The organism is Nostoc sp. FACHB-133, assembly GCF_014698055.1.
In the GTDB taxonomy this organism is placed as follows: Bacteria; Cyanobacteriota; Cyanobacteriia; order Cyanobacteriales; family Nostocaceae; genus Nostoc.
On record NZ_JACJSH010000009.1, the window covers coordinates 1 to 57671 of the forward strand.

At 41.5% G+C, this 57671-nt stretch carries 37 protein-coding genes and 1 pseudogene (1 of these 38 running past the window's edge); 21 read left to right on the forward strand and 17 right to left on the reverse strand.

Annotation, left to right across the window (positions count from 1 at the left end):
* Positions 1–192: 192 nt before the first annotated feature.
* The 6 genes from H6G86_RS09705 (at position 193) to H6G86_RS09730 (ending at position 7211) form a co-directional block, all read left to right on the forward strand.
* Positions 193–552, forward strand: a complete 360-nt coding sequence (locus tag H6G86_RS09705; protein WP_190934144.1) for a XisI protein — start codon at positions 193–195, stop codon at positions 550–552.
* A 147-nt stretch (positions 553–699) separates the two neighbouring features.
* Positions 700–1212, forward strand: a complete 513-nt coding sequence (locus H6G86_RS09710; protein WP_190934145.1) for a GNAT family N-acetyltransferase — start codon at positions 700–702, stop codon at positions 1210–1212.
* 130 nt (positions 1213–1342) lie between these two features.
* Complete coding sequence (locus tag H6G86_RS09715; protein WP_190934146.1) at positions 1343–2923, forward strand: dolichyl-phosphate-mannose--protein mannosyltransferase; 1581 nt, start codon at positions 1343–1345, stop codon at positions 2921–2923.
* A gap of 305 nt (positions 2924–3228) precedes the next feature.
* On the forward strand, positions 3229–5535 hold the full coding sequence (locus H6G86_RS09720; RefSeq protein WP_190934147.1) for a sensor histidine kinase: 2307 nt from the start codon (positions 3229–3231) through the stop codon (positions 5533–5535).
* Entirely contained in the window at positions 5480–5926 is a 447-nt protein-coding gene (locus tag H6G86_RS09725; RefSeq protein WP_114080291.1) for a response regulator, read from the forward strand. Before H6G86_RS09720 ends, H6G86_RS09725 begins: the two co-directional genes overlap by 56 nt.
* Before the next feature lie 121 nt (positions 5927–6047).
* The gene (locus H6G86_RS09730) at positions 6048–7211 is read left to right on the forward strand and encodes a hybrid sensor histidine kinase/response regulator (protein WP_190934148.1); all 1164 of its coding nucleotides are present in this window, start codon (positions 6048–6050) and stop codon (positions 7209–7211) included.
* A gap of 340 nt (positions 7212–7551) precedes the next feature.
* On the opposite strand, the gene trmB is transcribed toward H6G86_RS09730, so the two are convergent.
* Entirely contained in the window at positions 7552–8205 is a 654-nt protein-coding gene (gene trmB, locus H6G86_RS09735) for a tRNA (guanosine(46)-N7)-methyltransferase TrmB (protein ID WP_190934149.1), read from the reverse strand.
* Positions 8206–8698: 493 nt separating this feature from the next.
* Between trmB and gyrA the strand changes: the two genes are divergently transcribed.
* The 4 genes from gyrA (at position 8699) to H6G86_RS09755 (ending at position 14356) form a co-directional block, all read left to right on the forward strand.
* Positions 8699–11320 carry a DNA topoisomerase (ATP-hydrolyzing) subunit A gene (gene gyrA / locus H6G86_RS09740; RefSeq protein WP_190934150.1) on the forward strand — a complete coding sequence of 874 codons (2622 nt, stop codon included), beginning with the start codon at positions 8699–8701 and terminating at the stop codon, positions 11318–11320.
* Entirely contained in the window at positions 11301–12890 is a 1590-nt protein-coding gene (gene lnt / locus H6G86_RS09745) for an apolipoprotein N-acyltransferase (protein ID WP_190934269.1), read from the forward strand. Before gyrA ends, lnt begins: the two co-directional genes overlap by 20 nt.
* Positions 12891–12965: 75 nt before the next feature.
* A complete protein-coding gene (locus H6G86_RS09750) occupies positions 12966–13301 on the forward strand; it encodes a DUF4870 domain-containing protein (RefSeq protein ID WP_190934151.1) in 336 nt (111 codons plus the stop codon).
* A 677-nt stretch (positions 13302–13978) separates the two neighbouring features.
* Entirely contained in the window at positions 13979–14356 is a 378-nt protein-coding gene (locus H6G86_RS09755) for a hypothetical protein (protein ID WP_190934152.1), read from the forward strand.
* Between the two features lie 72 nt (positions 14357–14428).
* Here the strand turns inward: H6G86_RS09755 and H6G86_RS09760 are convergent, their stop codons facing one another.
* The 6 genes from H6G86_RS09760 to dnaN form a co-directional block, all read right to left on the reverse strand.
* Positions 14429–15433, reverse strand: a complete 1005-nt coding sequence (locus H6G86_RS09760) for a transaldolase (RefSeq protein WP_012406860.1) — start codon at positions 15431–15433, stop codon at positions 14429–14431.
* Between the two features lie 235 nt (positions 15434–15668).
* Positions 15669–17099, reverse strand: a complete 1431-nt coding sequence (gene pyk, locus H6G86_RS09765; protein WP_190934153.1) for a pyruvate kinase — start codon at positions 17097–17099, stop codon at positions 15669–15671.
* A 272-nt stretch (positions 17100–17371) separates the two neighbouring features.
* Positions 17372–18415, reverse strand: a complete 1044-nt coding sequence (gene gap, locus H6G86_RS09770; RefSeq protein WP_190934154.1) for a type I glyceraldehyde-3-phosphate dehydrogenase — start codon at positions 18413–18415, stop codon at positions 17372–17374.
* 201 nt (positions 18416–18616) lie between these two features.
* Positions 18617–19672, reverse strand: a complete 1056-nt coding sequence (locus H6G86_RS09775) for a DUF2891 domain-containing protein (RefSeq protein WP_190934155.1) — start codon at positions 19670–19672, stop codon at positions 18617–18619.
* A 162-nt stretch (positions 19673–19834) separates the two neighbouring features.
* Positions 19835–21421, reverse strand: coding sequence for a B12-binding domain-containing radical SAM protein (locus H6G86_RS09780; protein WP_190934156.1), 1587 nt, complete (start codon positions 21419–21421; stop codon positions 19835–19837).
* A 658-nt stretch (positions 21422–22079) separates the two neighbouring features.
* Positions 22080–23243 (reverse strand): DNA polymerase III subunit beta, encoded by a 1164-nt coding sequence (gene dnaN, locus H6G86_RS09785; RefSeq protein ID WP_190934157.1) that lies wholly within the window; start codon positions 23241–23243, stop codon positions 22080–22082.
* Between the two features lie 481 nt (positions 23244–23724).
* Between dnaN and H6G86_RS09790 the strand changes: the two genes are divergently transcribed.
* Together H6G86_RS09790 and hetI are read left to right on the forward strand one after the other, a co-directional pair.
* Positions 23725–24150 carry a hypothetical protein gene (locus H6G86_RS09790; RefSeq protein WP_190934158.1) on the forward strand — a complete coding sequence of 142 codons (426 nt, stop codon included), beginning with the start codon at positions 23725–23727 and terminating at the stop codon, positions 24148–24150.
* A 446-nt stretch (positions 24151–24596) separates the two neighbouring features.
* Positions 24597–25316, forward strand: a complete 720-nt coding sequence (gene hetI, locus H6G86_RS09795; RefSeq protein WP_190934159.1) for a 4'-phosphopantetheinyl transferase HetI — start codon at positions 24597–24599, stop codon at positions 25314–25316.
* A gap of 90 nt (positions 25317–25406) precedes the next feature.
* Here the strand turns inward: hetI and H6G86_RS09800 are convergent, their stop codons facing one another.
* The 7 genes and pseudogenes from H6G86_RS09800 to H6G86_RS38605 form a co-directional block, all read right to left on the reverse strand.
* Complete coding sequence (locus H6G86_RS09800) at positions 25407–26210, reverse strand: SDR family NAD(P)-dependent oxidoreductase (protein ID WP_190934160.1); 804 nt, start codon at positions 26208–26210, stop codon at positions 25407–25409.
* A gap of 570 nt (positions 26211–26780) precedes the next feature.
* Entirely contained in the window at positions 26781–28295 is a 1515-nt protein-coding gene (locus H6G86_RS09805) for a thioester reductase domain-containing protein (protein WP_190934161.1), read from the reverse strand.
* Positions 28296–28297: 2 nt separating this feature from the next.
* Positions 28298–29974 (reverse strand): PfaD family polyunsaturated fatty acid/polyketide biosynthesis protein, encoded by a 1677-nt coding sequence (locus H6G86_RS09810; protein WP_190934162.1) that lies wholly within the window; start codon positions 29972–29974, stop codon positions 28298–28300.
* A 250-nt stretch (positions 29975–30224) separates the two neighbouring features.
* Complete coding sequence (locus tag H6G86_RS09815; RefSeq protein WP_190934163.1) at positions 30225–34973, reverse strand: PfaB family protein; 4749 nt, start codon at positions 34971–34973, stop codon at positions 30225–30227.
* A 243-nt stretch (positions 34974–35216) separates the two neighbouring features.
* Complete coding sequence (locus H6G86_RS09820) at positions 35217–36944, reverse strand: SDR family NAD(P)-dependent oxidoreductase (protein ID WP_190934164.1); 1728 nt, start codon at positions 36942–36944, stop codon at positions 35217–35219.
* A 325-nt stretch (positions 36945–37269) separates the two neighbouring features.
* The gene (locus H6G86_RS09825) at positions 37270–42705 is read right to left on the reverse strand and encodes a type I polyketide synthase (RefSeq protein WP_190934165.1); all 5436 of its coding nucleotides are present in this window, start codon (positions 42703–42705) and stop codon (positions 37270–37272) included.
* A gap of 223 nt (positions 42706–42928) precedes the next feature.
* Positions 42929–43209: pseudogene (locus tag H6G86_RS38605) on the reverse strand (hypothetical protein).
* Positions 43210–44635: 1426 nt separating this feature from the next.
* Here H6G86_RS38605 and H6G86_RS09830 point away from each other — a divergent pair.
* The 7 genes from H6G86_RS09830 (at position 44636) to H6G86_RS09860 (ending at position 53318) form a co-directional block, all read left to right on the forward strand.
* On the forward strand, positions 44636–45844 hold the full coding sequence (locus H6G86_RS09830) for an ABC exporter membrane fusion protein (protein WP_190934166.1): 1209 nt from the start codon (positions 44636–44638) through the stop codon (positions 45842–45844).
* Positions 45845–45942: 98 nt separating this feature from the next.
* Positions 45943–47121, forward strand: a complete 1179-nt coding sequence (gene devC / locus H6G86_RS09835) for an ABC transporter permease DevC (RefSeq protein WP_041565091.1) — start codon at positions 45943–45945, stop codon at positions 47119–47121.
* A 208-nt stretch (positions 47122–47329) separates the two neighbouring features.
* Entirely contained in the window at positions 47330–48334 is a 1005-nt protein-coding gene (locus tag H6G86_RS09840; protein WP_190934167.1) for an NAD-dependent epimerase/dehydratase family protein, read from the forward strand.
* A 213-nt stretch (positions 48335–48547) separates the two neighbouring features.
* Positions 48548–49561: a glycosyltransferase family 2 protein gene (locus H6G86_RS09845; RefSeq protein ID WP_190934168.1), complete on the forward strand. Its 1014-nt coding sequence runs from the start codon at positions 48548–48550 to the stop codon at positions 49559–49561.
* A 49-nt stretch (positions 49562–49610) separates the two neighbouring features.
* Positions 49611–50078: a DUF2141 domain-containing protein gene (locus tag H6G86_RS09850; RefSeq protein WP_190934169.1), complete on the forward strand. Its 468-nt coding sequence runs from the start codon at positions 49611–49613 to the stop codon at positions 50076–50078.
* A 144-nt stretch (positions 50079–50222) separates the two neighbouring features.
* Positions 50223–51482, forward strand: a complete 1260-nt coding sequence (locus H6G86_RS09855; RefSeq protein ID WP_190934270.1) for a glycosyltransferase family 2 protein — start codon at positions 50223–50225, stop codon at positions 51480–51482.
* Positions 51483–52040: 558 nt separating this feature from the next.
* Entirely contained in the window at positions 52041–53318 is a 1278-nt protein-coding gene (locus H6G86_RS09860; protein ID WP_190934170.1) for a glycosyltransferase, read from the forward strand.
* A gap of 257 nt (positions 53319–53575) precedes the next feature.
* Here H6G86_RS09860 and hisA read toward each other — a convergent pair whose 3' ends face one another.
* The 3 genes from hisA to H6G86_RS09875 are packed head-to-tail and all read right to left on the reverse strand — an operon-like array spanning position 53576 to position 55035.
* Positions 53576–54349, reverse strand: a complete 774-nt coding sequence (gene hisA / locus H6G86_RS09865) for a 1-(5-phosphoribosyl)-5-[(5-phosphoribosylamino)methylideneamino]imidazole-4-carboxamide isomerase (protein WP_190934171.1) — start codon at positions 54347–54349, stop codon at positions 53576–53578.
* A gap of 54 nt (positions 54350–54403) precedes the next feature.
* A complete protein-coding gene (locus H6G86_RS09870) occupies positions 54404–54703 on the reverse strand; it encodes a DUF3593 domain-containing protein (protein ID WP_174709542.1) in 300 nt (99 codons plus the stop codon).
* On the reverse strand, positions 54700–55035 hold the full coding sequence (locus H6G86_RS09875; protein WP_190934172.1) for a DUF2499 domain-containing protein: 336 nt from the start codon (positions 55033–55035) through the stop codon (positions 54700–54702). Before H6G86_RS09875 ends, H6G86_RS09870 begins: the two co-directional genes overlap by 4 nt.
* A 207-nt stretch (positions 55036–55242) precedes the next feature.
* On the opposite strand from H6G86_RS09875, the gene csaB reads away from it, so the two are divergent.
* Positions 55243–56280: a polysaccharide pyruvyl transferase CsaB gene (gene csaB / locus H6G86_RS09880; protein WP_190934271.1), complete on the forward strand. Its 1038-nt coding sequence runs from the start codon at positions 55243–55245 to the stop codon at positions 56278–56280.
* A 151-nt stretch (positions 56281–56431) separates the two neighbouring features.
* Positions 56432–57671: the 5' portion of a glycosyltransferase family 87 protein gene (locus H6G86_RS09885; RefSeq protein WP_190934173.1), read on the forward strand. 230 nt of this gene lie beyond the right edge of the window; 1240 of the gene's 1470 nt are visible here — the first part of the coding sequence; its start codon is at positions 56432–56434; its stop codon lies beyond the right edge, outside the window.

Consider the following 57671-nt stretch of genomic DNA (forward strand, 5'->3'; position numbering starts at 1 on the left):
CACTGGCTGTCCGGTGTTCCACAAGCGACCACGCGAACTTCGCAATTTGCAAAGCTTATGGCTCAGTCGGTAGGTTAAGCAATATTTCGCCAGCAGTATCATTTTTGAGGAAGAACCACTTGGTAAACTTATATTGGAAGACTACAAAATTCCTCTGATCGTTTTCAATCCAAAGCGAGAGGTTATAGTCCGATGGATACTCTGGAACAATACAGACAGCTAATTTGCACCATTCTTACTGAACACACGAAAATTCCTTACTCTTACAGTGATATTCAGCATGAAACTATTTTTGATAAAGAACAGGATCGATATTTGGTAATGATTCTTGGTCGAGAGCCAGTGCCAGAACTCTCTCCAACTGCAACGCGTCGCGTTCACGGCTGTCTAATTCACATTGATATTATAGATGGCAAAATTTGGATTCAACGTGATGGCACTGAAGAGGGAGTGGCAACGGAATTGGTGAAGGCAGGGATACCAAAGGATCGGATTGTGTTGGGATTCCGGTCTGAAGAACTGCGGAAAGATTCAGAATTTGCGATTGCATAACCAATAGTGGTTGAACTTCTGGATCACTGCTTGTAATATAGCGATCGCCATATTTTGTTTGTGTAATTGTCTACAAAACTTTTGACTGCTCAACCATAAGTATCTTAGTATTTTGCAGAATGGCTATTTAGTTTAGTCAAAAGCAAGATGGCAAATCTTTTGGAAACCGAACGCTTAATTATTCGCAGTTGGATACCTGAACGCGATGCCGAGGAAGCCTTTGTAATTTATAATGATCCTGAAGTTACGCACTTTCTCGGCTCTCGCATCACAAGTGTTGAGTCACAGCGTCTGCGTTTAATTGACGACAATGGTAATGGATCTTGGGCAATTGTCGAAAAGGAAACTACAACAATTGTGGGAACTATCCTTCTCGAACAATTACCTGACAAAGATGGTTTACTCACTCAAGATTATGAGGTAGGCTGGCACTTACGGCGAGCTTCTTGGGGTAAAGGGTATGCAACAGAAGCAGGACGAGTTATGCTCAACTACGGATTTAGTGTTTTGAACTTGCCAGTGATTTATGCTGTAGTAAAGCCAGAAAATCATGCTTCAATCCGTGTAACAGAACGATTGGGTATGAAACCAATAGGGCGGACAAATAAGTATTACGGTATTGAACTACTCCTGTTCCAACTAGATGCACCTGAAGAGTAGAGGGGGAGTAGGAGTAGGGGGGAGTAAGGGTAGCAGGGGAAGCAGGGGAAGAAAAACTAACTATTTATTGATTATTTATCAATGCCCAATGCCTAATGCCCAGTGACAAATGACAAATGACAAATGACAAATGACTAAAAAATGGTTCCGAATTGGGCTGTTGGGTATATTTATCCTCTCACTCGCCTTGAGGTTTTGGGGATTGGAGCGATTCAATACTCTGGTATTTGATGAAGTTTACTTTGCCAAATTTGGTAATAATTATCTCACGCATACACCATTTTTTAATGCTCATCCGCCGTTAAGCCAATATATGATTGGCATCGGCATTTGGCTTGGTAGTCACATTCCTTTTTGGCACGATACAGTAAATGGGCTAACGGGTTCAATGCGATCGCCTTGGACTTATCGGTGGTTCAATGCCCTTACTGGCTCATTTATCCCTTTAGTTGTAGCTGCGATCGCTTATCAATTGAGTTATCGCCGTAGCTTTGCTTTGCTTGCTGGTTTGTTTACTGCATGTGATGGCCTTTTTCTAGTTGAATCTCGTTATGCTTTAAGTAATATTTATATTGTCATCTTTGGTTTATTAGGACACTGGTTTTTCTTATTAGCATTAGATAAGCAAAATCGGCGACGTTCATTTTGGTTAGTTTTTGCTGGCATTGCTTTTGGTGCGTCAGTCGGTACTAAGTGGAACGGTTTATGGTTCCTATCAGGTGCTTATCTTATTTGGATAGTAGCTTGGGTAATTCAGGGAACGCATTCTTTTGCTAACGCCAAACTCTCTTTTAAATCCCCCTCATTGGAGGAGGAGGCAGGAGGCAGGAGCCAGGATAGCGAAGCGGTAGCGAGTCCGCGAGCGTCGGCAGAATTCAGGAGCCAGGAGGTAGGAATTAGTACTTATTCTCCACCATTTATACCATCTCCCTCATCTGAGTCACCACTACAAAACTTGACTCAGCTAAATATTTTCCAGATGTTATTTTATCTAGGAATAATTCCAGCTTTTATCTATAGCATCATCTGGATTCCTCACCTTCAGCTAGATAAAACTTATGGATTTATTGCAGTACATCAGCAAATTTTGAAATTTCACTTGCATTTAGGTGGTAATAGTTCGGATGTACATCCTTATTGTGCTGCCTGGTATAAATGGCCTTTGATGATTCGACCAATGGCATATTATTATCAAACGGCTGAAAGTATCACTGAACCATTACCTGTCATGGGGCCACCTTTACCTGCTGGTGCTGGACAAGTTATTTATGATGTCCATGCAATGGGCAATCCCTTTTTGTGGTGGTTTGGTGTTGCTGCTATGTTGTTTTTAGTAGGGATGCTGGTGTCACAAGCCGTAATGCCTTGGGTGAAAGAAAAGCGTTTTTTAGTACCTGCAACTCTTAGTATTGATACTTGGATTGGTTTGTATTTAGTTATAAATTATGCTGCTAATTTAGCACCTTGGGTAAAAGTGACGAGGTGCGTTTTCATATACCATTATATGTGTGCAGTAGTATTTGTATTTTTAGCGATCGCTTGGTTTGTCGATCAGTGTCTTCGCAGCTATTATCAACAACTCCGGGCGTTAGGTGTCACCATTACTTTTATTATTCTGGCTGCTTTTATTTTCTGGATGCCTATTTATTTGGGTTTACCCCTCTCCCCTGACGGTTATAAACTGCGGATGTGGTTCAACTCTTGGATTTGATTAAAAGGGGTTTTGGTAAGAATAATGACTCCTAAACTCATTTATAAACTTAACATAGCTACACATATACATGATTGTTTAATCACATAGTTTTCACATTTATTATCCCTATGTAAGTTTACTGGCTGTTAGACTTTTCAAAGCGTAAGCAGATGAGAGTAAGCCTGCAAAACGCAACATCAGGGCATGGGAAATTAGATACTAAGTAAAAATGCTGAATGTAAACTTATTTTTTTACATTCATCATTATCCGTTATTCTAGATATTCTAGTTTTGATGCTCCCGGACAACAGAGGAGGATCTTCATGGAAATGAACTTACAATTCCCAGGTATTAATTTAATTAGCTTGAAAGAGGCACCAATTCATATTTCTAGCCAAATTCAGCCTCATGGTGTCCTGTTAGTTTTGGAGGAGCCGGGGCTAAAAATATTACAAGTTAGCACTAATACATTAAAAATTTTCGGAATTACTCCCGAAAATATGTTGCACAAAAAACTAGAAGATTTACTTGATCCCTTTCAAATAGAGAGAATTAAAACAGGGCTATCTGGGGAAAATCTTGATTTCATCAATCCCACTAAAGTTTGGGTACGAAAAAAAGGTGATGACTACATAGTATTTGATGCAATATTTCACCGCAATACAGAAGGGTTTTTAATTCTGGAATTAGAACCTGCTATTACTCAAGAAAATATTCCATTTTTAAGCTTTTATCATCTAGCTAGAGCCTCTATTAATCAACTAGAAAAAACAGCAAATCTCCGTGACTTTTGTCAAGTTATCGTTCAAGAAGTTCGGAAAATAACGGAATTTGACAGGGTAATGCTATATAAATTCGATGATGATGGACATGGTTCCGTTGTCGCTGAAGACAAACTAGAAAGCCTAGAACCATACTTAGGGCTGCATTACCCAGAATCAGATATTCCCAAACCAGCGAGAAAATTATTTGCTGCCAATTCGATCAGAATTATACCTGATGCTTATTCTCAGCCAGTCAAACTTTTTCCTGTCAATAATCCAATTAGCGATCGCCCGATTAATTTAACCAACTCTATTCTCAGAAGTGCTGCTTCTTGTCATACAGAGTATTTGCATAATATGGGTGTTGGTGCCTCGCTGACTATCTCTTTAATTAAAGACCAAAAACTCTGGGGACTAATTGCTTGCCATCATCAATCCCCAAAATATGTTTCCTACGAATTGCGTAAAGCTTGCGAATTTTTAGGGCGAGTAATATTTGCAGAAATCTCAGCTAGAGAAGAGACAGAAGATTATTATCACCGGATAAATCTGACACACCTTCAATCAGTCTTGATTGAATATATGTCTCAAGAAGAAAACTTTATTGATGGTTTAGTTAAAAACCCGCAGCATCTTTTAGATTTGGCTAGCGCTCAAGGTGCGGCTGTCTGTTTTGCGGGAAATTGCACGGTAGTTGGTGAAACACCTAGAGAAGAAGACCTGAATTTTTTAGTCCAATGGCTAAAGAATAATGTTGAAGAAGAAGTCTTCTATACAGATTCTTTGCCACAGATTTATCCAGATGCAGAAAGCTTTAAAAATGTCGCTAGCGGTTTGTTAGCGATTCCTATCGCCAAGCGGACTTATGTTTTGTGGTTCCGACCAGAAGTAATTCAAACTGTAAATTGGGGTGGCGATCCTAATAAGGCGTTTGAAGTTAACCAATCAGAAGGAAATGTCCGTTTATGTCCACGCAAATCATTTGAACTGTGGAAAGAAACGGTTCGCTTAACATCTTTACCTTGGAAAGAGGTAGAAGTTAAAGCAGCATTGGAACTGCGGAAAGCAATTGTAAATATTGTGCTGCGTCAAGCCGATGAACTAGCCCAGTTAGCCCAAGATTTAGAACGTTCTAACGCCGAACTGAAAAAGTTTGCCTACGTCGCCTCCCATGACTTGCAAGAACCACTCAATCAAGTTGTGAATTACGTGCAGCTGTTAGAGATGCGCTATAGCGAAGAACTTGACGAAGATGCCCAAGAGTTTATTAGCTACGCTGTGCAGGGAGTTAGCCTGATGCAGACGTTGATTGATGACGTGCTGGCATACTCGAAAGTGGATATGCAGGCGATCGCATTTCAAATGACCGAGGTAGAGACAGCCTTAAATCGAGGGTTGGGCAATTTGCGTCAACGCATTAATGAAACTGGCGCTATTATCACCCACGATCCCTTACCAACAGTAATGGCTGATAGCACCCAAATGATGCAGCTATTCCAGAACCTCATCGGTAACGCCATTAAGTTCCACAGCGATCAGCCGCCACAAATTCATGTGGGAGCAGAAAGGATAGAAGACGCATGGTTGTTCTCAGTACGGGATAATGGAATTGGCATTGACCCAAAATTTAGTGATCGCATTTTTGTAATTTTTCAGCGCTTACACACGCGGGATGAATATACTGGTACAGGTATGGGTTTAGCCATCTGTAAGAAGATCGTCGAATGTCACCGAGGGCGGATTTGGGTAGAGTCAGGACTGGGTGAAGGCGCAACCTTCTACTTTACGATTCCAGTTGGAGGACGCGAACTTGAGCGTAGAAACGGGAGAAAAACACAAAACCATCTTTTTGGTCGAGGACAATAAAGCTGACATTCGCTTAATCCAAGAAGCGTTGAAAAATAGTTCAGTGCCCTACCAGGTGGTAACGGTCAGGGATGGTATAGATGCTATGGCTTATTTACGCCAAGAAGGTGAATATGCTGATGCACTACGCCCTGACCTCATTCTATTGGATTTGAATTTGCCTAAAAAAGATGGTCGAGAAGTGCTGGCGGAAATCAAAGCCGACCCACTACTAAAGCGTATTCCAGTTGTTGTGTTAACAACCTCAAAAAATGAGGATGACATTTTTCACAGCTACGATTTACATGTGAATTGCTATATCACTAAATCTCGCAACCTGAACCAATTATTTCAAATCGTCAAGAGTATCGAAGATTTTTGGCTCTCTACTGTAACGCTACCATCGGAGTGAGGTAGAGGGCAGGGGGAGAAAAGGGGGCAGGGGGAGACAAGGGGACAAGGGGACAAGGTGAAATAATGACAAATGACAAATGACAAGATAGAGGAGCAATAGGGGGTGAAACCCGAAGATTATGGCTGTGAGCTACTCAGTAAAAATCTTATTAATTGAAGATAACCTAGCTTATGCGAGGTTGTTACAAGAGTTTCTGGCACAAGCCCAGTCCCAAGAGTTTACTTTGGTTCATGTAAAGCGATTGGGCGAAGCATTTCAGGAACTCAGTCAATGTAATTATGATGTTATTTTATTAGATTTAACTCTACCTGACAGCCAAGGATTATCATCTCTACCTCCTCTGATTAGCCAAGCGCCAAGTATACCGATTGTTGTCCTAACCAATACAAATGACGAAGAACTGGCAATTGAAGCAGTGCGGCAGGGGGCACAAGATTATCTAGTCAAGCGCCAGGTAAATGTGGATGTGTTGGTTCGCTCTTTGCGTTATGCGATCGAGCGCAAGCAGGTTTTAGAATCATTACGCACAGTCAATGAAACATTACAAACCCGGGTTGAAGAACGAACTGCGGAACTGGTGAAAGCCAATGAACTTAACCAGTTCAAATCTGAATTTGTTTCAATGCTTTCCCATGACATCCGCAATCCCCTAAATACTATTCTCTTGGCTGCTGGTTTGCTACAAAACCAGGATGAAAGATTGACCAAAGAGAAAAAACTGAATCATTTGCAAATGATTCGTTCGGCGATCAAAAATATGGCAAAGCTATTGGATGAAGTTACATTCATCGGCAAAGCTGATTCTGGCAGACTGGGGTATGAACTCATTTGTATAGATTTAGAAGCTTTTTGCCGCCAAATGGTCGAAGAAGTTAGATTGATCGCAAATGAGAAGCATCTAACTTTGGTGTTCGCCAGTTGTGGGCAATTAGACGAGGCATTATGGGATGAAAGCTTGCTGCGGCATATTTTAGGCAATTTACTTAGCAATGCGATCAAGTATTCACTACCGGGCGGTATAGTGCGTTTTGAATTAATTGGTCAGGAAAAAACAGTAATTTTCCGAATTCAAGATTCGGGAATTGGCATTCCTCAAGAAGACCAAAAACGGCTGTTTCAGCCTTTTCAACGTGCTGACAATGTTGGAACCATTCCAGGTACTGGCTTGGGACTAGCGATTGTCAAAAAATGTGTCGATGCACACGGAGGCAAGATTGTAGTCAATAGTCAAGTTGAAGTAGGTACAACCTTTACCGTCACCCTTCCTTTACTAGAAGCTTAAGCATATAAGTTAAGTGATTTAGGTTAAATTATATACATTTAAAGAATGCAGCAAAGTTTCTCCAAAGGAATTGCTTGTTAGGGACTTCCAGAAATTAAATTATTCAATTTTGGGAGCGACGATAATCATTCGATTCTTCCTCTCCTGCAACGCCAGCGCCCCCTACTTCCCCTGTTCGCCAAAGCGATGAGATGTTTTTTTAGTTGGAACTCCCTTACTACCCAATACGGTTCAGTTAAGGCTAAAGCTCTTTGTCAAAGTCAATCTTTTTAACGAACCGCCAAGGACGCAAAGGACGCAAAGAGAAGAAAGAAATGCTTAACTGAACTGTATTGCCTTACTACCCCTCATTCACAACTTCTCGTCTGACAAACAAAGCCCGATAAACAGGTTCACCCTTTTTTTGTGTGCCTATTTCTCGTTCTGTAGGGACTGGTAGCGGATTTTCTGCTAACCATTCTTCTGTTCCAACTTTCTGATAAGCTGGGTGGGCGGCGAAGCGATCGCGCATTTCCACCGCGATAAATTCCATATCTGATTGCACAAATACAACCCCACCAACCGCCAAATAACTGGCTAATTCTGCCACTAGTTCTGGTTGCACTACACGGCGTTTAGCATGGCGGGTTTTAAACCAAGGATCGGGGAATTGAATTGTCACACGCTGTAAACTTCCTGGAGGGAGAGAAGATAACAGCGATCGCAGTGAATTATTCACATTGCAAAATAAGTAGTGCAGATTTGTTAAAGCCAACTCCGAACGTAACTTATTCGCCTCTTTTACCAACGGTTCTCGAATTTCTAAGCCGAGATAATTCCAGTTGGGTTCTATTTGGGCCATATTTAATAAAAACTGTCCTTTAGCGCAGCCAATATCTAAATGTAGTGGTTGATTTGGCTTTGCATAAATTTTTTCCCACTCAAGGGGACTTGCTGGTGTTTGATACTTGTTAGCAAGTGGATTAACATGCTGGCGGACTCGGACTGCTGCCAAAATTTCCTCTCCTTTACGTCAAAATATTTTGTCGATTATAAATACGAATTGCTACAAGTCTTCCTTTAATTGCGTCTTGGTAGCCTTTCTCCAATTTTGCTATTTCTTTCAAGTAGAAATTATCAACTACGCTTTTATTTTTAAGACCTGAGTAAGCAAAAATTATAGTAAATAACGGTTATCAAAGTAAGAGTTGATAAAGCCAATTTTAGATTGTTTTCTTAACTTTACTCTGTCATGTTTCAAGTTAGGCGAATTTGCGCTAATCAACCTTTTATTTCACTGCTCTTGTTAAATAACTAAAAGCTTCCCAAATGTAAGTTATTATATCTTCTTTCACTAGAGATTTTGGATTAGCTGCCTAGGCAAAAAATGGCAATATTATGCTAGAATTATATCAAATTATGGCAATTATTCAAGAGTAATTTAGAATAATTTTGCGCTTTGTTGAGTAAACAAGCTAAAATCTACGATTTTTGGAGATTTTTAGGTTATGACAACCTCACAGGAGAGGATTATCCCGATAGATTTGCGAACCGAAATGTCGCAGTCTTATCTGGAATACGCCATGAGCGTGATAGTGGGTCGGGCGTTGCCAGATGCCAGGGATGGTCTAAAACCTGTGCATCGTCGCATTCTCTACGCAATGCACGAGCTAGGTCTGCTCCACGATCGCCCCTTTAAGAAATGCGCCCGTGTGGTGGGGGAAGTATTAGGTAAATATCACCCCCACGGCGACACAGCAGTATATGATGCCTTGGTGCGGATGGCGCAGGATTTTTCCATGCGATCGCCCCTAGTTAACGGACATGGTAACTTCGGTTCGGTAGACAACGATCCGCCAGCCGCCATGCGGTACACAGAATGTCGCTTACAAGCTTTAACTAGCGCTGGTTTACTCCACGATATTGAGTATGAAACTGTAGATTTTGCCGATAACTTCGACGGTTCTCAACAAGAACCCACAGTCTTACCGGCACGGATTCCCCAATTATTGCTCAACGGTTCCTCTGGGATTGCCGTGGGCATGGCAACCAACATTCCCCCCCACAATTTGGGCGAATTGATTGATGCTTTGGTGGCTGTAATCCACAATCCCGAAATCACCGATCTCGAATTAATGCAGTATGTCCACGGCCCAGACTTTCCAACTGGGGCGCAAATTTTGGGGACATCTGCGATTCGAGAAGCTTACACTACTGGGCGTGGTTCTATTACCATGCGTGGTGTCGCTAACATTGAAACCGTTGAACAACGGGGACGGCCAGATAGAGAAGCAATTATCATCACCGAATTGCCCTATCAAACCAATAAAGCGGCGCTGATTGAAAAAATCGCCGAAATGGTGAACGAAAAGCGGCTAGAGGGCATCGCAGATATCCGGGATGAAAGCGATCGCGACGGGATGCGAGTTGTCATCGAACTCAAACGTGATGCTTATCCCCGCGTCGTTCTGAACAACCTTTACAAACAAACGCCACTGCAAGCCAACTTTGGGGCGAATATGCTGGCGTTGGTGAATAGCGAACCTCAAGTACTCACCCTCAAGCAGTTTTTAACCGTCTTCTTAGATTTTCGCATCGAATCCATTGCTAGACGCACCCGCTACGAACTGCGGAAAGCCGAGGAACGCGATCATCTCCTCCAAGGGTTATTAATTGCCCTGTCACAGTTAGATCCAATTATTGTCTTGATTCGCCATGCGCCCGATGCGCCGACAGCCAAAGGCGAATTAATCACAACTTATGGACTCTCGGAAGTGCAAGCAGATGCGATTTTGCAGATGCAATTGCGGCGATTAACTGCCTTAGAAGCAGACAAAATTCGTTTGGAACACGACGAATTACAAGCAAAAATTACCGACTTGCAAGATATTTTGGCACGCCGGGAGAGAGTGCTAGAAATCATTGAAACCGAAGTCGGGCAACTGAAAACTAACTTTGCCACACCCCGCCGCACGGTGATTTTACCAGGGGAAGGGGAATTAGACGATCGCGACTTAATTGCCAATGAAAAAGCGATAATTCTGGTGACAGAGCAAGGCTACATCAAACGGATGCCAGTTAATACCTTTGAAGCGCAAAGCCGTGCTACCAGAGGTAAAGCCGCAGCCAAGGTAAAAGATGATGATACCATTGAGCATTTCTTAACTTGCTGCGATCACGACAGTATTTTATTCTTTAGTGAGCGTGGTGTTGTTTATTGCCTGAGAGCGTATCAAATTCCAGCGAGTTCGCGTACCAGTCGCGGGACACCAATTGTCCAGATGTTACCCATCCCCAAAGAGGAAAAAATCACCTCGATTGTACCCGTTGACGAGTTTAGCAACGAAGAATATCTGGTCATGCTCACTAAGGGCGGCAATATCAAGAAAACCGAATTGGCAGCCTTTAGTCATATTCGTGCCAATGGTTTGATTGCCATTTCCTTAGAAGAAGGCGACCAACTGCGCTGGGTGCGACGCGCCAGAGTCGAGGACAGTGTAATCATTGGTTCTCGTAACGGAATGGCGATTAACTTCCGGTGCAACCACGAACAACTGCGTCCTTTAAGTAGGGCGACTCGTGGGGTGAAAGCCATGAAACTCAAAAATAAAGATGAACTGGTGGGTATGGATATTCTACCCGCAGCAATTCTTGAAACTTTGGATGTTACAGAAGCTGAAATAGCCGAAACAGAAGATATCGAAGCAATCGAAACAATCGAAACAGAAGATATCGAAATTACCGAAACTACTGAAGAGTCAGTAGAAGTGCCTAGCAGTGGCATTGTTGGCCCTTGGGTGTTGGTAATTACAATGGGAGGATATGGTAAGCGCGTACCCGTTGCCCAGTTCCGACTACAAAATCGTGCTGGTCAAGGTTTAATGGCAACCAAGTTCAAAAACCGCAAAACTAAAGACAAGTTGGCAACCCTACGCATTGTCAACAATGATGATGATGAAATCATGATGGTGACAAATCGCGGTATTATCATCCGTCAAGCGGTAAATGCAATTTCTATCCAATCGCGATCGGCAACTGGAGTCAGAGTGCAGCGTTTAGACGAAGATGACGCTATTACCGGAGTAGCAATAGTTCCACCTGATGCTGCCGATGCAGAAGAAGCAGAATAAAAAGCAGGGAGAGAGGTTAACCACCTTACTCCCTTATTTAATTGCCTTAGCTAGCGGCATTTTAATGGGGCTAACCGTAGCCCCAGTAGGTGCATGGTTCCTGGCTTGGATTGCCATAGTTCCCTTATGGGTGCTAGTTGTAACTTCAGCCAAAGGTAAAAACCAATTCCCCCCGGCTTTCCTGTGGGGTATTGGTTTTCACGGTGTCGCCCTATTCTGGATTACCGGAATTCATCCAATGACATGGTTGGGCGTTCCTTGGTTGCCAAGCTTGGCAATCACGCTTTTTTGTTGGGGATTTATCAGTGTCTTGGGTGGGGTATTCCTTACTATTTGGGCGGCTGTAATGGTTCGCCTGGGTGGGAAAAAACCGTGGTTACGTGTACTTATTGGTACAGCCGTCTGGTGCGCCTTAGAGAGCCTTTGGAGTGCTGGCCCTCTGTGGTGGAGTTCACTTGCTTACACTCAAAGTCCGCACAATCTCGTAATTGTACATCTAGGTCAACTCTCTGGGTCTAATACTGTAACAGCAGCAATTGTTGCTGTAAATGGGTTAATTGCTGAAGGATGGATAAACCGCAAAGGCACAGAGGGCGCAGAGAACATTTCCTCCGTGTTCTCTGCGCCTCTGCGGTTCGTTAATAAATACTTAGTTGCCGCCATAGGATTATTAATTACCTTACACCTCATCGGTTTTTTCTTATACAGTCGTCCCATTGCCCAACCCCCAGAAGCAGCGTTAAAAGTGGGGATTGTTCAGGGTAATATCCCGAACCGACTTTTACGAAGTTCCGAAGGCTTTCGTCGCGCCCAAGAAAATTACACTAATGGGTATTTAACTTTAGCAGACCAAGGTGTAGATGCAGTTCTCACACCAGAAGGAGCCTTACCTATTTTCCAACGCAACTTGTTGGGAACTGCCTTAGTCGCAGCAGTGAAGGAAAAAAGTGTAGTTGCTTGGATTGGGGCTTTTGGCGAACGAGGAGACAGTTATACAATTAGCTTGTTTACTTTCAACAGTAAGGGTGAAATTGTCAGTCGCTACGATAAGTCAAAACTCGTACCTTTGGGAGAATATATTCCCTTTGAAGGGATTTTCGGCGGGTTAATTCAACGCTTGTCGCCTTTGGAGGCACACCAAGTTCCCGGTTCAGCAAATCAGATATTTGACACTCCTTTTGGTCGTGCGATCGCTAGTATATGTTACGAATCTGCTTTTCCTGAACAATTTCGCCGTCAAGCTGTGGCGGGTGGGCAATTTATCCTCAGTTCTTCTAACGATGCCCATTACACTGCATCCATGCCATTCCAGCACCATGCACAGGATATCATGCGGGCAATTGAAACCGATCGCTGGTCAGCACGGGCAACTAATACTGGCTATTCAGCCTTTGTAGATCCTCATGGGAGAACCTTGTGGATGTCTGGATATAATACTTACGAAACTCATGCTGAAACAATTTATCGGCGACAGACACAAACTTTATATGTGCGTTGGGGTGATTGGTTAACGCCTTTATTGTTGGGATTGAGTGTCTTAGGGTGGTTTGTGCAGAGAGTGATTAACTAACGCTAATATCAGATCGTAACTACAGTGACATCCAGTAATAGTCACTATTTAAGTCTCTAAAAGAGGAATTGTGGCATGGAAGACATTCAGCAACGCAAGCTTTTATCAGCCCTAAGCCACGGAGCAATATTTTTTAGCTCTACGATTATCTCCATTGGCATACCGATTGCAATTTTGTTAATTAGTAATGACCCGATTATTAAAAGCAATGCCAAAGAATCACTCAATTTTCATATAAATCTTTATATTTATGCAATTATCTTTGCATTGTTGACTGTTGTGGGAATTGGTATTTTGTTATTGATTGCTTTGGGCGTGGTCAGTTTTATTATGCCAATTATTGCCATTATCAATGTTCTAAACCATCCGAATGTGTCGTACCGCTACCCGTTTATTTTCCGATTTGTGTAGTTAAAAGAGTTATAAATTTGTAGGTTGGGTTGAGCAATAGCAAAACCTAATCAGTCTTATAATAAAGTTGGGTTTTGGGAATCAATCAAAACTACACAAGTTAGTATTTTGTTCTCTAAGAGACCATTTATCAAGTAATACAGTTCAGATAAAACCAAAACACTTGTAGAGACGGCGATTTATCGCGTCTCAAAACCCACGATTTTGTACAAGTAGCGCTTTGAACCGTATTGATTTATAAAGTAAATCCTAAGTAGTGGCGTGGCAAGGCTAAAACGTTGCAAAAAAATTGTAGTAACTGATATATGTTGGGTTGCGCTCCGCTTCACCCAACCTACGTCTAATGCACTATTTTAGTCTTGCCATGCCACTACAAGAATTGTATTTTTAGTTTATAAATCGCCTCTAACTGAACTTTATTGTAATGTGTAAATCTTTCTTAACTTGAGACGGAGTATTAGGTCATTTTTTAATATGCCTATTGAAAAAAATCATATTTTGCTAGACGATTACTTCTTTATTACACAGGTTGATATAATTTGCAATTATCCATAAGATTGAAATTTAAATACAGGATTTAATACCAAATTTAAGTTTAAAAAAGTGTATAAGGGGTAATTTGCAGACTTTCAGGTGTTTTAATAAAGTTATTACCAAAGTCTAGTAGAAGCAAAAACATGAAAGGTCTTAGGAAGTTATCCTCAATAGCGCTATTGCTATGTGCCTTTGTGTATCCGCCCTCATTAGCTGAAGCAAAAGATATTTCTTTAAATAATGCTCGCAATGAACAGAGCGCCGCACCAGAAGCTAACCTAATTGGAGATAAAACTGTAGAGCTTTTAATTGCTCAACGGCGGCCAGGACGATACCGAATGATCCGAAGACGGCAGATTATCCGACAGAGGCAGCCCTACGGACGATACCAAAATATCCGACGACGGCAGCCTTTCGGACGATACCAAAATATCCGACGACGGGAGCAGTTAAGACAACGGCAGTTTATCCAACGACGGCAGCCCTACGGACGATACAGCATTATCCGAGGTCGTTATTGAGGAAGGCTGATACCGCTAACTAATGGCTAGTGGTTGGTGATTAAACCACTAACCACTAACTATTGTTATCTTCTAATGACTTGCTACTACTTCTCCTTCAAGGCGAACTAGTCGGTCTGCCAAAAGTTTTTCAAGGTCTTCTAATGCCTTAGTGAAACCTTTGATGCCCTCGTCTAGTTTGTCAGTTGCCATGCGGTCAGCAGCGTGCATTTTGTCATAGCTAGCTTTGTCAATAGATATCTTTTCGATTGACAAACTTGCTGCCTTGGCTGGGTCAAGTTTGCGTGGCAGTTCTGCAACAGTTGACTGCAATTCAGCCAAAAGTGATGGAGAAATGGTTAGCAAATCACTACCTGCAAGTTCAGTAATTTCACCAAGGTTACGGAAGCTAGCTCCCATAACTTCGGTTTTATAGCCGAATTTCTTGTAGTAGTTGTAGATTTTGGTGACAGACAAAACTCCTGGATCTTCGGTTGCTGGGTAGCTATCGCGTCCGGTATCTTTTTTGTACCAGTCAAGAATCCGACCGACGAAGGGAGAAATTAGAGTAACGCCGGCTTCTGCACAGGCGATCGCTTGGTGAAGACCAAACAACAAGGTAAGGTTACAGTGAATACCTTCTTTTTCAAGAATTTCCGCAGCGCGAATACCTTCCCAAGTGCTGGCGATTTTAATTAAAACGCGATCGCGGCCAATTCCAGCAGCTTTATACTGGGCAATTAAATCCCGTGCTTTAGTCAGAGTAGCTTCGGTATCGTAGGACAAGCGAGCATCTACTTCTGTAGACACACGACCGGGAATAATTTGTAAAATCTTTAATCCAAAAGCAACTGCTAAACGGTCAAAAGCTAGAGAAACTATCTGTGCTTGGGTGGCTCCGTCTCCAGCATCTTTCTTCGCTTGCAGTAAAGTTTGATCGACAATTCCCTGATATTCTGGCATTTGCGCCGCAGCAGTAATCAGAGAAGGATTGGTGGTGGCATCTTGGGGTTTGAACTTTTCAATTGCCTGGATATCCCCCGTATCCGCGACCACAACAGTCACTTCTCGCAATTGTTCTAGTAAATTCTTAGACATAAAAGACTCCATGATGAATGTTACAGGATTTACTTATTCCCTAGCGAGTGCTGAGTGCTGAGTTAGAAGTAGAAACGCGATTAATCGCGTCTGTACAAGAGTTATTATTCTCTTCCTTATCTTCCCAGTCACCAGTCCCCAGTCCTTAGTTCCTTCAATTCTGATTCTGGCAATTTTTCGGAATCATTGCCCAATTTTGCTTACTATCTTGAGCCACAGCCTTATTCTAAGTGGCTTATGCCGATATTGGCTGTCCAATGGAATGCACTTTGATTAAACTAGTTGTGCCCGATTTACCAATTGGAACACCAGAGGTAATCACTACTTTATCGCCCTTATTCGCTAGACCCATATCTACAACTGTGTTCACCACATTGGTAAACATCTCTTCAGCATGGTGGACTGGTGGGATCAGCAAAGCTTCCACACCCCAAGAAAGCGCTAGTTGGCGATAAGCGGTAATGTCGGAGGTGAGGGCAATAATGGGAGAAGTCGGCCGATATTTAGACACCATTCTCGCTGTATTTCCTGATGAAGTGTTACAGAGAATTGCCCGTGAACCTGTTTCATAAGCGATGCGACACACGGATTCTGCTACAGATTCGGTAACGCTGAGACTACCTGCTTCATGACACCAGGCGTGTTTGCTACCCTCATCTAGAGCTTGTTCTGTCCGCACGGCGATATTGTGCATCATCTGGACGGCGGCGATAGGATATTGTCCGACAGCTGTTTCACCAGAAAGCATGACTGCATCCGTACCATCTAAGATGGAGTTGGCAACATCGGTTGCTTCGGCGCGGGTGGGATCGGGGGCGCTAATCATCGACTCTAGCATTTGGGTGGCTGTAATCACCGGTTTGCCAGCACGATTGCAACGGCGAATAATATCTTTTTGAATGAGGGGTACTTCGTGAATTGGCACTTCTACTCCTAAATCGCCACGGGCAATCATAATTGCGTCGGCAACTTTCAGAATGGAATCAAAGTTTTCTAGTGCTTCTGCTCTTTCGATTTTGGCAATTAAGCGGATGGAAGCACCAGCCGCTTCAATCATGCGCTTGGCGGGTTCTAAGTCTTGTGGCGATTGGACGAAGGACACCGCTACCCAATCTACACCCAACTGAATCCCAAAGCGTAGATCCAGTAAGTCTTTTTCGGTGATGGAACTAACAGGTAAAGGAGTTTGTGGTAGATTTACTCCTTTATGTGTGGAAATTAACCCGCCAGTTTTCACTTGGGCGCGAATGCGATCGGCATCGCGATCGGTAACAATTAACTTGACGCGACCATCATTAATTAAAATCGGTTCACCTGGTCGCACCATTGCAAACAGAGTCGGCAATGGTAGGGGTAGTTCGTCAATACTCTCACCCTTTTCTTGTAAAACAAAAGTAACTTCACTACCAGCTTCTAAATTTAAACCTTCCGGTGGCAAAGTTCCCAAACGAATCTTTGGCCCACACAAGTCTTGCATTATTGCGATGGGCTTTTGCCGCTCATTACTAATTTGTCTGAGATAATGAGCAGTTTGGGCGTGGAATTCATAAGCCCCGTGAGAAAAATTCAACCGTGCCACATTCATACCAGCTTCTACTAAAGCTTGTAGCTTTTCGGGTGCAGAAGTAGCCGGCCCAACAGTACAAATGATTTTGGTTCGACGCATAGGGATTAGGGGTTGAGGAGTAACCTGCAAATTTGGATGGTTTATACCAATTCGTAATTCGTAATGACGCTGGCGGACTCGCTAACGTAATTCGTAATTAAGAGACTTCGCATCCAAATTCACATGTGCTTCATATCACTGGTTTGCTAAATAAAAATACTAGATTGCGTTTTGTTTTAAGTGTATTTACCATTTGACCCAAATCCCCAAAGTCAACGGTCAAAAGTCAAAAGTTAATCACCAATGACCAATGACCAATGACAAATGACCAATTAAACCACAGCAACTGTAGAAGCGAGTTTTTCCTTTTGTGACATAGACAACATCAGGTCAATCACGCGATTCGAGTAGCCCCACTCGTTGTCATACCAGGCAATTACCTTGAAGAAGTTAGAATTCAACTCAATTCCAGCACCTGCGTCGAAGATACTAGAATGGGTATCGCCTTGAAAATCTGTGGAAACTACTTCTTCATCTGTGTATCCCAAAATACCTGCTAGGGAACCTGCGGCAGCCTCTTTCATAGCAGCACAGATTTCCTTGTAACTAGTGGCTTTAGCAGTTTTAAAAGTTAAATCAACTACAGAGACATCGGGAGTCGGAACTCGTAATGCCATACCAGTCAATCTACCCTTCAATTCTGGTAAAACCAGTGCTACAGCTTTAGCTGCGCCTGTGGAGGAGGGAATAATATTCTGGCTTGCACCTCGACCACCCCGCCAGTCTTTCTTGCTAGGTCCGTCTACAGTTGGCTGAGTGGCAGTCATGGCATGGACGGTGGTCATCAACCCTTCAGTCAACCCAAAGTTGTCATTGATGACTTTAGCTATGGGAGCTAGACAGTTTGTAGTGCAGCTAGCATTGGAGACAATGATATCTTTGCTGGGGTCAAATAGGTGATGATTGACACCCATAAGTAAAGTCGTAACTCTATCTGGATCTTTGGTGGGAGCAGAAATTACCACGCGCTTTGCACCTGCTTTTAGGTGGTTTGCGGCTCCTTCGTAGTCAGTGAAAAGTCCGGTGGCTTCCACGACATAATCTGCACCTGATTTTCCCCAAGGTAACTCTGCTGGATTCCTCACCGACACACAAGGAATGAAATGTCCGTCAATGAGAATGCCGTCTTCCTTGGCTTCAACCTTGTGCTTTAATTGACCGTGGGTTGAGTCGTACTTTAATAAGTAAGCAAGGTTATCTGGTGGTACTAGGTCGTTAATGCCCACAAATTCAATATTGGGATTATCGATGCCAGCGCGAAGCACGAGTCGTCCGATTCGGCCGAAGCCATTGATACCAACTTTTAATTTAGTCAAGATTAAACCTCCCGTTGTGGAAGTTGAACAAAAGGAGAAAGTTAAAAGTCAAAATAGATTGCCTTTTACTCTTTACTCTATGATCCTGACAGTCTCAGTCAGCTAAGGCATATTTACTTGGCATCTTTTAAGGATTGGGCATGGGGGATGGGGAATGGGGAATGGGGAGAATAATAACTCCTAACTTTTGTACAGACGCGATTAATCGCGTCTCTCAGCACTGATGAGGGGCAACCCACGGTTCGTTAAGAGGTAAACGGCAAAGGTTCCTAGCCAGTGGCTAGCTGCATAATGTTCAATTACAACATCTGTGAGTCCATGCTGACGATGGTGAAGAGCAGCAGAACGGAGTGTTTTTATGCGGCGATCGCTATTTGCCAATCCAGAGATGATACCATCAAGCATCCAAGCACGACTGAGATTAAGACCATAGAAGTGGGCTTGCATATAATCTTGAGGATTATCTACTTTGGCAGGTTCTAACCAATTTACTGAATTATCAATGGGTATTTGTGGCAGAAAATCAGTTAGCCAGTCAGTGAAATCTGTTGTTGGCAAAATTCGCCGCATCAGGTCTGCTTCAGCAAGTCCAGGAGAGAGAAAATCATAGCCAAGTGGCTCAAATTGTAACGAGTAGTTGCGATCGCTAAGATAAAATTGCCGTGCTTTATTCTCCAATAACTGAGTAAAATCAGTATTTTCGGTAATCCTTGCCCAATCTAGCATCAAACCAAGTGCAAAAGCTGTTTGGCTATGTACCCCTGTGCGATTTGGCAGTATCAGTTCGTTAATCCAGCGCTGTAGGTTATCAGCAATCAACTTTTCTAGCGGTTCTAATACAACCCGCCATTCTTTCGCTTGAGCATGATTCCACTCGTGAAGTTCCGCAGCCAGTTGCAGGAACCAGGCCACACCGTAAGGAAATTCAAAAAAGGGTCGCCGTTGAAAATGGGCAATCTCTCCTTGAATTTTCTCAGGTGTTAGGCTTTGCCCAAGTGCTTGCTTTGACGCTGCATGGAAAGAGGCTTCAGGAAAGTGACGCAGCAGACGTACCAGCAACCAGTGACCATGTACGGCTGAATGCCAATCTAAGCAGCCATAAAAAGCAGGAGTCAATTGACGCGGTGGTTTTATATCCTCGTCGCTCTCAGCCCAACGCAGAATACTGTTAGGATACTCCCGCTCAATACAATCCAGTACTAATTGAGCAAATTGTACTGCGATCGCTTCATTAATCTCCAAATTATCGAGTGGCATGGTCACTTATACCAATAGGACATTGTATCGGGATGCATTGTACGATCACAAAGACGCGATAAATCGCCGTCTCTACAATAATCAGTCCTTTGTAAAGACGGCGATTTATCGCGTCTCTTGCCTTAACCAAACCGTATTGCAAGGTATTGCAAATTTAATTTACTAGGAATTAACCATCACTTGCGCTTCAGGTTTTACCCTAGCTTCTGCTTCCAGAAAATCAGCCACTTGAGCCTCAATTTCATCCCGAACAATTTGGCGATACTCCAAGAAATGCTCAATTTGGGCACAAACGGCTAAGTAGCTACTCACCCCACCCGGATTATGCCGATACATACTCCACAGGTTGCGCCAAAATTGCCAGCGCGTCTGACGACGTACACCTTGCCGCCAGCAAATGATTAGAAACGCTCGGAGTACTTTCCAGTTCAATGGTTTCTTGGCAGCTTTGCCCTTTTTCGGGTAGGTTGCTTCGCCCAAAAGCCGGAAGTGTTTGTATGTACGCTCTAAAAACCGTTCTGGCTCATACAAATCACAGAACGCCTGCACATATTCACGAGCGATGTCTTCTAACGGTCGAGTTGGGACAAAGTTCATCAACGTAGTTTGGTTGATGTTGGCTGATTTATTGCGGAGTCGTCCTTCTTTTTCTAATCTATGCCAAAGCGCTGTATCTGGAAGCGCTTGCAGCATACTAAATAAGGCAGTGGGTATTGCTGTTTGCTCAACAAACTTGACAATTCGCGCCCCGGCTCCTACTTTCTCGCCATCAAACCCAATGATAAAACCTGCCATAACTCGCAACCCTGAGCGGGTAATCCTATTCACCGCATCACTGAGCGAGTCTCTGGTATTCTGGTATTTCTGAGTAAAAGTGAGACTTTCTTCGTCGGGGGTTTCAATTCCCAGAAAAACGGCTCCAAAATTACACGCTACCATCAAGTCCATCAGTTCTTGATCTTGGGCTAAATCAACTGAAGCCTCTGTCGCAAAAGAAAAGGGATAGTTATGTTCTACCATCCAGGGCAGAAGAGACTTCAAAAATAATTTGACATTCCGCTTATTACCGATGAAGTTGTCATCCACCATAAAAATACTGCGCCGCCAACCCAGTTTGTAGAGATAATCAAGTTCTGCTAATAACTGTTCTGGGTTTTTGGTGCGAGGTTTGCGACCGTATAGCACAATAATGTCGCAGAATTCACACTGGAAGGGGCATCCACGGGAAAATTGCACCGACATTTCCGCATAAGCTTCAAACTCTAGCAAGTCAAAGCGAGGGGTGGGAGTGTTGGTAACATCGGGTTTTTCACCGCCAGAGCGAAAAATGCCTGTGCGATCGCCCCGTGCGATCGCTGCTACAAATAAGGGTAGGGTAATTTCCCCTTCGTCCAATATCAAGTAATCCACTCCGGCGGATGTCATTTCATCTGGTAACGCTGTCGGGAAAGGTCCACCCACAGCTACCCGTTTACCTCTGCGTTTTGCTTCTAATATCTGACAGAGTAAATCCTCTTTTTGCACAATCATCGCCGACATAATAACCAAATCGGCCCAAGCCCACTCTGCTTCCGTACAGGCACGAACATTTCGATCTACTAGTTTATACTCCCATTCTTGAGGTAATATCGCGGCTACAGTTACCAAACCTAAAGGCGGTAGCATTGCTTTACGGTCTAATAAAGCCAGTGTTTTTTCAAAAGACCAAAAACTTTTTGGAAAAAGGGGGTATAGAAGTAAAACGTTCATATTTGATGCTTATAAACCTTGATCTTAGCTGCTGGTTGAGTCGAATACAACTTCGCCGCTCTGGTAAAACACTTAGAGAAGCTTTTGTATGCAGTAGCTGTAAATTCTACTATGACTGATTTAGACTAAACAATATTTTTTAAGGGCAATTATTACTACTTTTATACTAGGGAAGGCTCCAAAACTGCGGGTTTTGCTGAATTAAGGAATGATTCTTGTAGGCTGGGCATCTGCTTTAACTTCACTTGAACGAGGCAGGGAGAAGGACGCAGGGAGCAAGGGGGCAGGGAGCAAGAGGGCAGGGACAGCCCGCAAATATGGAAAGCCACTTGGCAAATTGGCAACTCTGAGCAAATTAACTGTGTTATTTTTAATAACTATACAAGGTGTATTTGCACTTTCAAGCTATTTTTTAGACGGGCTGCAACCCGTCTTTATTTATCTCCAAATCCTTTTACAGCAGTTTTCATGTATTTGAACTATATCTGTCGTAGGAGCAATTCATGAATTGCCCCTACGACGAAAGTGCTAAATTTAATGATTTGCTCAACAATTGTTAGGGTGTTATATAACATTTTCTAAACAACATCTCAATAAAGAGAAAGAGGTTTGAATCTGTTCTTCTCCCCTGCCCCCTGCTCCCTACCCCCTGCCTCCTTCAACTTCTCAGTTGCACAGGCATAGCTAAATAGGTCATTTTCAAACCACCCAATGGTGTAAAAATAACTGGAGTCAGGCTTTGATTTAGATGCATTTGAATTTCGGAAGATGGTAACTCTTTCAAGCCTTCCATCAAATATTTAATGTTAAAAGCAATTTCAATGTTTTCTCCAGATATCTGCGCCGGCATTGACTCTCTACCACTACCCACATCTTGAGCTTCACAAGATAAGGTAATTTCTTGAGCTTTGCTATCAATACTAAGTTTGACAATATTATTTTTCTGATCTGCTAGCACAGCAATTCGTTCCAAAGTGCTGACAAATTGTCGCCGTTCAATTGTCACTTGTCGTTCAAATTGACGCGGAATCAATTGTCGATAAGCAGGATATTGCCCTTCTAATGTGCGACTAGTCAAGCGTTGATTTTGCCATGCAAACACAACTTGACCTTGATCGAAATATAAAGCTACAGGTTCATCTGATGAGGCGCTATGAGCTAGCATCCTTTGGAGTTCGCGTAATGCTCTTGCTGGTACTGTCACCTCTAGTTGACTCGTTCCGCCTAAAGGACGCTCGTTGCTAGTTTCTACCACTGCTAGGCGATGTCCGTCAGTAGCTGCAAATTCTAGGGTATCTTGTTTAACTGTTAAATGCACTCCCGTGAGTACTTGTTTAGTTTCATCACCACTGGTAGCAAATAATGAACCCCGTAATCCCTCAACTAATGCGGCGGTGGTGAGATAAATTACTTCTGTATTTTCAATTACAGGTAGTTCAGGAAATTCTTCCGGCCCCATTGCTCGGACTTGATAATGTCCACTTTTGGGTGTGAGTGTAACTATTAAACCTTCTCCACCAGATGTTGCACCTGTGAGGGTTGATTCATCGTCTAAAGTGATTTCGCCTTCTGGAAGACGGGAGGTGATATCTACAAGTAACTTAGCAGGAAGTGCGATCGCACCTCCTTGCCATACCTCTGCATTAAAGCTGGTGCGGATTCCTAAGCTGAGATCGAAGGCTGTTAAGCTTACTTGGTTAGTTTCAGCATCCGCTTGCAACAGCACATTGGCAAGTACTGGATGAGTCGGTCGTGAAGGTACTGCACGACTAACGAGTGAGAGATTTGTACTGAGATCGCTTTGGGAGCAAACTAATTTCATAAGTGAGATTCAGCTGGTGAAGGATATGGTAACATCCTTATTGTTTATAGGCGATCGCTCTTACGCTTCAGACTATAAAAATTTAAACGTTTGCAACTAATGTTGCTTGATTTATAAGAAACGCTTAAGTCTTTCTTGCAAATGTATAAGCCGTTGCAGCAAAATGCTTAATACTTTGCAACAAACACTCTTTCATGTATAAGAAACGCTTAAGTCTTTCTTGCAAATGTATAAGCCGTTGCAGCAAACGTTTAATACTTTGCAGCAAATACTCTTCCATGTATAAGAAACGCTTAAACCATTGCAGCAATTGTTGTAATGAACTTATGAATCTATTTATTACCTAAAACTAAACTTAGTCTAAATAAAATTAACTAAATCTTTTGAAATGCGATCGCAACTTATTTGTAGTATTTTCCCATGACAACCAAATATATATTTGTATAAAACAGTACTATCAACCTAGTAGCAGAGATGCATTATGGCACGTCGTAAAAGAAATTCCAGCATTTTAGAACGAGCCGATCGCCGGATTGAAAGTTTACAATCTATTAGTGTAAAACTTGACTTTGGCGAAGGAGTGAATATACAAGCCTACACCATGACAATTAACGATCTACGATCTAAGCTTGCTGCCTACAACACTGCGTTATCTACCATTGACAAACTCACAGATGACGTGAATAACGCAGAACAGGCTGTAATAGCAATGTTAGAAAAAATGTTACTAGGAGTTGGCAGCCGTTACGGTAAAACCAGCCAAGAATATGAGATGGCAGGTGGTGTGCGACGAGGTAATACCAAGAAGAAGCGAAGCGTAGTAGACAATTCCCAAGTCACCAATTCTGTTCAGCTTTCTTCTGTAAATGGATCTATGAATGGGGCATCAGATGCGATCGTCAGTTAGCTAAAATCCAATAGGGTTTATATAGCGGTTCTCGTACCCTGCGGGAAGCCGCTACGCATCTTATAGATGCAATAGACTTTAACCTCTCTCTTTTTAGGCATCCCATTTATCATATTAGGTAAGTTTAGGTAAGTTAACTACCTGTGGAAAACTTGTGGAAAAACATGGGTAATTTTCCACAAAGTAATTATACTTAATTAAGTTTTATCAGGAAAATATCAAGTTTTCCACAGATTTTTCCACAAAAAGTAAGATTTTTTCCATAATCTAAGTTAAATTTAATCAATTTTTATACGTTACTTAATATTTTCAATTAATTATTCAACCATTAAGACTAGCGATCGCACTACTGCTTGTGGAAAACTTAAAATATATCTTCAGGATAAAATAGAGACTAGCAAAGCTAAACTTCGGTAAAGGTTACAAAACAAATCAAATCAGATTCAATGACCGCTACTCATCATTTTTGGCTACCTGCACCGACAGATTTAACTTTGTTACCAGATGAGATTCATGTCTGGCGTATAGAACTTGACCAACCAGAACTAGAACTACAAAATTTAGCAGCAACTCTTTCCAGTGACGAAATGGCTCGTGCTGAACGGTTCTATTTTCAGGAACATCGACAGCGTTTCATTGCTGGTCGTGGCATCTTGCGAGCTATATTAGGTCGCTATTTGGGTATCCAGGCGCTACAAGTGCAGTTTAATTATCAACAGCGTGGCAAACCAGTATTAGCAGATACATTTGCCAATAGTGGACTAGCATTTAACTTGTCTCATTCCCAAGGGTTGGGTTTGTGTGCGGTGAATTGTATTCGCCCAATTGGTGTAGACCTAGAATATATTCGCCCGATGTCTGATATTGAAGCTCTCGCCAAACGGTTCTTTTTACCGAGAGAATATGAAATGTTGCGATCGCTATCTCTCAATCAACAGCAAGAAGTATTTTTCCGTTACTGGACTTGTAAGGAAGCTTATTTAAAAGCAACCGGAGACGGACTATCCCAGTTAGAGCAAGTTGAAGTGTCGCTGACTGCTACAGAACCAGCCAAGTTACAGATAACTGAAGACTGGAGTCTTTTTGAACTAGTACCTACTAACGATTATGTTGCTGCCGTTGCCATAGCAAATTATGGCTGGAACTTAAAATGCTGGCAGTATTGATCTTGATTAAGCTCATCTCATGGGTGAAAAAAGAGAGATATTGCAGAAAAATGACAAATGACAAATGACCAATGACCAATGACAACCAGCTTACTTATCCTCCTGCATATTTCTCACAATTTTTGTCACTAACTTTCTAGGTACAAATCTGACGCTTTTTGCAAGTAATTTATTCATAAAACCAGGAATAACAATGGTTTTGCCCTTCATTAAGCCGCGAAAACCAATTTCGGCTACAGTTTGTGCATCCATCATCCTCTTACCCTTGAGCAACTTCGAGTCAGCCATCCCGGTTCTTTCATGAAAGCCAGATTCTGTTGAACCTGGGCAAAGAACTGTCACAGTGACACCTGTACCTTCTAATTCATTAGCGATCGCTTCAGAAAAAGATAAAATATAAGCTTTAGTAGCAAAATAAACCGCCATCAAAGGCCCAGGTTGAAAAGCAGCAGCCGAGGAAACATTTAATATTTTACCTTCACCTTGCTTTACCATGTGCTTTACAAATAGCTTGGTTAAATGGGTGAGGCACACCAAATTTACCTGTAGCATTTCCAGTTCAGTCGCTAGGTCTGTTTCGTGAAATAATCCATAGATACCAAATCCGGCATTATTTACCAGCACATCAACATTAATATTGGCAAGTTGCAACTCCGTGAAAATTTCTTCAGGAGCAGTTGATATAGATAAATCCTTAACAATAGTTTTGACAAGATTTCCGAATTCTTTTTGGAATTTAGCTGCAATTTCTACTAGCTTTGGCCCATTTCTGTCTACTAAGACTAGATTGTAATCATGAGTGGCAAAAATACAGGCTAATTCGTAGCCAATTCCACCGGCTGCCCCAGTAATAAGAGCAGTTTTTTTGCTCTGAATTTGATGTGTTTTGTTCATGTAAAAATATTGGTGAATTCAACTTGATGAAGCTGCCTTGCATTTACAGTGGTTCTCGTTCTACAATTAAGTACGCGTAATATTTGAACCGACAATAACTGTCTTGAGTTATTACCATTTCAAATGCTTGTGTGATGCCTTGGATAGATGTAACAATCCAAACGTAAATTTAGGACTTATACATCAAATAAGTTGAGCATTAAAGAAGTTTGATTATTTCAAACTACTAGCACTGGCTTTTGATTACTTACAAAAGCCAGCAGGCAAAATCAAACTTTTATGCCCGACACTAACCATTCTATCTTCAATTGCTTCTGTCAAGGGGTGAATCCTAAAAATTTACATTATTGAGCATAAAAAAACAGGGCAATTATATTGCCACTGTTGGTATATAAGTTGTTGCGAGCATCTGAAATATTAACTATTCAGCAGTACTGAGTTTTAAAAAACATCGACTAAATAAACTTATTTTGTTGTAGTTGTAGGGTGTGTTACGGCTTACGTAACGCACCGAAAGTATTCGGGATAGTGCGTTATGTTCCTAACACATCCTACGCAAGTTATGAACTCCTAAGCGAGATTCAAGAAACCACTTTGAATCAAGTAAGCTGTATAAGTCATAAACAATTGAGAATCAATTGGAGGACAAGCAATAGAACTACCTGCCAATGCGTGAAGAGTATCTTGGCAGCTAATGTGGGGTCTTCTAGCTTGTAAGTACAAATCAGGAATAGTCAGTTGTTCATCAGACCAACGTTCTAGCAAAAATGGCCGCAGAGTGTACAAAGGATTATCCGCAGAAGTCACATTATTGATTAACTCAGATTGCCATTTTTCGTAAGGAATCATCTCAACTGAATAACCAAAAGAGCGTATCCACTCAACTAGCATTTTTAAAGCAGCAGGTTGGGGATGTTGTAAATTGAAAGCTTTACCTATGGATTCTTTTTGGCGTGATAGATAAACAATGGCTTTACTTACATAGTCTACAGGTGACATATCCAACATATAATCTACATCAGGGAAATATCCCATTTGTAGACAGCCCTTGGTCATCAAGTTGATAAAGTCATGTGTGTTACAAATGCCTGTTTTACTATCACCAGAAATCAGTGGGGGTCTATGGATAGTTACAGGCAGTCCACGGTCACGAGCAATTTTGACTAACTTTTCAGCTACCCATTTAGTTTGTGAGTAACCAAGATAAATACCTTCCCAATGATTGAATTCATCCTGCTCTTTGACAACCTTGCCAGCATAAGCAGTGGATTCAAAAACAGCAACGCTAGAAACGTAATGTACAGGTTTGACTTTAACTTGACAAGCTAATCTCAAAACTTCTTGAGTGCCTAAAACATTGGCTGCTTTTAGTGCGGAGTATGGGAAAACATAATTCAACAAAGCGGCACTATGATATATAGTATCAATATTTGCAGCTAAGACTTGAAACTGTTCCGAACCAATACCTAACAAAGGCTGAGATAAATCGCCGACAATCGGAATAATTCTGGAGGTAAATTCTTCCTGCCAAATTGCATACTGTTCCAGATTCTTTTGGAGTTTGCTTTTGCCTTCTTCGGCATTAGCAGCACGCACTAAGCAATAGATATCCGCATTAGTTTCTTGTAGCAATTCCCGGATGATAAAAGCTCCTAAAAAGCCTGTTCCTCCAGTTAAAAAGATGTTCTTGGGTTCACCTATAGCTACATTGGATGCAGCGCCGGGATGGATGGTGGGGTCAAGAACAGCTTCAGCACCTAAATCTAGAACAGAGGGTGCAGCATTGGCATTAGAGGCTGTCACCTTTGTATCTTGAATTGGTGAACCTTCTTGCACTTCTTCAGCTAAACGCTGTGAAAGAGCCTCAATATTTGGGTAATGCCACAGCAGCAATGGAGAAGGTTGAAATCCAAGCAACTTTTCTAAGTTACTTACTAGAATCATTGCTTGGGCTGAATCCAACCCATAGTTTTCTAAATGTTCTTTGATATCTATTTCATCAGTTGCTACTCCTAGCAACTTAGCTAAGTTAGATACCAAAAATATTTGAATATCGTCTGCTGTGAAAGACTGTTTTATACTCACTTTTAAATCTCCAACAATGATGTAGAACGAACAGGGTGATATTGACTGTAATAATCGGAAGCTTGCAGCCCTTGAATTTTCAAATTTTGAACACGGTACAAAAAGGCTGCACCAGTCATAATTTGATTAGCAACATCAACTACACCACGATTATTTGGTTCAGATAGGTAAGAACCGCGTACCCAGTCATTGAAACCGCCCATTGCCGGGCCACACCAAATTTGATAATCGACTTCTCTACCTTTTTCACCAGAACTAGACCAGCGAGAAGATAATCCTAAATACCAACGGAAAATCAACGCCATTTTTAGTTTAGGATTATTAACTGCTTTCCCAAGTTTTTCAGGATTCTTTTGGGATAAATAAGCCGCAGTTCCTTCCCATACTTCAGCAATAGTTTTGCGAAAAACTTGTTTTTCTAATTTCTGCCTTTCTGCCAAAGGAATCTCTTCAATGGAATCATAAGCGCGGTAGAGTTCAAATAATTTCTGCGCTCGCATGGGGAACATCGTACCCCGTTTGAGAACTTGCAATTTGACTCCCATTTCAAACATATCTGCTGCTGGGGCCATTATCATATCAGCCATTTCAGCTTGGGCTAATAACTTTTTGGTATGTTCACAAGCCCCAGATTCAACACATGACTGATTAATGGAACCAGTCATTATATAAGCAGCACCCATCATGAAAGCTGCTAATGCTGATTGTGGTGTCCCAATTCCCCCTGCAACGCCGATTCTGATAGGTGTTTGGTAATGATATTGTGCTTGAATTTCATCCCGCAAAGCAATAATAGAAGGTAACACACAAACCAGGGGACGGTTATCTGTATGACCTCCAGAATCAGCCTCGACGGTAATATCATCAGCCATCGGAACTTTGGCTGCAAGGGTTGCTTGTAACTCAGTAATTAACCCTTGTTCAAGAAGTTCTTTGAGTATTCTGGCTGGTGCTGGTTGCAGAAATTTAGTAGCAACTTCTCGGCGAGAAATTTTGGCAATGATTTTATTTTTGATTTCAATTTGATTGGCGCTATTCAACCCCAATCCCGCAACACGGTAATAAACAATGTTGGGGGTCAAGTCGAGAAATGCAGATGCTTCTACTGTTCTCACTTGATATTTGAGATATAAATCTACAGCTCGGCGTTCAATCGCAGGTTCGTTGGGGCTGTGGATTAGATTAAATGCGTAGGGCCCTTGAGGTAAGGCTTGTTGAATGCGATTTATGGCTGCTTCCAAACGTTCTGGAGTTAAACCACCTGCACCAAAGGAACTCAAAATTTGCTCTTTTCCGAGTGCAATGACCATTTCTTCGGAAGCAATTCCGCCAGCCATTGCGCCGGTAACGTAGGCATATTTCACTCCATAAGAGGAGAGAAAATTCGGATCTCCAAATTGTTGAATGCGGATTGGTGCTGCAAATGTTAGCAGTTCTACTTGTGCTGTTGTGCCATTATCACCAGGGGATAAATAACCCTCATTAGTGACACCGATTTTTCCGGCAACTTTCACGATGTAGCAGGGTTTATTTAATACCATCAATTTATCTTTGATGGTTTGTTTCTCAAAAGATACAGTTTCTAAAGAACCTTTCCAAACCTGGTTTTTGTTATGAGACCAAGCGGAGAAGTTAAGACCATTATCGTGTTTACTTAGTACCGTATCTACGGTTGTCACGGTAGTTATCCCTCGGATTATACAAACAATGGATGATAAAGTTGAAGGGTGTTGACTCTGTTAACGAACCGCAGAGGCGCAGAGGGCACAGAGTAAGAGAGTAATACCAATTCTCTGGGAGATGCACGTAATAATTTTTAAACGAACCGCGTTCGCGCAGCGTCTCGTTAGAGAAGGACGCAAAGGGCGCGAAGGAAGAGATAAGTTAAGAATTAGTCGGTGCAAGTTGAGAGAGAATTGGTATGAGATATTAAGCTTCTTCGTTAAGCAAGTTTTGGGCACAAGCTAGTTGCAATTGAATGATTTCGCTCATTTGCTGACTGTAATCTTGTCTAGCTTGTAAGAAGGCAGTGTGTGCTTTAGTTATCTTTGAATTATTAGCATTGAGCTTTTGATACTGGGTCTTATTTAAATCGAACATGCTGATGATGCTACTAATTTTTTGAGTTCTGACAGGTGGGAAAGAAACAGGAATTGGCTGTCTAATTGCGCTTGACTCAGAAGATTGTAATTGTTCTCTCGGTTCAAAAACGTTATCAATGATATTTTTCGGTTTTACTTCTTCTAGCTGAGGCAAGATGTTAGGAGAATAATTTTCTTGTTGGGTTATTTGGTTGGAAGTGTTAAGAGAATCTGTGATTTCAGATTGTTGGACATTAGGTATATCTGGATGCTGTATTTTGAAGCGATCGCTCCTAAGATCCCCAGCGAAATTTTCAACAAGTTTACGATTTTCTTCGCTCAAAATTGTAGCTGCGATCGCTTTCCCACCCAAGGTAACTGTTCTCAATGTTGCTTTTTTTGAATTAGCAGTGTCTTGGGCTTTGCTATACAGTGGTGATAAATCGACGTTCACCTGATGACTGAGTAGTTTTGCTAATGCTTTGACCATTGAAGCATGGTCATCCATTCCCCTACGATTGAGAGAAACTGTGATGTGTTCTTTGTTGCCAAGAATTTTATCAATCCATCGTGAACAAACACTACCAGCGCCCGCTTCTAAAAATATTTTGACCCCATCACCGTAGACGCGATTAACTAATTGCGGAAAATCAAGTTCTTGGCACAATCCTTTGGCGATGTTGTGCGCGATCGCATCACTTTCAAGTACAATCGGTTGATAGTCGGCGGCTGAGTAAAAAACGATACCGGGAAGATTTTGCGATGGTAAGGTGTTTACTTTCTTGATTTCCTCGTACTGCGATCGCATCGCTTCACAATGTATCACATGGTCGAAGGGAGCGGGGAACGCATTGCAACCTAAAGTCGCAATCACTCGCTTACAGGCTGCATCTTCACCAGCAATTAATACTTCTTCTGGTGTGTTGATTTGAGTTAAGTAGACGCGATTCTCATGTTTCAGGCATTCTCTAACTTGAGATGGAGTAGCCATGAGAACATAGGTATTCCAAAAATTGTTGTTTGGTGAATCGGTTAATCCCCAATATTCACGCACCGCATTTTTTGGCCCAGATAACTTATCGCCAAATAGAGGTGATGAGTTTAAGGTGTTACTCCCGCCCTCAAAATCACTCCAAACCCCTTGGGCAACCATCATACTAGTTTCACCCAAGCTATACCCAAATACAGATTGCGGCTTGACTTTAAAATCATCTCGGAAGATTGCTGTCATGTATCTAGCAAAGGCGATTTCACTTTCAAACATTGCTAGCGAATCATCTAACAACTGCTTTTCGAGAGTTTCTAGTTGCCTAGTCGTCAATTTAGGTAAGCTTCTGGGATAAACTAACTTTTCAACATCGGCTGCCCGATTGTAGAGGTTGTTACTTTTTAAATCCTCGAAAACTTTAGGAAATAAACGAAAGACAGTCCGACCAATGCCAATATAAGAATTGACTGCTGCGGGGTAAACGTAAGCAACTGCTCCAGTTTTACCCAATGGTTTTGCTGTGAAATAACTTCCGAGTGGTGTTTGCCAATCTGTGCCATTTTCAAAGGCATTATTTACACCTTTGCGGGCAGATTCAATTTCTTTGAGTAAATCTTTTGTGTTACGTCCAGTGATTGATAAGACATATTTTGGATTAGATTGCTGCTCAAAAGTAACGAATGTTTCGCTGGCGGTAGCTGATAAAGAGGAACTGGCTTCGATGGATTTTTGGAGATGGTTCAGGATATCGGGTATAGTGGAGCGATCGCTAACTGCGATCGGAAACAGATAAAAAGGCATTTGTTGCAAATATCTGTTGTCGCGCTCCTCTTGGCTGGGTTCTTCCGATAAGATTAAATGGGCGTAACTGCCATCTATACCTATGCTATTAATTGCTGCTATTCTACGTGTACCGCCTTTATCGACAAACCAAGGTCTTGATTCCATCGCCACATAGAAGGGGCTACCTTCCCATACTTGCGGTGTTTTGACACCAGACCATTTTGGTGTGGCGGGAATATACCTGTAATAAAGACAGAGAGCGGTTTTGATTAAGCTAGCAATTCCCGATGCTGTATAGGTGTGTCCGATATTGGCTTTGACGCTACCTAATGCACAGTGCAGACCATTGCCCACTTTCGGATAAGCTTGGAGTAAACCTGTGATTTCGGCTTCATCCTCCTGGGGAACGCCACTACCGAAGACTTCCACATAGTTAACCTCTGTGGGTTGAATCTCCGCCATCTGGAAAGCTTGTTTGCAGACATTGCTGATAGCTGAAGCATCAGGTTTTACCAAAGCATCACTCAAAGTAGAATTACCTTGTACAAAACTCATGGCATCAATTACTGCATAGATGCGTTCATTATCTTCCTTAGCGGCTTCGTAGTGCTTGAGGACGACAGCACCCGCACCCTCACCAACCGTCCAACCATTAGCTTGTTGGTCGTAACCCAACGTATTGACACCTGTATTAATTGGGGCAAATTGGCTGCGGAACAAGACGTTTTCTACACCACCAGCTAAATCTACTGCACCAACAACGACTGCATCAACTTCTCCAGTAGCGAGTAGCATTTGGGCAACTTCCAAGGCTTTGAGGGCAGAATTTTCGCCAGCGCTGACGGTGAATGCAGGACCAGTGAAATTCCATAAAGCAGAAATCCGACTCGCCATGATGTTGGCGATGTGACTCACATATTCGCCGATTTCTACTGGTTGGTGAATGCTATCTTTGACAATGGTTTCTAGTTGCGCCAGTTGTTCAGCAGGTAGAGAAATTCCTTGGTTGAGTAAGCCATCCTTAACTTGCCAAGATAGATTCCATCTTTGCTGTAGCTGATGCACAGAGAATTCTGTCTCTGCGGCGACTATAACCGCTACATTGCCGCCTTCCTGTAGTTTCGCATCTTTTACGGCGCGATCGCTAACTTTCAGAAGCAACAATTGTTGTGGGTTTAACTTCTCGATTTCATTTGGTGGGATTTTGCACGATAAAGTATCGATTTCAAAATCCTTGATATATGCCCCTACTGGTGCTTTCCCGTCTGTTAAACCGTACTCTCTCAGAACACTTTCTTGATTTTCTATACCGTGCCATCTTTGAGGCGGTAGAGTAGTAAAATGCTGTGTTCCATCATAAATACTGCGTTCAAAAGCATCCAAACCATTGCAGTTACCAAAAAAGGCATCCATGCCAACAATGGCAATTTTGGTAGGTGGAACAGGCGGAGTTGATTCAACTGATTCTGTTGTGGTTCCTTGTTCTAAAATCAGATGAGAATTAGTGCCGCCAAAACCAAAAGCACTGATAGCTGCCCGTTTAATTGGTGCGTTATTATTAGGCCATGCTGTAGCTGTTCTAACAATTTTATCGGCGGAAATTGTACCTTTTTCTGACGTTAAAGGTTCCGAAACATTCATGGTTGCTGGAATTACACCATGCGACATACTCAAAATCACTTTAGTTAAGCCAACCATGCCAGCAGCAGTTAGCAAGTGACCAGTATTTGCTTTGGCAGAACCTACCAGAGGTGCAGCTTGATTTTGACCAAAGAATGTTTCTATGGAGTTGAATTCGGTTGTATCTCCTAGTAATGTACCTGTGGCGTGACACTCTAGATAATCGATGCTTTTTGGACTAAATTTAGCCTCATTATAGGCTCGTTCAAAAGCTAAAACTTGTCCTTTAGGATTCGGACTCAGTAAATGCTTACCCTTGCCATCATTTGAAAGTCCATTACCGCAGATAGTAGCGAGAATATTATCGCCATCTCTGACGGCATCAGAATATCTTTTTAGCATCACCATCCCAACACCATCGGCGGGAATTAGCCCTCTAGAGGACTTATCTAAGGGACGGCTAATACCGTTTTCTGCATACCCTTGAACACCGGAAAATAACATCCGCACGAATAAGGAATCAGCACAACTGATGGCTCCAGCTAACATGACATCAGCTTTGTGTGACCATAAGTAATGAGATGCTAGTTTAATCGCATAAAATGATGACGAACAAGCAGCATCCAGACATAAATTAATCTGGGATAGAGATAGAGCTTGAGCAACGATAGATGCTGGTAAACCAGATATCATCGCATTGTATAAAGATGCTTTGGTTGCACTTGGAATAGCTAAATCAAAGTCTTCATATTGCAAAAGTTCTCTGACAGCAGGATTAATAGCTTGCTGGTAAATTGGCGAGAATAATTGATTAGATAGTTTTGTTGGAAATGACAAATTACCTAAAATTACGCCGCATTTTGCCAGAACAGTTTGATTACCCCAATAACCACTCTGTACAATTGCTTGTTTAGCTGCATACAATGACCATTTGAAGGTGTTATCTAAACTGTCAACAAATTCTGATGGTAGATTGTATTCGGAGGGATTAAACTGGAAGTTGCGGATGTAACCGCCTTTGAGGGAATAAGTTTTGTCTGGTGTACCTTTAACTGGATTGTGAAATATTGTCGGATCTACTCCGATTTCTTCGACGGTTGCAGAGGATGTCGAATCTTTTTGATTAACGATGTTTTGCCAGTATTCTTCAGGATTCTTTGCATCGGGGAATAGGCATGATAATGCGATGATGGCTATTTTTTCCACGATTTATATGCTCCGAGTTTGGGTATTTAGCAAGAGATAATTAAAAGGCAGGATTTACGCTGTTCCCCAAACTTTGAAGTGGCAAGTTATAGCAATCCTATTTTAGTTGTGAAAAATACTCTTTTTAACGAACCGCGTTCGCGTAGCGTCTCGCAGAGAAGGCGCGAAGGACGCGAAGAAAAGAAAGAATTTTACAGAGATTTTAGGACTGCTATGTAGATGTTGAGTGGTAAAGGAGGATTATTAGCTTCTGAGCATTTTCATTGACCAAATAATGGCATGAGCGCCGAGCATTCGTGAGTATATTTTACCTTGGCGGTCGTGTATGATAAAGTTTGCGATCGCACTACTTGGTGTCTTAGCTAGTACTTCACAAGAAACGTAAAATGTTTCGTTATGTGGTATCGCTTCAAATTGTTCAAATTTTTCTACTTTTCCAGGTAAACAACCTTCTTCATGAAAGTGTTGTGTCCAAATCCATAAGGCGTGCATACTCAAGTCTGTTGTATAAGGATTTACCCATTGGACTGGGAATTGTCCTTGTTGCTGTGGTGTGAGTTCTGGCCAAAGACACTCTGTTGTAATTTTTTCAAGACTGATGTTTAAAACTCTTTTGACCTCTTGAAAACCAGGGCCGTGAAATAATGTAGCCCCACCATTTTGGTAAAATGCTTTTCCTGTAGCGGTGATGATATTATCTTCTTGGAGATTGAGAGATTCATAAGTGGGTGCAGATGGGATTTCTCGCTGGAGATTGAGTTGAGCGCTAAAATGAAAATGGATTCTGCCTTGTGGGTTTTTACTCGAAATTTTGGCTTTAAGTTCGATTCTTTCAAGATTAACTTTAGAAATTTCTTCTATCTCTAAAAAATGTTCCTTCGCTAATGTCTCATTGAAAGTAATTCCCTTTAAAACTTTAAAATCTTGGTAATTAAACAATCTGTAACCTGGATATAACTGTTCACAAGCATTGATAATCCAGGTCATTGCACAAGTTGCTGGTAAAACTGGAGAACCAGCAATCGTATGATCGTGTAAAAATGGATTAGCCTCCAATGTCATTTGGCGACGAATACGATGGGTTCGTAGTTCTGAATCTAACTCCGCCGCCAGGGGAACTAATGGGCTACCAATAACAACTTGTGCAGTTGCATGATTGGCGTTATCCATTTCCTTAACCAGCATTTGTGCCCCAACTGCAATGGGAATTATATCAATTTTCCGCTCTTGAAAAATCTTCTTTAATTCTGCTGTCACCATTCCACTGTCCCAAGCGCCCCAGTTGATAGCGACTACGTGACATGAGGGATAACTTTGCTTAAATATATGGGCTGATTTGTTCAGAATTTCATTTGCGATCGCATAATCAGATTGTCCAGGATTTCCGTAAAAGCCTGTTACTGAAGAAAACAAAACTAAATGCTGAAGTTGATTAGGGTTAACGCAAGTTAGCAGGTTTTCTAAACCTTGAACTTTAGCGGTGTAAACTTTTTCAAAATCCTCTTCTGTTTTCTTTTCAATTAACTTATCAGCTAAGTTTCCCGCGCCGTGGATGATTCCGGTAATTGGGCCGAGATGTTGCACAGCAGTGGCAAGTTTTTCTTGTAAAGCTGTCGTATCTGTAACATCGACGCTGATATATTCGGCTTTAGCTCCGGTTTTTTCAATTGCTGCTAGTGTCTTTTTAATTTCACGGCTGGAGGTAATTTTGTTATATATTTTTTGTACATTCATGGGTGTGGGCTTCTCTCCTTGAGAAAGAAGGTTTTCCATGATGCATTTTTTCAATGCAGAGTCATCAGAGTTTTGAGCATAATCTGGCTCGGTTTCTAATAGTTCGGAGCGACCGAGGAGGATGAATTTGCAGGGTTGCTGTTGGGCTAATCTGATAGTACACTCAGCCGTAATCCCTTTTGCACCGCCGCTCACGACAAAGACAGATGATGGACTAAGCTGGGCTGTTTGTGTCATAAATCCTCGTGAATACCTGCTTAAATTTGGTTTTGATGTACAACTGATTCTTGAAACCCCGCTTCCATTCCTCTCCCCTACAGGGCTACGGTGTACACGCAAGTCTGAATTAGCTGATTAACCAGGGTTTTACCCCACCCTAACCCTCCCCTTGTAAAGGGGAGGGAACTGGATTTCTTATTTCCCCCCTTTATAAAGGGGGATTAAGGGGGGTAATTCGACTTGTGTGTACGCCGAGGCTTTGATTCTTACTCCCCTTCCCTTGTAGGGAAGGGGTTGGGGGTTAGGTTTGAGAGAAAAGTTGCACACGACGTTAATCAACTTTTTAATCGGCGATAATAGTCACTCGTCCTTGTGAACCATAGCCAACTTCACTGATATAAAGGTTGGGATCGTGAAGTTCGGCGATGATGTTTTGTACTGACTGTTTAGCATCAAGTCTGGGGCTTAGGTCGATCGCACGAGTAAATACTTTTGGCCATTCCCATCTCAGAGTTTTGGTTAATCCAAATAAACCAGCGCCGATCGCACCGAAGTTAACTTTGTACTCTAAGCCGAAGGCTCCATCAAGGTGAGCAACTGTGCAGAAACAACTACGTCCATGCTTTGCGGCTTCGTTTAGAGAGGGTTTGAGGTGTTTCGCCATCAAAAATACGTGCTTGACGATTGCCTTTTCTGATTCGTTATAAGAAATACTCCCGGTGTGATTTCCTACAAACATTGGATGGAGATGGATGAAGGCCCCAATCGTTCCGCAGTGAGATGCGATCGCTTGCAATTGTTGTTGAAGATGTTCTTCACTCAGGTTTGCTAAGGTGACGCGGGTTACTCCTGTGGGTAAGGGCGCTTGTTGGGCGATGAGCGATTGGGGGAAGCTGATAACTACTACTTTCCAGCCTTTCTCGATTAGGGATTCAGTTAATTTGTAAGTGGTGAGGGAACCATCATCGGTGATTAAACCGATGTGTCCCTCTGGTAACGTGAAATCCAAGTAATCAGGTTGTGCTAGGCTTCTGAGTTTGACGAGATGGCGCTGGATATTATGCTCTAATTCCGGTGGCTGTTGTTGGACAAACTCAGGCTCAGACTTTTTTTTTTCACCTCCAGCCAACTGCTGTAGGTAATCGACTATTTGACCGATGGTGCGGAGATCGCCTAGTTCTTCAATATTCGGTTTGGGTAAGTTGGGGTACATTTCTTGCATCGCCCCTAAGATTTCTACCCGTTTAATCGAGTCAATCCCTAAATCGGCTTCCATGTCCATTTCCAGTTCCAGCATCTCAACTGGGTAGCCAGTTTTATCGCTGGTGATGGCTAACAGGGTTTCACCTAAGTTTGCAAATTCATCACTTGTAGCGGGAGTGGGAGCGGCTTCTTGTTCTGGAGTAAATGCGACAACTACGCTTGGTTCCGGTGCAATCACTACCTCAACTACTGGTGCAGCTTCTACTGGAATCTCAGTTACTTGTTGTATTTCGTGAACTGCAATTTCTACCGAAACACTTTTAGAAGCGTGAGATTGCAGATACTCTACAACTTGACCGATGGTGCGTTTTTCTGACAGTTCTTCTAAATTGGGCTTGGGTAGGTTGGGGTACATCTCTTGTAGCGCCCCCAGAATTTCCACCCGTTTGATAGAGTCAATCCCTAAATCAGCCTCCATGTCCATCTCCATTTCCAGCATTTCGACTGGGTAGCCGGTCTTATCGCTGGTGATGGCTAAGAGGTTTTTATCCAAGTCAACAATATCGATGGTTGCGCCAGATACAGGTGCAGCAGTTGTGGGTGCTGGTTCTGGGGTGAATGCAACAACTTCGTTGGCTGGAGGTGAGCTAATTTTGACTACAACCTCGGCTTGGGGTTCTACTACTGGGGCAGGTGGCTCTACTGTCTCGACAGTTGCGAAATGCGGTGTGGGAAGTAGAGACGCAATTGATTGCTTCTCTGGGGATACAGGAGTTTCAATTACAGACTCTACCAGTTGGGGAGCGGGTGCCAGAGGAGCTTGGGTAACATTTGAGCCATTTTTAGCTACAGGCTCAGTTACAGGCAAAGGTTGGCTTTCTACTATCTTGGTAGTAGCGGGTACGGGTGCATCACTAACAGTTGTTTCTATAGTGAACGGAGTGAAATTGCTGAGTTTCTCTGTTAGTTGAGTTGCTCCCTCACCTGAGATGATTTGAGAATACTCTTGCTGTATGAGTTGGAAAAAGCTCTTAGTATATTCCAGCTGCTCTTGAAGATATTGCTCATGGATGCGTAGAGTTTCACCTTGTTGGGAATGAAACTGCATCATGCTACGCTCTAGGCTTTCCATGACAACTAGCTTCATTTTGGCAGTTTCGGCTGTTGATTTACTTTCACTCAACAAGGAATTCTGCTGCTGCATCAGTTGGAAAAACGCTTTAGCGTATTCCATTTGATGATTGAGATAAGTACCGTGAACTTGTAAATTCTCGGCTTGATTTTCCTGGAACTGTGTCAGGAGGTATTCTAAACTTGCTAAAAGTTGTTCGTAATTTGTAAGTTTTTCTGGTGTTGGTTGCATCTTAGATTCCTGGGCTGGTTGTGAAAGGGTCACAGGATTCATTTGTTGCTCTGTTTGGGTGATGATATTAGAACTCACACCGTTCATTGTTGCGGTGGATTTTTTATGTCCGTTAGTCTCGATCGCAGCGAGAGTTGGAGTTACACCTGGGCTGCTAAATAAAGGAACCGCATCAGAATATTCAGGAGCGGGTAATGTGACTTTATGCCCATCCTGCAAAGCTAGAGCGAAGGCATTTTTCGTTTTTTCGGATCTGTAGTTTATGCCGTTTAAACGGACATTTAATGTCTTCTTCGTCTCAATTGGCGGGATGGTTTGGGGAAGTTGGTAAGGATCGAGGTTATTCAAAGCCATACCTATCACCCGCAACTGCACAACTGCTTCTCGCAAAGAGCGATCGCTATTCTTTTGAGTGCTGGGGTTCAAAGATACGGTGATATGTGGGCGATCGCCAAGGATATCTTTGACTAAGTTAGTGAGAATTCTTCTCGGCCCAAATTCCACAAAGCAAGTACCACCCGCCGCATAGATATTTTCAATTTCCTGCTTGAACAGCACTGAGTTTGAAAGGTGCGTTTCCAGGATTTTTTGAATACCTTGGGCTTCTTTGGGATACTGCTTACTGGTAACGTTGCTGTAAACAGGGATTTTGGGACTTTGGAATTTGACAGACTTGGTAGCGATCGCAAAGGATTTCTGAGCAAAGGCGATTAGCGGTGTATGGAACGCTGCTGAAACAGGTAACAATACAGCTGTATATCCTTTCTCGTGTAAAATCTCTCTGACTTTCGCTATTTCTGCGGTCGGCCCAGCCAAGACAAATTGAGTGGGAGAATTTTGATTAGCGATCGCAACTTGCGGAAAATGTCTGATTACTGCTTCAACTTTGCTGATGTCTTCTTTGACAGCCAGCATACTTCCCGCATCATGATCCGGATCTTCGGGTGCCGCCATTGCTTGACCCCTAGCTTTCACTAAGAACAAGTAATCTTCGGTATTCAAAACCCCCGCAGCCCATAGCGCGGTTAGTTCACCAAAGCTATGACCGGCAACAAAATCTGACTTGAACCCAGCTTGTTGCAGTATGCTGTACATCCCTGCACTCAACACCCCGATGGCTGGTTGAGCGTATTCTGTGCGTTGCAAGGCAGCAATTTGGACATTCTTTTCAGCCTCTCCAAACACAGGATGAGGGAAAACGATTTCTGACAACGGCTGCAAATTGTCTTTGAGCAACAGGCTATCCATATAACCATGAAGACGGCGCATCAAAGGAAAATTCATTACCAGTTCGCGTCCCATCTCCAAGTATTGCGAACCTTGACCAGAAAATAGAGAGACAACTTTTCCGCCCAACTCCATACCAGAGGAACGGTAATAAATCCCTTGGGGATGCTCCCAAGATGCTGCTGTTCCTTTGTGTTTCAGCCACTCAATGCTAGTTTGCAATAACTTGCAAGCTTCTTCCAGATTCTCAGCGACAAATCCAAATCTGGCAGCAGAGAGGGGAATTTGTTGTGATTTGCACTCATTGACTAATTGTGCGTAATGTGTGGGTGCTTCAGGCGATCGCAACTTACCTAAAATCTCTTCTGATTTGCTCAACAATTGCTCTACCGTAGGAGCAAACAACAGCACTTCACTAGCACCACTGTGTAAGCGATAAGCGGCGTTTTGGTCGGCTTCATACTCTTCCAAAACGACGTGATAGTTAGTTCCGCCAAATCCAAAGGAACTTACACCTGCGCGTCTTGGTGCTTCACCTTCTGGACGAATCCAAGGTCTGGTTTCGGTATTGAGATAGAATGATGAATTTTTAATGTTGAGTTTGGGGTTTGGCTCAGTGATGTTAATTGTCGGCGGTAATACCTTGTGATGTAAAGCCAAAGCAGTTTTAATCAAACTCGCCGCACCCGCAGCCGCTTTTGTGTGTCCAATTTGCGATTTCACACTACCCAAAGCGATATGCTGCTTTTTATCATCATGTACATCAAAGAAATCTTTTAAAGAACCGAACTCTGTCGGATCTCCAGCCATTGTACCAGTGCCATGTGCTTCCATCAAACCAACAGTAGCGGGAGAGAAGCCGGCATCTTCATAAGCGCGTTCTAAGGCTTTAACTTGACCTTCTTTGCGCGGAGCATAAATGCTCTTGTAACGCCCATCGCTGGAAGTACCAATACCTTTAATTACGGCATATATTTTATCATTGTCCCGTTCAGCATCTTCTAACCGTTTCAGGACAATCATCCCGATACCTTCACCCAGCATCATCCCATCAGATTTAGCATCGAAAGGTTTGACATTTTCACTGGGAGAAACCGCCGGTGTTTTGCTGAACGAGATGTAAGCCATGATGGTGTTATCGGTATCAACACCACCAGTCAGCATCATATCAGAACGATGCTCTACTAGCTCACTAATTGCCATTTTTAAAGCACCAAAGGAACTAGCGCAAGCGGCATCAACTACGCAATTCATCCCGCCAAAATTTAGGCGATTGGCAATTCTACCCGCGACTACGTTAGCTAACATTCCAGGGAAAGCGTTCTCATCCCACTTCACATAAGCGCTTTTAATTTTATCAACGATTTTTTTGGTATCTTCATCGGATAAACCACTGCTTTTGAGGGCTTTTTCCCAAATGGGATATTCCAACCTGGCAGAAAGTGGCATTCCTAATTGCTTGGCCATCGCCACGCCTAAGATTACCCCAACCATTTCGCGGTTAAACTCACGTTTTTCGCCATAACCTGCATCTTCCATCGCCTCTTTCGCAACCACTAAACTTAATAGTTGCGATACATCCGTGACTTCCAAAATGCTGGGTGGTATGCCGAATTCCATCGGGTTAAAATCTACCTCTGGAAGAAACCCGCCTCTTTTACAATAGGTTTTATCTTCAGTAGTTCTGGGATTCGGATCGTAATAATCTTCGACGCTCCAGTGAGTGGAAGGAACATCAGTAATACAGTCAATTTTGTTTACAATATTTTGCCAGTATTCCCGCAAATTTCTAGCTTGAGGCAATAGAGAAGCCATCCCAACAATGGCAATAGGATTGTGTTGTAATTGTCTGTTAATTTTGTTGATTGACACTGATTTATCTGATTTCATTTTTTTTCCCTCGATAGACTTAATCACAGCCTGTTCACAATTATTGACAAGGCTTTCTAACTCCGCTAAGGCAGTATCAATTGAATAAGCAGACATAGGGCATAGTGAGTACTGTGGATTGTGTAGCTACAGTAATTTCTGTTGCCTACTAATAATCAAAAACTCTGGTTTTATAAGCAGCTAGCTATCCTATCTCCGCTAAATGCTTGTTTCCAAATCAACACCACACGACACATACTGCCAGGGTAAAGCCTTATGTTTCCAGGCAACTTTGGCACACTGCGTAGGCGTAGCCCGTCGTAGACATCGCGAAAAAATGTTATCCAACGCTAGAGCTAGACTCTTGAAATTGTGGCAATAGGTCAATAACGTTGTTAAAACTGGTAAAATAGTCTTGGAGTGTAATAGCTGCTTGACCAGTGAATTTAATCCATTTGTAATGGTAGAGATTTTGAGTAATGGTATCCTACTGGAGTGATGGAAACTGAGGAGTAGCTAAGAGAACAGAAATGTTTTTTCACCCGAAAGCTTTTGATTATCTAGCCTAACCACAGCAACATAGCTGTTGTTAATGACAACGTTCTGTATCTCTAAAGTCATAGCCAATTTCAACGTTCGGGATAATGTATTTTATGCTATTTGAACTAGGAAAGTTGACAAGTTCGTTACACAAAAGACACCACCTTTAACCCGAATTTATGCAAGTCGAAAAAGTAATGAAACGAGCAGACGATGATGGAGAAGCAGTTATCTTTAGTTATTTTTAATTTCAAAATCTCAATTAAATAACTAGTTTGTCTAACCACTTTAAAGCATTGAATTAATAAAAACACTAACATACTTTACAGAAACTAAATCATTTCTTTAAAGTTATTTTATAAAGAAACATCCACAATTACTGATGTTAATTTAAATAAAATTCAGAACTTAAGTATAATTTGTGACTGTATAGATGTGTTAGAGATTTTGTTATCTACGGGTTAGATAGAAGTTTTCTGTGAATTAAGTTAACAATGCAAATCTGTTGTCTACTAAGTAACAATTCAAGAAATACATAGATAAATTGGATAACCATAAGTATGTTTTCTCAGAGAAACATCATAATTTAGTCAAAGTTTCTGGTTATTTTTCAATATAAGTCAAGTTAAGAAGTAAAGCGGTTATTTATAAAGCAAATGTTAATTTTTACTATGTTGCTTGATAAACATAATCATGATTGCATTAGTTAAAAAGGCGGTTAGAAAGCCAGAGCGAATGGGATGCCTACGCCACACTGTATGTAGCTTGCTTGCTTCACCGTAGGAGTACGTGGCTACACAAACATTCCACCCTTTGCATTCCCGGAGGGTAGACCACCCCTAATAAAAATTGGGTATTTAAAATCTACGGAGGTGGGTAAAGACTTGTGTAGGTGCGGTTTCTAAGCACCCTTTAATTACTATGAGTAAAACCAATAATAATGTCTTATACTACACAACCCTGTTAACAAGAATCTGTTAGTAATATCAAATCTACTTAATCACTAACTATCTGTTGGTATTCAATTAGCAGATAAGAGATTAGTGATGAATACATTTTTTCAGAATTTAATCTTACTGTGAACAAATTTTTAGTGAGAGAATCAGGACTTATGCAAAGTCAAACGGTTGACAAAAATCAATTCCTACGCCATAGTTAATAACAAGTTTATCCAAGTTTTGATTTCATTTTTATTGGCGCTTCCATGTTCTTGAGAGTTAGGTTTTCTGGTTAGCGCTATTGTATTTTAAGCTACTGGATTAGATGTCAAATTAGGATATAACTTAGGAAGCTTTGAAGTAACATCACCATTAATTTTCACGCCACAATAGTAATTTTGGGCGGCAAAAGCGTACAACAATTCATATAAAACCACTTTAGATACATCCACTTGATTAAGGTAGAAACCTTGGAGGAAAAGCCCTCTAAGTAATTTGTGGATGAGTCTATTCTAATGGACTAAATATAACCAGGCTATCCCCTAAGAAAGCAGAATTGGAATGAAAAGATGGCAGTAAATAAAGAAAGCCGATTATTCACAAAACCCGTAGGTAGATCGCAAGTAATTCTAGCAGCTTCTCTAACTTTAGCAGCCGGATTAATAGCTTTTTATAGTTTGGTACCATTTTGGTCTAAACCTAAAGTTGTGACACCAGCAGCGAATCCTCCCAAAGCTGCCACGCCTGCAAAAGTTGCTGTAACCGCCTTGGGACGCTTGGAACCAGAAGGGGAAGTTACTACTTTGACTGCTCCCACTTCTAATAATGGGGTGAGAGTCGAAAGACTATTGGTGAAAGAAGGAGAGGCGGTTAAAGCAGGGCAATTACTGGCTTATTTAGAAAATTATGGGCGTTCTAAAACCGCATTACAACAGGCTATAGACCAACTGCAAGTTGCCAAAGCTAAATTAGCGCAGGTTAAATCTGGAGCTAAAACTGGAGATATCGATGCTCAAAAGGCAGCGATCGCCCGTTTAGAGCCACAATATAAAGGGGATGTTGCTACTCAAGAGGCGACAATCGCCCGCATCCAGGCTGAGGTGGATAATGCTCAAGCTGAGAACAATCGCTATCAGCAATTATATAAACAAGGTGCGATCGCTGCTTCCGTAGCAGATACCAAAGCTTTGCAACTCAAGACCACACAACAGCAGTTATCAGAAGCTCAAGCCACCCTCAAGCGCACTCAAGACACATTCCAAGAACAACGCAAGCAAGCACAAGCACAACTCACCAGTATTAGCGAAGTGCGTAGTGTAGATGTTCAGGTCGCGCAAACCGAAGTCAACAGTGCCACAACTTCTGTTCAACAAGCAAAAGCCGACTTGGATTTAAGTTACATTAAATCTCCCATAAATGGCAAAATTTTAAAAATTCACGCCAAAACCGGAGAAGTCATCAGCAGCAGTAGAGGATTTGCTGAGATAGGTAAAACATCTCAAATGTATGTGATTGCAGAGGTGTATCAAACCGATGTTCAAAAAGTGCGTGTAGGACAAAAAGCCACAATTACCAGCACTGCATTTACTGGAACAATAAAAGGAACTGTAAAAGAAATTGGTTGGCAAGTTGACAAGCAAAACATCTTCAGCATAAACCCTGGTTCAGATACAGATCGCAGAATAGTTGAAGTGAAAATCTCCATCGATAATCTCGCAGATAGTGAAAAGGTGGCTCGTTTAACTAACTTACAAGTGGATGTCGCCATTCATATTTAGTCATAAAGCATAGGTCATTCACAAATGACAAATGACTAATGACATAGGCGCTCCGCCTTCCCGCAGGGTATGACCAATGATAAATGACAAATAAATCCATGAATTTCAAAATTCCTTTAGGATGGCTACAGCTAGCGCAGCAAAAAGTTCGTTTACTAGTAGCTGTAGCCGGGATTGGTTTTATTGTACTGTTAATGTTTGTGCAACTTGGTTTTCAAGATGCTCTTTATTCCAGTGCAACTGCTGTGCATCAGAATCTCAAAGGAGATTTATTTTTAGTGAGTTCGCAATATAAATCTTTGACCTCAAATCAAAGTTTTTCACGCACTCGTTTGTACCAATCCCTGGGGTTTGATGGCGTAGAGTCAGTTAGCCCTATGTATTTGCAATTTGCCAAACTGAAAAATCCTGCAACTAGTGAAAAATATTCAATATATGTTATTGGTTTCGATCCAGGTAGACCTGTGATGAATCTCCCAGAAGTGGAGAAAAATTTAGATAAACTCAAAATTCCCGATGTCGTGCTTTTTGACCGGGGTTCTCGCCCAGAGTTTGGCCCAATAGCAGAAAAATTTAATGGGGGAGAAACTGCACAGACAATTGAAATATTTCCCTACAGTTCATTGATTGGCTATAGAGTGAGAATAGGTGGTTTATTCACATTAGGCCCTTCATTTGGAGTAGACGGAAATTTACTTGTTAGTGACTCCACTTTTTTGAGGATAAATCCCAATACTCGTCCGGCGGATATGATAGATATTGGTTTGATTTCACTCAAACCTGGTGCTAATGCCGAAAAAGTACTGAAAAATTTACAGGCAAATTTGCCTAGTGATGTCCAAGTTTTTACCCGTCAAGGCTTCATTGATTTTGAAAAAAACTATTGGGCTGTTAGAACACCCATTGGTTTTATTCTTAACTTAATGTTGACAATGGCTGCGGTTGTTGGTGTGGTTATTGTTTATCAAATTCTTTACAGCAATATTGCGACTCAGTTTGTTGCTTACGCAACTTTAAAAGCCATAGGTTATGCCAATAGCTATTTATTGAATGTGGTATTTCAGCAAGCTTTAATTTTGGCAATCTTAGGTTATATTCCAGGATTTATTACTTCTGTATTGTTATATAGTTTTGCCGCAGAAGCAACTAAACTACCAATAGTTATGACAACTAATAATGCAGTGATTGTCTTAACTTCAACAGTTTTAATGTGTATAACATCAGGAGCGCTTGCTATCAACAAACTCCGCTCCGCAGATCCAGGAGATATTTTCTAGCTATTCGTTGCATCAAAATAATCAAATTCTTTTGCCATGATATAGACTAATAACTAAGCGTTGGTTCAGGCTCTCCACAGAAAAATTCTTCTTTATACCAACTTTTTATTTTAGATTAAAAGTCTTTAGTTGAATTTAAATTTGGTATAAATTTTCAGTTTTTTATCTAGCAACTCAAATTCACCCATTTAACAATAATTTCGATTTTATGAACCTCAAAGACAAAACCCTGCTAATTACCGGGATTGATGAATTTGTCGGTTTGCGTACAGCCGAGTTAGCCATCGCACAAGGAATGAAGGTTCGTGGAATTACAAGTTCTACAGAACAAAACAAACAATTACAGAATTTAGGTGTTGAGATAATTATTGGTAGTATCACAGATTCTACTATTGCTCAAAAGGCTTGTCAGGGGGTAGATATCGTTTTACATACAGATCAACTTGCCGAAGAAGCTGGCGCAATTAAGAATTTCCGTGATGTTAATGTTGGTGGTACTGTCAACATTGCTAAAGCCGCTAAACAGGCTGGTGTCAAAACATTTGTGCATCTTTCCAGTGTAATGGTTTACGGTTTCAACTATCCTAATGGTGTTACAGAATCCGGGCCACTTTCTGGCGAAAATAATCCTTACTGTGAAACTAAAATAGAAGCCGAAACAGCAGTTTTAGAACTTAATAATCCTCCAGATTTTGGCATCATCGTTATTCGAGCCGGAGATGTTTACGGCCCAGGAAGTATTCCCTGGATAGTCAGACCGGTTCTGATGATGCGTCAAAAATTATTTGCCTGTGCTAACGATGGCAAAGGAGTGATTAATCATGTATACATAGATAATCTGATTGATGGCATCTTTCTAGCGATAGAAAAAGAAACCTACGGTGAAATATTTAATATCACCGACGGACAAGAAACTTCGTGGAAAGAGTATTTTATGCGTTTAGCAGCAATGGAAGGTTTATCAGCACCCCTTTCATTACCGAAAGATGAAATCAAGTTGTTTCTAAAGCTACGCGTTCAAGGACAAAAACTTTTTCGAAAAAAAGTTGATATCCTACCAGAGTCTATAGATTTTATGACTCGTCCTTATGCTTGTTCTATTGTCAAAGCACAAAGCCTGTTAAATTATAAACCAACAATTGACCTAGAAGAAGGAATGCAGCGAACACATGAATGGCTGCAAAAAACAGATATTCAAAGCTTGATTAAATAGTCAACAAATTTTAATAATTCAGGAGTCATAATTCAGGATGATTATAAAATCAATAGGCAATAGCACGGTTGATTGATTTGATTCAGCTTAAAGTATCAAATTATTCTGGATTCTGACTTCTGGCTTCTGAATTCTCAATGCCTACGTTGCATCTGCCTAACAATTATCTGCAATTGAGCATAAAATAATCCACAGATTTTCCGAATACTTGTTATGAGTAGCAATCAGCCACGATTGAGCATCGGATTACCTGTATACAATGGCGAAAAATTTATCAAAGAAGCCATAGATTCACTCTTGGCTCAGACTTTTGAAGATTTTGAGCTAATTATTTCAGATAATGCATCTACAGATAAAACTGAGGAAATCTGTAGAGCTTATGCCGACAAAGACCAACGTATCTGTTACTACCGCAATGACAAGAATATCGGTTGCGCTCGTAACTTCAATCACGTCTTTAAATTGTCTTCGGGTGAGTACTTTAAATGGGCAGCTTATGATGATCTACATGCTCCAGATTTTATCAAGAAGTGTGTTGAGATCCTTGACCAAGACCCTAGCATAATCTTGTGTCATTCCCAAACATATTTCATTGATGAACAGGGAAATTTCCTCCAAAACTACGATATCAAACTCAAGGCAGATGCCCTAAAACCACACGAGCGTTTTCATGAATTGCTAACCAAGCATTTATGTTATCAATGTTACGGAGTAATTCGCACTAGTGCCCTGAAAATGATACCGCCTATGGGTGGTTACGGTAATGCAGATGGAATTCTTTTGTTAAGACTTGGTATTCTTGGCAGGTTTTATGAAATCCCTGAATACCTATTTTTTGCCAGAAGCCATCCGCAACAATCAATGAGTATGTATTTCCCTAATTATTTGTTGTTTGCTAACAACACTAAAAAAACCTCATTGAGTATGCTACCTGATTTCTATGCTTATGCAGTGTGGTTTGATTCAGCAAAGAAAGGACAAATTTTATTGCCACATTGGAGAATAATCTGGGAGTATCTACTCTCTATATGGCGTAGTCCCCTAAGTTTTAATGAGCAGCTTTGTTGTTATAGAAGCCTACATCAGCAGTTAAAAGGGGCAGAATATCTTTTGCTGAAAGATTTACTAAGAGTGCTACAAGTACTTTGGAAAAGTTGGCAAACAGCATCAATCAAAAAAGATCAAGTCATTCATTTCACAAACCAGCTTAAAAATAAAAGCTGGTAAGTACAGCTTTTATTCAGCCACAAAATCACCTATTTTTCACTACAAAATTATGCTGAAACTATCTCATTTATCTCATGTTTTACTTGCTACTTTAATGAGCATCAGCTTTGCTAAAACAGTGAATGCAGAACCAACTACAACATTAAGTGTTGTAGTGAATGGCATACAACACAAAAAAGGTGAGATTTGCTTCCGAGTTTATGCAACTGAACAAGGATTTCCAATGAGTAATTCTAAGGGATCTCAAAGTGGCTGCGCTAAGATTACTGGCAATTCTGTTAAAAAAGATTTCTCAGGTTTGAAGCCTGGAACTTATGCTGTCGCCGTTGTTGATGATCAAAATGGCGATCGCAAACTCAATAAAGACTTTTTTGGTATTCCCACAGAAGGTTTTGGAATTTCCAAAAATCCAACTGTGTCTATACAAACAGGTACACCAAAGTTTCGTGATGCCAGTTTTGTCGTAAATAAAAATACAACAGTCAACATTATCATGAAATATTCGCTGGATTCATAAAGGCGAGTGGGGACTGGGTACTGGGTACTGGGGACTCCTTCTTTAGGAGATACTTTTGATTTTCAATTCCCAATCCCAATTCCCAATCCCCAATCCCCAACCCCTAATCCCCAACCCCTAATCCTACCGGAGACTAAAAATTTAATGGAAGATTTGGCAATATTTCTGTCTAAGTCTTTGATGGGTTGGCTGGTTATTCAGGTGTGTTTAACGCTTGTGTTTATATGGTATCTGCGCTCATCTAAAAAAAACTTATTACCAGATGATCAGTTACCTAAAACAGCAGTGATTCTTTGCTTACGCGGAGCCGATCCGTTTTTGCCTAGATGTTTGCGATCGCTCCTGAACCAAAACTATCCACATTATGATTTAAAATTGATCGTTGATAGTCACGAAGACCCCGCTTGGAAAATTGCCAGTGAAAGCATCACAGAGCAAGAAGCGACCAACGTTCAAATTAGCCCTTTGAGAATAGTACGCAACAATTGTAGTCTCAAATGTAGTTCCTTAGTCCAAGCTGTCCGTGAGTTGGATGATTCCTACAAGGTGGTTGCCTTAATAGATGCTGATACCATAGTCCATGTGAATTGGCTGCGAGAATTAGTCAGTCCTTTAGGTGATGCCAAAATAGGGGCGACAACAGGTAATCGGTGGTACGTACCTACAGGTAGGTATTGGGGATCTTTAGTGCGGTACATCGGCAATGTATCCACAGTTGTGCAAATGTTTATCTTCCAGATTCCTTGGGGTGGGAGTTTGGCTGTGAAAACAGAAGTACTTCGCCAAACAGAACTGCTAGATAAGTGGGGACAAGCTTTAGGCGAGGATTTTATGATGCACGACATCCTCAAAAAACATGGGTTCCAAGTAAAGTTTGTACCCTCGCTGCTAATTGTCAATCGTGAAGAGACTGATTTATCCAACTTAATCGACTATCTTAAGCGCCTGATACTTTATTCTCGACTGTATCACCCGCGTTGGTTAGCTTTAGTCAGTGAAGCTGTTTCTAGCATTTTGTTTCCTACTGCACTGATCATCTTAGTTTTAGAGTCCTTCTTACAGGGAAAATGGGAAGCTGCGGCTCTCTTGTTAGGCTGCTATAGTGTTTATACTGTCGGATTACTCTTGATAATGCTCGTGTTGGAATTAGAGATACAGCGAGTGGTTCGCTCTAATGACCAGGCGATCGCAAAATTATCAGCTGCTACAATCATCAAAATGTTGATTGGGATTCCGCTAACACAGTGGGTTTATGGACTAGCGATGCTATCATCCATTTGGATCTCAACAGTCACTTGGCGCGGTGTCTCCTATCGGGTTCAAGGGCCTTGGAATGTCCGGCTAGTGGAATATCGCCCTTATCAATGGTTAGATCAGCCCATTGATGGCAAGGTATCTCTTTGAATTAAATCGCTAAATATGAACTAGGGCATGAAAGTTATTACACTAAACATTCCCTAGTCTTCAAATTATATTATCTTATATTTAGTAGAATTATATTAGCTATAACCCTTGTCAGAATACATGATTTTTCTTGTTACTTATCAAAAAGGTATTTGCATAAATGACAAGGGTTTAGACAAATATATTAAGGGGAATTTTGACTTAGCAATTTGGATGTTTTGATAGTTATCAATCTAGGTTTATATAGAGGTTTCAGTTGAGTCTAACACAGACCTAACCCCCAACCCCTTCCTTATAGAGAAGGGGAGTAAGCCTCAAAGCCTCTCTCCTTGTAGGAGAGAGGAATGGAAAGAGGTCAGAGTCTATTAGACACAAACGAGAAGCACTATAAACATCCACTTCATAATCGAGAGTTTCGGCTATTTGAAAATGCGTAAATCCTTAGTCTAACCGTATTAGTGGGAATTTCTGAGCTAGAAAATCAGAATGTTCATGAAACATAAGCTGCGTAAATCCTAAATTGAAAACCAGCATTTTCGTGAAATATTCCCCTTTATTATGACTAAGCAAAAACTTCGTATTGCACTATTTACAGGATTGTACGCTCCTTTCTTGACTGGTGTTTCCGTCGCAGTTCACCAACGAGTTCGTTGGTTGCTAGAGCAAGGACATGAGGTTTTTCTAGTTCATCCGCAAATCAGCGATCGCTACCCCAAAAATGTTGGCGATCGCCCCATGCCAGGTTTGAATGAAATTGAGTCTTTTCCCAATTTCTCTGCTTACGCATTTCCCACCGAACCCCTTTTATTCTATAAGTCTCTTCCTCAACCGCTAAATTATCGGCATTGGAGTGATACCAAGTTGCTGGAGAAATTTAAGCCTGATATTATCTTGGTTGAAGAAGCCGCACAAATGAGAGGTTTATACTCATTTTTCTTGCAAGGTTATGGTCGTCCAATTGGTGTTGAATACGCAAAACGAACAGGCACACCAATAATTTCACTTTTCCATACTGATATCGTTGCGTATATCAAATATTATTTTGGAGATAAATTCTTTAACTTTGTTCGTCCGATCGTTCCCGTTTTAGTGAAGCAATTTAGTGAGTCTTATGACTTCAATTACTTTTCTTCTAAAGAACAACTCACTAAATACGAAGAATTGAAATGCCAACGCGCTGAATATGTCCCTTATCAAGGCATCGATTGCGAGAAATTTCATCCGCGTAATATTTGTTACAATCCCATTCCTAACGATAACCGACCAACTCTTTTGTTTGTCGGACGCATCACCCCGGAAAAGAATGTCAACCAACTACTTGATATCTTTCCAGTCATAGCTGCCAAAATTCCTGATGTTCATCTGGTGATTGTTGGTAGTGGCCCGATGGATGAAGAGATTCGTCAGCGTGCCGAAAAATTTGGATCGGGTATTACTATATGGGGCGAATCCCACGGTACAGAACTTTTAGGGTGGTTTGCGAGAGCTGATGTTTTTGTCAACCCCTCTGTCACTGAAAACTTCTGCACTACAAATAACGAAGCCCTAGCATCTGGAACCCCTTTAGTTGCCGTTTTTGCACCCTCAACTTCAGAACAGGTCTTTCCTGGTCGTAATGGCTTTCTTGCCCAACCCAACAACCCCACAGACTTCGCTCAAAAGGTGATTACGATTCTAGAAAATCCCGATTTGAAGGCAGATATGACTCGGCACGCTCGCCCGTCCATACTTGAATTTGATTGGTCGGCATGTATGCAAAAACTTGAAGAAAAACTTTACCAAATCGTCGAAGGATCTCAGAAGGTGAAGGTAGGTACAGGTAGGATGAGACGATAACGATTACAAACTGATCTAAGACTTACGCAAAATTACACGTGGTGGGGGCATATCTAATTGCCCCTACATGGAAATAAGGGTTTTGACTATTGTTTGCGTAAGTCTTATCTCAATACGGTTCGGGTAAAGGGGAAAGGGAAAAGGTTTTGAATAAATCCTTACCCCTTACCCTTTACCCAGACCACAAGGAAAGTGAAAAATGCTTATCAGAAACTTATTAATTCCTATCTTAGCTAAAAGCCGATCGCTCTACATAATCAAGCAAAACTAGAAAAACCTAGATTGGGTGGGATATCCTGAATCCGCCCAGGGCCGATCGCTCGTAATGCTTCTTTGAGTAAAATATCCCCAGTATACAAAGCACGTCCGACAATTACGCCTGTCACGCCTTGAGGTTCTAACGCCAACAAACTCAACAAATCGGTGAGAGAACTTACACCACCAGAAGCAATTATCGGGATGGAAATTACCGCCGCAAGTTCTCGCAAAGCGTCTAAATTTGGGCCGATGAGAGTACCATCTCGATGAATATCTGTGTAAATGATGGCGGCTGCACCCAATTCTTGCATTTGTACAGCCAGTTGGGTTGCTAAAACTTCTGAGGTTTCTAACCAACCGCGAGTTGCTACTCGACCATCACGGGCATCAATGCCAATAATAATCTGTTCAGGAAATTCTGCACACAGTTCTTGCACTAGCTGGGGTTGTTCTACGGCGATGGTTCCGAGAATTGCCCACTGTACGCCTAGATTGAATAACTGTTGTACGCTGGTGCGATCGCGCAATCCTCCACCAATTTCAATGGGCACTGACACCGCATGAGCGATCGCTTCAATTGCCCTCAGGTTTACTACTTTACCTGCTTTGGCACCATCTAAATCAACTATGTGCAGTCTATTAGCACCCTGATCAACCCATTGTTTGGCAACATCAACGGGATTTTCGCTAAACACTTGCGAGCGATCGTAGTCTCCCTGATACAGTCGCACACATCGACCTTCTAGTAAATCAATCGCTGGAATTACATCCATTTATTTCTCCCTCATAACTCAATGCAATCAAAACCCTAGCTATCGCTGGGGTTTCTATTTTTGATTTTTGATTTGTAATTGCCTGACAGCTTGCCCAAAACCTAGCACAAGCAAGATGTTAGAAAGAGTCAAAAATAATTCTGCACCACCGTGCAACCAATCCACATTGGCCAAAGACTCGCCATAATGTAATTGGGCGTAAATTCCGGCTGGGATGGTGATAGCCACAAAAACGAGAGTACCGTAAAATCCATACAGCGCTAAACGCGGCATTTGTGGACTCCGGCTGATAAACCACAAGAAACCCAAATAGGGAAACAGTGAAAGTGCAAACAGGGTTTCTTTAGAAATCATTGCTCTAATTTGATAGGTTCTGGTTCAACAGTGTTAGAAGATTTGGTAGAACGCCAGACCAAAAACGCTGCTGCCCAAAGCGTAAAATTACCAACTAAGGTCATGGTAGCTTGAAGTGTTACCAGCCATTCCAAAGATTCGGCGTTGTCAAAATAATGCCAGGTACAAGCACACATAGCACTAACTAAAGCTGGTAACATAGCAAGGGATAATCCCCACCAATTGCGGTTATTAGTGAGTTCGCCGTAAGTCCAGATTAACCAAATGGCAACAATCCACTCTATAACGCTAGAAATATGAATAATCCAGGTGGGAATCGATAGGGTGTGCATAAGAAAGTTAGGAGTTATGAGTTAGTAATTAAAGACGCGGGATTTAGCGTCTGTAATGGAGTTAAGAATCAATAGTATTAATCTTTTTGTTTTTCTATGTCACTATTTTCCTACAATAAAATTCATCTTTTGTTGGCAGGATGGCATCAAAGTTTTAAAAAAAGTTGTTAATCTAAAATCCAAAATCTAAAATCCAAAATGGTCAAGATGCGGGCGTTATTGTCTGGGTATTACGGTAAAGGTAATGGTGGTGACGAGGCTTTGTTAGCAACGCTCTTGCAAATGTTACCATCTCACGTAACCCCTGTGGTACTTTCGGGAAATCCAGAGGAAACGCGCGATCGCTACAATGTAGAAACTTTCGATCGCATGGCTCCCTTAGCTGTGCTGCAAGCTTTACGCTCAAGTGATGCCTTGATTTGGGGCGGCGGGAGTATTATTCAAGATGTTACCAGCACTATCAGCCCCTTTTATTATGGGGGAATGATGGCATTGGCGCAGAAAATGGGTTTGAAAACTATTGCTTGGGCGCAGGGTATTGGCCCGTTGGTGCGTCCGCAAACTCGTTGGTTAGCGCGGCAAACCTTTGGTAATTGTACCAAAGTTAGTGTCCGCGATCGCGCCAGCGCTGCTTTATTATCTGATTGGCAAATTCCTTGTATTATAGCTCCTGACCCGGTTTGGGCGTTTGAATCGAAACCCGTACCGGGACTTTGGGATTTACCTGCGCCGAGAGTTGCGGTAACGTTGCGATCGCATCCCCAGCTTACCGAAACACGTCTGGCAAATTTAACCCGTGCTTTGGTTGACTTTCAAAAAGCTACGCAGGCTTTCATCTTACTACTGCCATTTCAAAAAAGTGAAGATTTAAGTATTGCCGAAGCTATTCAACCCCACCTTAAAGATGTTAGCCAGATTTTATGTCTGGAAGATCCACAACTCTTGAAAGGTGTGTTTCGCGGTGTTGAAATGGCAATTGGGATGCGACTACACAGCTTAATTATGGCTGCTGCTGAAGGTTGTCGTTGCTTTGCTCTTAGTTATGATCCCAAGGTAAATCGTCTTATGGAAGACTTAGAAATGCCTGGGTGGGATTTGGCGAATTTACCCGATGATCCTAATTTGATTAGTCTAACTTGGATGGAGCATTATGCTAATGGCGATCCTTTATCAGCAGAGCAAATACAATCTTTAGTAGATAGGGCATTAATCCACCGTGAGGTATTGAGCCAAGTTTTTATTTGATACTCTCTAGCCATAAATAGCGGAGATTCTAGATGGGTAATTTTCAAACTTTTATAAATTGATTATAAAAAATACTCAAGCATCATTTATGACAAAATATATCACTTATGTTATCTAGTATATACAGAAATAATTCTTGAGATCATTGCTGATGATAAACTTTGGTTTTTGGAACCTAATTATAGTAATTGTAGTGGCATTGGTTCTCAAAAATAATTGGCGACTAGACGATGATGAGAAGGTAGTCTGGGAAAATTCTTTATTCTTAAAATCTTCTGCAATCCAACGATTGATGGAATTTTTTCGTCAACCAATTGTTAACTTTATTATCCAAGCACTTATTGTATTAGTAGTAACAAGATTTCTCTGTTATACAGGTTGGCTAGTTTATTTACTAAATCAGCCAAATCCACCTTTATGGGATTTTAAGTGGTTTTATGTGGCGAGTAAATTGGCTCATCAGCATTTGAGTCCTTTTAATGTCGAGATTTTTAACCAAAGTTTCTGTAGCCTAACTAAAACGTGTGGATTTATTCCACCATTTGTCTATCCACCTAATATTATTCCTCTTATCTGGTTTCTCGGTTATTTTCCGATCAATACTGCATTTACAATCTGGATTGTGATGCATATATTAGCAATCGGCTTGGCCTTATGGGGAGCGAACATCCTGCTAGAATCGAAGTCGCCAGCTTTCAGAACTATTTGCACAATCTCAGCTGCTTTAATTTATGGTTTAGTTCGCGATCTTCAAGTTGGTAATCTTGCCATTTTCGTTGCGGTTCTCATCTTATGGATGTTTATCTTGGCTAGAAAATATCAGGATATTCCAGCCGGACTGTGCTTGGGTATTGCTGTTTGTAAACCAACATTAGCTGCATTATTTATTCTATATTTTCTCCTTAAAAGACGCTTCTCTCTAGTTTTTGTATCTGTTCTCACAGGAAGTTTTCTAGTATTTTTAGGTCTAACATTAACAGGAAATTCTTTAACACAATACCTACCAGATACGGCTCGTGGATTTGCACTTTGGCTTAACGATCCATCAAATAGCCCCTATCTTTCAATTAGCCGCCTAGATTTGATGGTAGTGGGCCCAAGATTATTACCCAATAATCCATTATTTGCCAAGTTATTGTCAGACTTTATTGTTCTGATACTTGTTGGTTTCGTAGGTTGGTATTGGTATCTACAACAATCTATTACAGCCTGGTCAAAAGAAATATACTTAGCCGAAATGGTACTAGTTTCTTGCTTGAGTATTGCCATTAACTATTCACAGCAAACTAGTACTGTGATGTTAATACCTGCGGTTGTTTTTTTGCTCAATGATTTGCTATATCAAATCAGGTATTGTAAATTCTCTATGAGAAGAATGTCTGTTTGGTTAG

Excerpts from the sequence above, each read along its gene's own strand:
- devC (WP_041565091.1), top strand. The coding sequence starts at position 45,943 with ATGAATTTCAAAATTCCTTTAGGATGGCTACAGCTAGCGCAGCAAAAA.
- csaB (WP_190934271.1), top strand. The coding sequence starts at position 55,243 with ATGCGGGCGTTATTGTCTGGGTATTACGGTAAAGGTAATGGTGGTGAC.
- hetI (WP_190934159.1), top strand. The coding sequence starts at position 24,597 with ATGACCGCTACTCATCATTTTTGGCTACCTGCACCGACAGATTTAACT.
- H6G86_RS09855 (WP_190934270.1), top strand. The coding sequence starts at position 50,223 with ATGGAAGATTTGGCAATATTTCTGTCTAAGTCTTTGATGGGTTGGCTG.
- gyrA (WP_190934150.1), top strand. The coding sequence starts at position 8,699 with ATGACAACCTCACAGGAGAGGATTATCCCGATAGATTTGCGAACCGAA.
- hisA (WP_190934171.1), bottom strand. The coding sequence starts at position 54,349 with ATGGATGTAATTCCAGCGATTGATTTACTAGAAGGTCGATGTGTGCGA.
- H6G86_RS09760 (WP_012406860.1), bottom strand. The coding sequence starts at position 15,433 with ATGTCTAAGAATTTACTAGAACAATTGCGAGAAGTGACTGTTGTGGTC.
- H6G86_RS09840 (WP_190934167.1), top strand. The coding sequence starts at position 47,330 with ATGAACCTCAAAGACAAAACCCTGCTAATTACCGGGATTGATGAATTT.
- H6G86_RS09705 (WP_190934144.1), top strand. The coding sequence starts at position 193 with ATGGATACTCTGGAACAATACAGACAGCTAATTTGCACCATTCTTACT.
- H6G86_RS09825 (WP_190934165.1), bottom strand. The coding sequence starts at position 42,705 with ATGTCTGCTTATTCAATTGATACTGCCTTAGCGGAGTTAGAAAGCCTT.
- H6G86_RS09870 (WP_174709542.1), bottom strand. The coding sequence starts at position 54,703 with ATGATTTCTAAAGAAACCCTGTTTGCACTTTCACTGTTTCCCTATTTG.
- H6G86_RS09820 (WP_190934164.1), bottom strand. The coding sequence starts at position 36,944 with ATGACACAAACAGCCCAGCTTAGTCCATCATCTGTCTTTGTCGTGAGC.
- H6G86_RS09875 (WP_190934172.1), bottom strand. The coding sequence starts at position 55,035 with ATGCACACCCTATCGATTCCCACCTGGATTATTCATATTTCTAGCGTT.
- H6G86_RS09790 (WP_190934158.1), top strand. The coding sequence starts at position 23,725 with ATGGCACGTCGTAAAAGAAATTCCAGCATTTTAGAACGAGCCGATCGC.
- H6G86_RS09715 (WP_190934146.1), top strand. The coding sequence starts at position 1,343 with ATGACTAAAAAATGGTTCCGAATTGGGCTGTTGGGTATATTTATCCTC.
- lnt (WP_190934269.1), top strand. The coding sequence starts at position 11,301 with ATGCAGAAGAAGCAGAATAAAAAGCAGGGAGAGAGGTTAACCACCTTA.
- H6G86_RS09860 (WP_190934170.1), top strand. The coding sequence starts at position 52,041 with ATGACTAAGCAAAAACTTCGTATTGCACTATTTACAGGATTGTACGCT.
- pyk (WP_190934153.1), bottom strand. The coding sequence starts at position 17,099 with ATGCGTCGAACCAAAATCATTTGTACTGTTGGGCCGGCTACTTCTGCA.
- H6G86_RS09830 (WP_190934166.1), top strand. The coding sequence starts at position 44,636 with ATGGCAGTAAATAAAGAAAGCCGATTATTCACAAAACCCGTAGGTAGA.
- H6G86_RS09780 (WP_190934156.1), bottom strand. The coding sequence starts at position 21,421 with ATGAACGTTTTACTTCTATACCCCCTTTTTCCAAAAAGTTTTTGGTCT.
- H6G86_RS09730 (WP_190934148.1), top strand. The coding sequence starts at position 6,048 with ATGGCTGTGAGCTACTCAGTAAAAATCTTATTAATTGAAGATAACCTA.
- H6G86_RS09850 (WP_190934169.1), top strand. The coding sequence starts at position 49,611 with ATGCTGAAACTATCTCATTTATCTCATGTTTTACTTGCTACTTTAATG.
- H6G86_RS09750 (WP_190934151.1), top strand. The coding sequence starts at position 12,966 with ATGGAAGACATTCAGCAACGCAAGCTTTTATCAGCCCTAAGCCACGGA.
- H6G86_RS09710 (WP_190934145.1), top strand. The coding sequence starts at position 700 with ATGGCAAATCTTTTGGAAACCGAACGCTTAATTATTCGCAGTTGGATA.
- dnaN (WP_190934157.1), bottom strand. The coding sequence starts at position 23,243 with ATGAAATTAGTTTGCTCCCAAAGCGATCTCAGTACAAATCTCTCACTC.
- H6G86_RS09775 (WP_190934155.1), bottom strand. The coding sequence starts at position 19,672 with ATGCCACTCGATAATTTGGAGATTAATGAAGCGATCGCAGTACAATTT.
- H6G86_RS09845 (WP_190934168.1), top strand. The coding sequence starts at position 48,548 with ATGAGTAGCAATCAGCCACGATTGAGCATCGGATTACCTGTATACAAT.
- H6G86_RS09720 (WP_190934147.1), top strand. The coding sequence starts at position 3,229 with ATGGAAATGAACTTACAATTCCCAGGTATTAATTTAATTAGCTTGAAA.
- H6G86_RS09800 (WP_190934160.1), bottom strand. The coding sequence starts at position 26,210 with ATGAACAAAACACATCAAATTCAGAGCAAAAAAACTGCTCTTATTACT.
- H6G86_RS09755 (WP_190934152.1), top strand. The coding sequence starts at position 13,979 with ATGAAAGGTCTTAGGAAGTTATCCTCAATAGCGCTATTGCTATGTGCC.